Annotated in this window: 50 protein-coding genes, 5 tRNA genes and 2 rRNA genes (1 of these 57 running past the window's edge); 10 read left to right on the top strand and 47 right to left on the bottom strand. The window is 36.9% G+C overall.

Annotated elements, in window-relative coordinates; all coding sequences use genetic code 11:
• The 5 genes from PHF10_03315 to pilM form a co-directional block, all read right to left on the bottom strand.
• Positions 1 to 577 carry the beginning of a GspE/PulE family protein gene (locus PHF10_03315; GenBank protein ID MDD5534754.1) on the bottom strand. 1,169 nt of this gene lie to the left of the window's left edge, so the window shows 577 of its 1,746 coding nt (coding positions 1-577); it begins with the start codon at positions 575 to 577; the stop codon falls past the left edge of the window.
• A gap of 48 nt (positions 578 to 625) precedes the next feature.
• A complete protein-coding gene (locus PHF10_03310; GenBank protein ID MDD5534753.1) occupies positions 626 to 934 on the bottom strand; it encodes a hypothetical protein in 309 nt (102 codons plus the stop codon).
• Between the two features lie 9 nt (positions 935 to 943).
• Positions 944 to 1,504, bottom strand: coding sequence for a type 4a pilus biogenesis protein PilO (gene pilO, locus PHF10_03305; protein MDD5534752.1), 561 nt, complete (start codon positions 1,502 to 1,504; stop codon positions 944 to 946).
• A gap of 2 nt (positions 1,505 to 1,506) precedes the next feature.
• On the bottom strand, positions 1,507 to 2,478 hold the full coding sequence (locus tag PHF10_03300; GenBank protein ID MDD5534751.1) for a hypothetical protein: 972 nt from the start codon (positions 2,476 to 2,478) through the stop codon (positions 1,507 to 1,509).
• A gap of 160 nt (positions 2,479 to 2,638) precedes the next feature.
• Positions 2,639 to 3,682, bottom strand: coding sequence for a type IV pilus assembly protein PilM (pilM, locus tag PHF10_03295; protein ID MDD5534750.1), 1,044 nt, complete (start codon positions 3,680 to 3,682; stop codon positions 2,639 to 2,641).
• A 195-nt stretch (positions 3,683 to 3,877) separates the two neighbouring features.
• Between pilM and PHF10_03290 the strand changes: the two genes are divergently transcribed.
• Positions 3,878 to 4,495: a ComF family protein gene (locus PHF10_03290; protein ID MDD5534749.1), complete on the top strand. Its 618-nt coding sequence runs from the start codon at positions 3,878 to 3,880 to the stop codon at positions 4,493 to 4,495.
• Positions 4,496 to 4,864: 369 nt separating this feature from the next.
• On the opposite strand, the gene lgt is transcribed toward PHF10_03290, so the two are convergent.
• From lgt to PHF10_03200, 18 genes are all read right to left on the bottom strand, one after another.
• Complete coding sequence (gene lgt, locus PHF10_03285) at positions 4,865 to 5,677, bottom strand: prolipoprotein diacylglyceryl transferase (GenBank protein MDD5534748.1); 813 nt, start codon at positions 5,675 to 5,677, stop codon at positions 4,865 to 4,867.
• Positions 5,678 to 5,680: 3 nt separating this feature from the next.
• A complete protein-coding gene (locus PHF10_03280) occupies positions 5,681 to 6,736 on the bottom strand; it encodes a thioredoxin domain-containing protein (protein ID MDD5534747.1) in 1,056 nt (351 codons plus the stop codon).
• 77 nt (positions 6,737 to 6,813) lie between these two features.
• Positions 6,814 to 7,791 carry a hypothetical protein gene (locus PHF10_03275; protein ID MDD5534746.1) on the bottom strand — a complete coding sequence of 326 codons (978 nt, stop codon included), beginning with the start codon at positions 7,789 to 7,791 and terminating at the stop codon, positions 6,814 to 6,816.
• A 30-nt stretch (positions 7,792 to 7,821) separates the two neighbouring features.
• Positions 7,822 to 8,898, bottom strand: a complete 1,077-nt coding sequence (locus tag PHF10_03270) for a hypothetical protein (protein ID MDD5534745.1) — start codon at positions 8,896 to 8,898, stop codon at positions 7,822 to 7,824.
• Between the two features lie 105 nt (positions 8,899 to 9,003).
• Complete coding sequence (locus PHF10_03265) at positions 9,004 to 9,927, bottom strand: hypothetical protein (GenBank protein MDD5534744.1); 924 nt, start codon at positions 9,925 to 9,927, stop codon at positions 9,004 to 9,006.
• Positions 9,928 to 9,954: 27 nt separating this feature from the next.
• Complete coding sequence (locus PHF10_03260; GenBank protein MDD5534743.1) at positions 9,955 to 11,742, bottom strand: hypothetical protein; 1,788 nt, start codon at positions 11,740 to 11,742, stop codon at positions 9,955 to 9,957.
• 114 nt (positions 11,743 to 11,856) lie between these two features.
• Complete coding sequence (locus PHF10_03255; protein ID MDD5534742.1) at positions 11,857 to 19,758, bottom strand: DUF2341 domain-containing protein; 7,902 nt, start codon at positions 19,756 to 19,758, stop codon at positions 11,857 to 11,859.
• Between the two features lie 17 nt (positions 19,759 to 19,775).
• Positions 19,776 to 21,341 (bottom strand): cohesin domain-containing protein, encoded by a 1,566-nt coding sequence (locus PHF10_03250; GenBank protein ID MDD5534741.1) that lies wholly within the window; start codon positions 21,339 to 21,341, stop codon positions 19,776 to 19,778.
• A gap of 36 nt (positions 21,342 to 21,377) precedes the next feature.
• Positions 21,378 to 22,880 (bottom strand): Asp-tRNA(Asn)/Glu-tRNA(Gln) amidotransferase subunit GatA, encoded by a 1,503-nt coding sequence (gatA, locus tag PHF10_03245; protein ID MDD5534740.1) that lies wholly within the window; start codon positions 22,878 to 22,880, stop codon positions 21,378 to 21,380.
• Positions 22,881 to 22,975: 95 nt separating this feature from the next.
• Positions 22,976 to 23,269, bottom strand: a complete 294-nt coding sequence (gene gatC, locus PHF10_03240) for an Asp-tRNA(Asn)/Glu-tRNA(Gln) amidotransferase subunit GatC (GenBank protein MDD5534739.1) — start codon at positions 23,267 to 23,269, stop codon at positions 22,976 to 22,978.
• Between the two features lies 1 nt (position 23,270).
• A complete protein-coding gene (gene ligA / locus PHF10_03235) occupies positions 23,271 to 25,268 on the bottom strand; it encodes an NAD-dependent DNA ligase LigA (protein ID MDD5534738.1) in 1,998 nt (665 codons plus the stop codon).
• A 4-nt stretch (positions 25,269 to 25,272) separates the two neighbouring features.
• On the bottom strand, positions 25,273 to 25,887 hold the full coding sequence (nadD, locus tag PHF10_03230; protein ID MDD5534737.1) for a nicotinate (nicotinamide) nucleotide adenylyltransferase: 615 nt from the start codon (positions 25,885 to 25,887) through the stop codon (positions 25,273 to 25,275).
• Between the two features lie 14 nt (positions 25,888 to 25,901).
• Positions 25,902 to 28,697 carry a LamG domain-containing protein gene (locus PHF10_03225; GenBank protein MDD5534736.1) on the bottom strand — a complete coding sequence of 932 codons (2,796 nt, stop codon included), beginning with the start codon at positions 28,695 to 28,697 and terminating at the stop codon, positions 25,902 to 25,904.
• 212 nt (positions 28,698 to 28,909) lie between these two features.
• A complete protein-coding gene (locus PHF10_03220; protein ID MDD5534735.1) occupies positions 28,910 to 29,677 on the bottom strand; it encodes a DUF3108 domain-containing protein in 768 nt (255 codons plus the stop codon).
• Positions 29,678 to 29,743: 66 nt separating this feature from the next.
• A complete protein-coding gene (gene ftsW, locus PHF10_03215; protein MDD5534734.1) occupies positions 29,744 to 30,856 on the bottom strand; it encodes a putative lipid II flippase FtsW in 1,113 nt (370 codons plus the stop codon).
• Positions 30,853 to 32,223, bottom strand: a complete 1,371-nt coding sequence (murD, locus tag PHF10_03210) for a UDP-N-acetylmuramoyl-L-alanine--D-glutamate ligase (GenBank protein ID MDD5534733.1) — start codon at positions 32,221 to 32,223, stop codon at positions 30,853 to 30,855. The genes ftsW and murD overlap by 4 nt, the downstream gene beginning before the upstream one ends.
• 22 nt (positions 32,224 to 32,245) lie before the next feature.
• Positions 32,246 to 33,289 (bottom strand): phospho-N-acetylmuramoyl-pentapeptide-transferase, encoded by a 1,044-nt coding sequence (mraY, locus tag PHF10_03205; GenBank protein MDD5534732.1) that lies wholly within the window; start codon positions 33,287 to 33,289, stop codon positions 32,246 to 32,248.
• Between the two features lie 5 nt (positions 33,290 to 33,294).
• Positions 33,295 to 33,663 (bottom strand): hypothetical protein, encoded by a 369-nt coding sequence (locus PHF10_03200; GenBank protein MDD5534731.1) that lies wholly within the window; start codon positions 33,661 to 33,663, stop codon positions 33,295 to 33,297.
• Positions 33,664 to 33,771: 108 nt separating this feature from the next.
• Here PHF10_03200 and PHF10_03195 point away from each other — a divergent pair, with 108 nt between their 5' ends.
• The gene (locus tag PHF10_03195; GenBank protein MDD5534730.1) at positions 33,772 to 34,242 is read left to right on the top strand and encodes a cytidine deaminase; all 471 of its coding nucleotides are present in this window, start codon (positions 33,772 to 33,774) and stop codon (positions 34,240 to 34,242) included.
• Positions 34,243 to 34,292: 50 nt separating this feature from the next.
• Here the strand turns inward: PHF10_03195 and PHF10_03190 are convergent, their stop codons facing one another.
• Complete coding sequence (locus tag PHF10_03190) at positions 34,293 to 34,544, bottom strand: hypothetical protein (protein MDD5534729.1); 252 nt, start codon at positions 34,542 to 34,544, stop codon at positions 34,293 to 34,295.
• Between the two features lie 204 nt (positions 34,545 to 34,748).
• Here PHF10_03190 and PHF10_03185 point away from each other — a divergent pair, with 204 nt between their 5' ends.
• Entirely contained in the window at positions 34,749 to 35,117 is a 369-nt protein-coding gene (locus PHF10_03185) for a hypothetical protein (GenBank protein ID MDD5534728.1), read from the top strand.
• Between the two features lie 251 nt (positions 35,118 to 35,368).
• Positions 35,369 to 35,641, top strand: a complete 273-nt coding sequence (gene rpmA, locus PHF10_03180; GenBank protein ID MDD5534727.1) for a 50S ribosomal protein L27 — start codon at positions 35,369 to 35,371, stop codon at positions 35,639 to 35,641.
• A gap of 184 nt (positions 35,642 to 35,825) precedes the next feature.
• Here rpmA and PHF10_03175 read toward each other — a convergent pair whose 3' ends face one another.
• Together PHF10_03175 and ruvB are read right to left on the bottom strand one after the other, a co-directional pair.
• Entirely contained in the window at positions 35,826 to 37,037 is a 1,212-nt protein-coding gene (locus tag PHF10_03175; GenBank protein ID MDD5534726.1) for a S41 family peptidase, read from the bottom strand.
• Positions 37,038 to 37,050: 13 nt separating this feature from the next.
• Positions 37,051 to 38,064 carry a Holliday junction branch migration DNA helicase RuvB gene (ruvB, locus tag PHF10_03170; protein MDD5534725.1) on the bottom strand — a complete coding sequence of 338 codons (1,014 nt, stop codon included), beginning with the start codon at positions 38,062 to 38,064 and terminating at the stop codon, positions 37,051 to 37,053.
• A gap of 243 nt (positions 38,065 to 38,307) precedes the next feature.
• Between ruvB and PHF10_03165 the strand changes: the two genes are divergently transcribed.
• The 5 genes from PHF10_03165 to PHF10_03145 all read left to right on the top strand — a co-directional run bounded on the left by PHF10_03165 (position 38,308) and on the right by PHF10_03145 (position 44,312).
• A complete protein-coding gene (locus PHF10_03165) occupies positions 38,308 to 39,591 on the top strand; it encodes an endonuclease Q family protein (protein MDD5534724.1) in 1,284 nt (427 codons plus the stop codon).
• 1 nt (position 39,592) lies between these two features.
• Entirely contained in the window at positions 39,593 to 41,323 is a 1,731-nt protein-coding gene (locus PHF10_03160; protein MDD5534723.1) for a DUF1736 domain-containing protein, read from the top strand.
• A 691-nt stretch (positions 41,324 to 42,014) separates the two neighbouring features.
• Positions 42,015 to 42,431, top strand: a complete 417-nt coding sequence (locus PHF10_03155; protein ID MDD5534722.1) for a hypothetical protein — start codon at positions 42,015 to 42,017, stop codon at positions 42,429 to 42,431.
• Positions 42,432 to 42,597: 166 nt separating this feature from the next.
• A complete protein-coding gene (locus tag PHF10_03150) occupies positions 42,598 to 43,794 on the top strand; it encodes a cysteine desulfurase family protein (GenBank protein ID MDD5534721.1) in 1,197 nt (398 codons plus the stop codon).
• A 143-nt stretch (positions 43,795 to 43,937) separates the two neighbouring features.
• A complete protein-coding gene (locus tag PHF10_03145) occupies positions 43,938 to 44,312 on the top strand; it encodes an iron-sulfur cluster assembly scaffold protein (GenBank protein ID MDD5534720.1) in 375 nt (124 codons plus the stop codon).
• Positions 44,313 to 44,374: 62 nt separating this feature from the next.
• Here the strand turns inward: PHF10_03145 and PHF10_03140 are convergent, their stop codons facing one another.
• From PHF10_03140 to nusA, 10 genes are all read right to left on the bottom strand, one after another.
• The gene (locus PHF10_03140) at positions 44,375 to 44,977 is read right to left on the bottom strand and encodes a hypothetical protein (protein MDD5534719.1); all 603 of its coding nucleotides are present in this window, start codon (positions 44,975 to 44,977) and stop codon (positions 44,375 to 44,377) included.
• 145 nt (positions 44,978 to 45,122) lie between these two features.
• A complete protein-coding gene (locus PHF10_03135) occupies positions 45,123 to 45,614 on the bottom strand; it encodes a hypothetical protein (protein MDD5534718.1) in 492 nt (163 codons plus the stop codon).
• A 194-nt stretch (positions 45,615 to 45,808) separates the two neighbouring features.
• A complete protein-coding gene (locus PHF10_03130; protein MDD5534717.1) occupies positions 45,809 to 46,312 on the bottom strand; it encodes a hypothetical protein in 504 nt (167 codons plus the stop codon).
• Positions 46,313 to 46,501: 189 nt separating this feature from the next.
• Positions 46,502 to 46,583 (bottom strand) — tRNA-Leu (locus tag PHF10_03125).
• A 16-nt stretch (positions 46,584 to 46,599) separates the two neighbouring features.
• Positions 46,600 to 46,682, bottom strand: a tRNA-Leu gene (locus PHF10_03120).
• A gap of 23 nt (positions 46,683 to 46,705) precedes the next feature.
• A complete protein-coding gene (locus tag PHF10_03115; GenBank protein ID MDD5534716.1) occupies positions 46,706 to 46,960 on the bottom strand; it encodes a GIY-YIG nuclease family protein in 255 nt (84 codons plus the stop codon).
• Between the two features lie 160 nt (positions 46,961 to 47,120).
• A tRNA-Gly gene (locus PHF10_03110) sits at positions 47,121 to 47,195 on the bottom strand.
• A 51-nt stretch (positions 47,196 to 47,246) separates the two neighbouring features.
• A complete protein-coding gene (locus PHF10_03105; GenBank protein ID MDD5534715.1) occupies positions 47,247 to 47,798 on the bottom strand; it encodes a metallophosphoesterase family protein in 552 nt (183 codons plus the stop codon).
• Positions 47,774 to 49,072: a trigger factor gene (gene tig, locus PHF10_03100; GenBank protein MDD5534714.1), complete on the bottom strand. Its 1,299-nt coding sequence runs from the start codon at positions 49,070 to 49,072 to the stop codon at positions 47,774 to 47,776. The genes PHF10_03105 and tig overlap by 25 nt, the downstream gene beginning before the upstream one ends.
• Before the next feature lie 76 nt (positions 49,073 to 49,148).
• Positions 49,149 to 50,381: a transcription termination factor NusA gene (gene nusA / locus PHF10_03095; GenBank protein ID MDD5534713.1), complete on the bottom strand. Its 1,233-nt coding sequence runs from the start codon at positions 50,379 to 50,381 to the stop codon at positions 49,149 to 49,151.
• A gap of 269 nt (positions 50,382 to 50,650) precedes the next feature.
• Between nusA and PHF10_03090 the strand changes: the two genes are divergently transcribed.
• A complete protein-coding gene (locus PHF10_03090; protein ID MDD5534712.1) occupies positions 50,651 to 53,047 on the top strand; it encodes an ATP-binding protein in 2,397 nt (798 codons plus the stop codon).
• Between the two features lie 59 nt (positions 53,048 to 53,106).
• Here PHF10_03090 and PHF10_03085 read toward each other — a convergent pair whose 3' ends face one another.
• The 11 genes from PHF10_03085 to PHF10_03035 all read right to left on the bottom strand — a co-directional run.
• The gene (locus PHF10_03085; GenBank protein ID MDD5534711.1) at positions 53,107 to 53,496 is read right to left on the bottom strand and encodes a YraN family protein; all 390 of its coding nucleotides are present in this window, start codon (positions 53,494 to 53,496) and stop codon (positions 53,107 to 53,109) included.
• A 9-nt stretch (positions 53,497 to 53,505) separates the two neighbouring features.
• Positions 53,506 to 54,063 (bottom strand): methyltransferase domain-containing protein, encoded by a 558-nt coding sequence (locus PHF10_03080; protein MDD5534710.1) that lies wholly within the window; start codon positions 54,061 to 54,063, stop codon positions 53,506 to 53,508.
• 23 nt (positions 54,064 to 54,086) lie between these two features.
• Positions 54,087 to 54,656 (bottom strand): hypothetical protein, encoded by a 570-nt coding sequence (locus tag PHF10_03075; GenBank protein MDD5534709.1) that lies wholly within the window; start codon positions 54,654 to 54,656, stop codon positions 54,087 to 54,089.
• A gap of 44 nt (positions 54,657 to 54,700) precedes the next feature.
• Entirely contained in the window at positions 54,701 to 55,966 is a 1,266-nt protein-coding gene (locus PHF10_03070) for a serpin family protein (protein ID MDD5534708.1), read from the bottom strand.
• A gap of 40 nt (positions 55,967 to 56,006) precedes the next feature.
• Positions 56,007 to 56,083, bottom strand: a tRNA-Ala gene (locus PHF10_03065).
• Positions 56,084 to 56,126: 43 nt separating this feature from the next.
• Positions 56,127 to 56,384, bottom strand: coding sequence for a hypothetical protein (locus tag PHF10_03060; GenBank protein ID MDD5534707.1), 258 nt, complete (start codon positions 56,382 to 56,384; stop codon positions 56,127 to 56,129).
• Between the two features lie 25 nt (positions 56,385 to 56,409).
• Positions 56,410 to 56,481, bottom strand: a tRNA-Ile gene (locus tag PHF10_03055).
• 91 nt (positions 56,482 to 56,572) lie between these two features.
• On the bottom strand, positions 56,573 to 56,791 hold the full coding sequence (locus tag PHF10_03050; protein ID MDD5534706.1) for a hypothetical protein: 219 nt from the start codon (positions 56,789 to 56,791) through the stop codon (positions 56,573 to 56,575).
• Between the two features lie 111 nt (positions 56,792 to 56,902).
• Positions 56,903 to 57,229, bottom strand: coding sequence for a hypothetical protein (locus PHF10_03045; protein ID MDD5534705.1), 327 nt, complete (start codon positions 57,227 to 57,229; stop codon positions 56,903 to 56,905).
• A 92-nt stretch (positions 57,230 to 57,321) separates the two neighbouring features.
• Positions 57,322 to 57,430 (bottom strand): 5S ribosomal RNA (gene rrf / locus PHF10_03040).
• A gap of 64 nt (positions 57,431 to 57,494) precedes the next feature.
• Positions 57,495 to 57,671 (bottom strand): 23S ribosomal RNA (locus PHF10_03035); the annotation flags it as partial.

Below are 57,671 nucleotides of genomic sequence, written 5' to 3'. Positions count from 1 at the left end.
TGGAAGCCACCAGTTTGGCGATTGGAGCCATTTTGGAAATTTCTTCAAGTCCTATGTCAGCAATGGATTTTCCGGCTTTGATAATCGGAGCGAAACGATCTTCGGCTGCGCCAACGGCTTCTTCCACTTCAACACTGAGTCCGCCATATTGGGTTAAAATATTCTTAAAACCGGAAACAGTGATAGCATAATATTCAACTTTTAAATTTTTTTGACGGGAAATAAATTCAATCGCTTCTCTGCCTTTAAAATCCCCCGGATCAAGCATGGCCACTTTCAATATATCGCCCTCTTTGGCAAAAGATACAACATGATAATTTTCAGCTGTTTCTTTGGGTAAAATTTCCAAAATTTTTCGATCAATAACCAGACCGTATAAATTGGCAACAGGCACAGCGAAAATCTGCCCTTTTGCCCAAGCTATATCTTCTTCGGAAATAATCTTCTTATGTTCAAGAATTATGTCGGGTTCACTTTGCGTTTTTTCCGCTTCGGCTAAAAGTTCATTATAATAATCTTTGGTTAATTTTCCGTGTTCCAAAAGATATTTGACAATTGTATTTTGACCATCAAGCATATCGGGTAATGAAAATTTTAAAATTTAATATTAAAATTGCAGTAAATATTACGGCTGTTTTATTTCTTTTTTAGGGAAAGGCAAAAAAGGATTGACCTTGCCTTTTTCCGACACTTTAACCGGTTCAAAAAATGCCTGAATATAACGCATTTCCTTAAATTTAGGATTTTCTAAAATATTTTCAATCTTGTCCACTGATGGAATAGAGGCGGATAAATATGGCGGCCTGCCTGCTACAGAATCCCCCGTGGAAACCTTGGGGGCTTTAACGTATTTTATTAAAATAAAGCCTATCGCTAAAATAATAAGCACCAAGAATATAATTAATCCAATCATTTTTTTATTAACATTTGGCATTGTTTTGAGTTAGTCGTTTAAAGAATAAGTTTTTATTATTACGCTCAAGGAAGCTCCGGCATCTTTTAAGGTAATCTGGGACACATCCATAATTCTTATATTTTTTTCCAAATAATCTAAAAATTCTTTACAAGATTGATAGTCACCTTCATCAAAGTTTAAATTTATCGTAGTGATTCCTTCATCTGACTTAACGCTAAATTCCGTAAATTTCATTCCTGTCTGTCGGGAAATAATATCAATTTGATTTAAAAGACTCGGCAAATCTGATTTTTCGGCAATCGTATAATCTAATTTTTTTAAACTGTCTTCACTGATTTTTTCCGTCCTTGATTCCAATGCTGTTAATTTATTAAAATATGCTTCTTGTTCTTTAACAATTGTTTTATAATTTTCAACATCAAATTGTCCGTCATTTGTAGTTTGATTAACTTTCGGTTTTATAATCAAAAAATACTCAAATGAGAAGGCGGCAATAATAATAAAGATAATCAGCGTCCAACAAAATTTAACCAAAATAATATGGTACCATTTAACGTCAAATTTTTTTTCTTCTATGATTTTTGCCATATTTATTGTTTGAAAACTCCATCAACTAGAATTAAATCAACGGAAAAAGTAACAATTCCCGAAGGAGTTCTGGAGATATTTGTAGCTTGAGCATTTTTAATAAAATCAGTGGCATTATTAAAAACAATAATTTGTCGGGCCACCGAAATTAAATCTTTGGCCGTTGCCGATAAATGAACTGCCCCGCTAGTATCAGCGGAAAAATCACCGAAATAAACATCCGGAATGGTGTAAGTTTCCAGTAGGCTGAAAAATCGGGTCCAATAAACATGATTGGCTAAAATTTCTTCCACTTTCATTGCTTTTTTCTCCAAAGACGCAACATCATTTCTGACTTTTAACAATGGATAAGTTTTTGCCTCCCAAAGTTGAGAGTCAACCTGGAGTTTTCTCTTTTCAACTCTTAATTGTTCAAAATGCCAATTTGTATATAATAAAACAATAGAAAAAACCGTGATAACAACAATTATTGTTGCGGAAAGAATCAGCATTTTTTCCTTCACGATTCTTGGAATAATCATTTCTTGACCGGGCATCAAAGTAATCTCCGGAGTTTGCGAAGTTTCTGTTAAAAATTTTTTATCCCGCGGTTTATCGGCTACAGGACGAATGATTTCCGGTTTTTTTTCAGATTCTTTTTTGGGTTCTTCTTGAATAAGAAGCTCCGCCAACTCAGACATTTTCTCTTTTTTATCGTTTTGAGAAACTTCCGGTTCAATCCGTTCGGCGGGCTCAGGATTGATACTGAACGGAGTCGAAGTATCAACTATTTTTAAATTGGAAATTGGCGACTCTTTCGACTCTGCTGATTGTTTTTTAAAATTAAACCAACCGATTTTTGGTTCGGCAGTTTTTAGCGGAACCGAATTTTTTTCTTTAATCGGCTGAGAAAATTTTATTTCCGCCGATTCTTCGGTTTTTTTATTTATTTTTTCATCCTCCCTCATTTCTTCGGGAAGTAAATTGATAGACATAATAGAAAATGTAAAATGTAAATATCAAAGATTAAAATGACAAATTAAAATGTAAAATTATCAAATTTATAAAATCCGTTTTGACTTTTATTAATTTTAAATTTTACACTGTCATTTTGCATTTTGATTTTTTAATTTTGATTTTTTAATTTTGATTTATTTAGTCCAATTGTCTTAATGCCAAGCCGATGGCTACGGCAAAACGCGGCGCCACTTCTTCAAGGGCGGGCTTTAATTCTTCCGGATATGCCACTCTCGCCCAGGGATCGCCGATTATTACTTTAGTATTGAGTGTTTGTGAAAAATAATTGGCCAAATTTGGCAAATAAGCAGAACCGCCGGAAAGAATAATTTTTTCCACAGTTTTATTGGATTGGCCTTGATAAAGTTTTAATGAATAAATAACTTCGTCGATTACCGGTTTTAAAATACTTTCTATAATAGCCGGAATTTTTGAAGCGCCGCTTAATCCTATGTCTCTTTTGAATTGCTCAGCTCTTTTAAAATCAATATTCAAACTATTGGCAATAGCGCGAGTAATGGTTACGCCTCCGATATCTATGCTTCGATTTAAAGTTGGCACTCCTTTTTCAATAATAATAATATCAGTAGTCAAAGCACTGGTGTCAACAATCATAATAGTTGACTGAGATTTTCCGATTAAAACTCTTGATAAAGCAAAAGCTTCGGTCTCCAGTGAAAGTAATTGCAAATCCGCCTGTTTAAATATTTCAACATAACGTTTGACCAAATTTCTTGAAGCGGCAGTCAGAAGAATGCGATAATTTTTTCTTTGGGCATCAACGGCAATGGTATCAATAATCCGCCAATCCAAAATCACGTCTTCGATCGGCATGGGAATAAATTTTTTCGCTTCCCAATGAACCGCATCTCCCAATTCTTGCTTTTTCATTACCGGCAAAGTAATGACTGAATTAAAAACGGAAAAACTCGGCAAAGCGGTTATTGCTTTATAAGAAGTTACGCCGGCTGTTTTATATGTTTTTTTGAGCAAATTGGCCACTTGTCTTAAAACTTCATTCGGGTCACCTTTAATAATATCCCCCATGGCTCGCTCGGCATAACCATAAGTCATCAGGGTTGGCACCCCTTGTTCCTTTTTAAGTTCCACCAGTTTAATACTGGTAGAGCCCAAATCAATTCCTAAATAACCTTCTTTTTTTCTAAAACCAAAGAAACTCATATATTTACTTATCAACTTATTTGCTTATCTACTTTATTTAGCTTATAATGCCATTATACTATAAAATACCATTTATAACAATGAAAAATGTGGATAACAAATATCAATAAAATCAAGGACTTTTTCCTTAAATTATTTCTTCCTATTAATTGCTTAAATTGCGGAAAAGACAATTGTTTTATTTGCCAGAATTGCTTGGAGAATATCCCTGTTTTAGACGAATTAACTTGCCCTGTTTGCCATAAAAAAACAATTGATAATAGAACTCATTATAAATGCTGCTTTAATCTGGATGGCATTATTATCGCGGTTAATTATAATCAACCGCTGATTAAAAAAGCTATTCATAATTTTAAATACGCGCCTTATTCTTTCCCTTTGGCTAAAAATCTGGCCTTTTTAATCATCAAGCGACTTAAAAAATCCCCTATTTCCATTTCCCATTTTATAAAAAATAATTTTGTTTTAACTCCTGTTCCGATTACTCGGCGCAAATTGGCTCAACGGGGCTATAATCAGTCCTCATTATTGGCTGAAGAATTGTCAAAAGAATTCAATTGGCCGATAATGGAAATTTTAACAAAAATAAAAGATACCAAATCTCAAACCAATTTAAACAAAGAGGAGCGGGAAAATAATGTTAAAAATACTTTTGCCATTGATAAAAAATTCTCCGAAGCTGAGATAAAAAATAAAAACATCATTTTAATTGATGATGTTTTTACCACCGGCGCGACTTTATTTGAAGCAGCCAAAATTTTGCGCCAATCCGGGGCCAATGAAGTCTGGGCTATTGTTTTAGCGAGAGATTAATGGTCGCTTCGCTCCCTTGTCGTTTTTCGGTTATCGTTTGTCGCGACCCGTATCGTCTAACAATAAACGAAACGGGCGGCGATGCCGATAAACGATTAACAGTTATTGGACATTTTATAGAATGTGGAAGAATCCTCTTGACGTTTTTCTAAAAAATGCTATTATTATCTTCTAAGGCCTTAATTTTCTGCAGAAAGAAATTGGCGGAGCAGAGACGAAAGTTAGTTTCGCAAGAAACTAATGGGGATGCTTTAGCACCCACCATGCCGCCTTGGTATATGGGAGTTGACGTCTGACAAGCGTCCGTTGCCCTCATTTCTGCAAACACAGAAGTATTTTCATCCCCTACACAATGTGTAGGGGTTTTTATTATTTATTAAATCGTTTTTGAGATTTTATTAAAATAATAAAACCGATAATAAACATTAAAATCGCCATTATCTGGGCCAATCTTAAATCTAAAAATATCGGCTGGGGGTTAACTCTTAAAAACTCAATAAAAAACCGGCCCAAGGAATAAAGGATTAAATAAAAAGCAAAAATAGCGCCCGGTTTTCTCGCGACGGTCCGCGTAATCATTATTATTAAAATAATAAAAATCAAAAAATTCCAAACAGATTCGTATAAAAAAACCGGATGAAAATATTGAAATGATTCCAGCCCGATTAAACGATTGGATAAAGAAATCGGAATACCCCAGGATAAATTGGTCGGCAAGCCGTAAAGTTCTTGATTAAACCAATTCCCCCATCGTCCGATCGCCTGCCCTAAAATCAAGGCCGGTGCGAACAGGTCGGCCAAAATTAAAAAAGATAAATTCTCTCCGCGTCTTTTATATTTTTTAGAAAATATATATAAAATAATTCCTCCGCTGATTAAAGCGCCGTAAATACCCAAACCACCGTGCCAAAATTTAATCATTTCTGAGGGATTGTGAAAATAATAATCGGGTTCGCAAAAAATATGATAAATTCTCGCGCCGATCAGACCAAAAATCACTGAATAAAAAACAATATCTTCAATAATTTCTTTTTTTACTTCGTATTTTTTAGCCAATTTTAAAACCAATAAAAAACCGAAAATACCGGCCAAAACCATCAGCAGGCCGTACCAATGAATATTTAAGAACCCCAACCTTAAAACAGGTTGGGGTTCAAAACTATGCAAAAAAGATAGAATCATATTTTATTGACAACTTCCGGCAGCTGTTCCGGTCGTATTTTCCAAAACAGTCTGACATTCTGCGGGAGGAGTGGCAAATGATTTGCAAATCGCTTGCTTATATCCTTCCGTGGTTCTGTCGCCTTGATAAATTACACCGTTGATCAAAAGCGTCGGAGAACCTTCAATTCCGTATTTCTGATTCATGGTCACTTCCTGAGCTAATAAAGTCTCTGCTTCACTTTTCTGACAAGCTGTTATTTTTTTGACATCAATACCGGCTGTTTTTGCAAAACCTTCCCACTTTTCTTCAACAGTTTGAGGGTCAGAACCCTTGTTGACTAAATCAACGAAATTCCAAAGTTTTTCCGGAGCGTATTTTTGAACACAAATTTCTCTGATATCTTGATTAACCTCGCTGATGCCGTGCATTGAACAATATTTTTCGGCTTCATCCAAACAAAAGTCATCCCATTTGGCGCTGCTGTTCTTGGCATAATCGGAATAAATCACATATCCCAATTTAATATTCGCTTTTCCATTAAGCAATTTAATAACCGGCGCTATTGTGTCCTCCGCTTGATTACCATACGGACAAAAACTCATTACGTATAAAGTAATGTCGGGATTCGCAGTTTGAGGAATTTCTGCCGCTTTAGTTGTCTCCACTTGAGCCGCTTTAGCTTGATCGATAATTGTTTTTACATCCATCGCTTCGGGAAAAAATAATTTATTATCACCGGTCACATAAGAATCAAAAGTTTGTTCTTGGACCTTAATGGTTATTTTGTAAAGGCCATTATCTTTAACAATACTGGAAGAAACCAAAGACGCGGTAGTGCCAGGCGTCAAAAGATTTTCATTAATAAACTTCATTGCCTGATCGGCAACTTTTTGCGCCGGAGTTTGAAAAAAGAAATTTTTAACATTAAAGCCGTTGGTAAAAATCGAGGCGATTAAAATAACAGCCATAGCCCAATAAACCACGGCACCCCAATTTATTTTCTTTTTCAATTTTGGCTTTATTTCTGTTGCATTTTCTGTTGCATTTTCCGTTATGTTTTCCGTTGTTTTTTTCATAGATAAAAAAAATTAAATTAGTTAATTATTATACTATTAGGATAATTTATCCTTTAATTTATGTCAATATTAACTTATCAACTTTTTCTATTTCTTTTATTGATAAAAAATAGAAGATAGCAAAAAATAATTAATACCAATAAAATAATTAGTAAAATAGAGGAATGTGTTTTTTTCGTTGGCTGCGAAGGAACAATAATTTCCGTTCTCATGTTTCCGGCCATATCAACCGCTCTGACCTTGATAATACTGTTTAAATTTTGATCAGTCAATAAATACGGACTTTCTCCTTTGTTCCAATTTTCTTGATTTTTATCTTGTGTTTCCGATATTTCATAATATTTAAGACCGGACTGTTTGTCAGTGGTGGAAAAAATAATAAAATATTTATTATTAAAAATTAACGGATCTTGTTTAATTTCTACGGTAAACGGTTCGGGAAGCGCTTTGTCTTCTTTTAATATTTCAGACCATTCGTCTTTTATAACAGCTTGATTATTAGCTAAAATCGTTAAATTCGTTCCCTGAATAATTGGTTTCAGTAATGTGCCCTTTCCGTCGTTCAGCAATAATTCTGAATTGTCCAAAAAATTTATTTCTATTTTTGTTTGTTGCCCATTCGCGCTTAATTGATCTGGTGTAATTTCCCGGACTTTAAAAATCATTTTAACAAGCGAATTGCTTAATCCCGGATCGCCGGCTATATGACCTGAATAACCGCCGGGGATGCCTCCGACAAAATTAATAATTCCTTTTTCTTTATCAATCGTCGGTTTTTGAGGAATAATAGTTAAAAGAGAATCGCCAAAACTTAAATCAACAACTTCCAATAAATCTTGAGGATATTTTAAATTTGCTTCAACAACGTTAATATTCTCTTTCGCTTCCAGATTGAGTCTTGCTTCAATAATAAAGGTGTCGCCTATTTTGTATTCGCCGCTTTTAGGCTCCAAATATAGAGTGGCGGCATTAACTTTATTTAGAATACAAAAAGAAAAAATAAAAATGCAGAATAAAAAAATTATATATTTTTTTGAATTTTTAATTATAAACATTTGAATTTATTATAAATTTAAAAATGTGAATTAACCTGTCCAGTGATACAATAAAATGCTTAGATCTTGATAATTAACTTTTCCGTCGCTGTTTAAATCGGTCTTAATGTTTTTAGGAACACCCCAATTATAAAGCAAAATGGACACGTCCACAAAATTAATAATATCTTTTCCTTTTTTGGTAAAATCATGATTTAAATTAGCAGGAAGCATTTTCTCAGCTTCTCCTGACGATGGTTCTTGTGGTGTTTCGTCCTGTTCTAGAACTTGAAAATTCAAAGTTTTGGAAAAATCCGAAGCCAACACCCCTTCAAGGGAAGATTTTATTTTGGTATAATGATCGCCGCTTTCTAAGGGTGTTGTATCCAAACTGTAAAGATAGGCGCCAATTTGATCCGCTTTTATTTCTTTAATAAATGGATTTGAGGAATAAACATAAATCGAAACTTGAGATTTCGGCGCGGTTTGACCGAATATGGTAATTTTTTCGCCTTTTTTAACTTTGTCTTTATCTAAATCAATGGTTGGCGGTAAAAAAATATTCGCAATGGTTGTAGTCATACCCGACTGAACACTGAGCGTATAACTGAAATTTGAAGAACGTCTTCCTTTAAAATCTTCAGCCCATAAAGAAAAACTCCAGATACCGGGAGTAATTCCGGGAAGTTCAAGTTTAAAATTTGCCGTATCATCTGCTTTGACAACACCGACTATTTGTCCGTCTTTCAAGACAGTTACATCAACATTTGGATAGGCCAATCCCTGAATAATCAATTTTGTTTCAGGAACTAAAAGTCCGCCTCCTCCACCGCCCCCGCCTCCTCCACCGCCCGAAGAACAATCGGAAGTATCAAAAGTACAATCAAGTTTACAGCTTAAGGTACCTCTGGTAAAACCTTGTTTAACACAAGTTTGAGTATCCAAATCACTCCCGTCACATTGTTCCCCTAGTTCAACTACGCCATTGCCGCAAACCGTAATGATAACCGAAACAGAAGTTGAAAAAGTTTCAGCTTGGGAAATTTTTGGGAAGGAAGGCAAAATTAAAAATAAAATAACTGAAAAAATAATCAGTTTATGTTTTTTAAAAAATAATAAATCCCGCATCTTATCGCGGTGTTTAACACTTCGCGAAAAGGTGCGGGATAAAAATAACCAGTTTCGAAAAAATATTTCGTTCTGGTTATTTTTTATGGTCATAGCATTTTTTGATTACTTTCTCTTTTTCTTCTTTAAAATCAAACCCGCGATAACGATTAAAATAATGATGGCTAAACCGACTATCGGCAGAAGTTTTGAATTCAAATCAAATATTTTGTTTTGTTGTCCCGTGGTGATGGTGCCTTTGGGCATAATGCTTAAATGAATTTCTCCCGAGCTGACCACTTCATCTTTTTTGAAAATTTTATACTGAGCCCAATAACTGCCGGCTTTTAATTTTGTTTTGAGTTCGGCCACCGCCCAATCGGTTTTAAAAGGTTCAATTTTTCCTATTTTGGAAGTTTCAATTGTTTCTACAATATTTGATCTGTCTTCGCCGTAAATTTCAAATTTCACTTTGCTCGGCGCGGCTTTAATATTGCCCAAATTCTCAGTTTGCATTGAGAATTTTATTATTCCCGGAACATATCCCCACCAAGCCTTGTATCCTTCTTCCAAATCGGAAACTTTTATTCCTTTAATTTTAAAATCAAAAATATCTTTGGCCACGGTCAGATTAACATCAATTTGTCCGCCTAAAAGAATAGAGACTGTCCCCTGTTCCGGCGCTCTGACCGGTGATGTTTTTATTCTGATACTGCCTTTATATTCGCCGAATTTGGCGTTTTTCGGAACATCAATGCTGAAAATAATCGGCACTTGTTGGGCTCCGGCCGGCATAATGAATTCTTTCCCTTTGTCAATCGTAATCCAATCATCCGCTTTGGGAACATTGGTAATCACTTCCACCTTCCAATCTTCAACCGGATCGCCTCTGACCAAAGTGATTTTCTTTTCGTAATGAGATCCTTGTCCGAGATTTTCGTTATCAATATAAGGCGGAGAAATACCAAAACCCGCTTTCGCCGTTGGGGCGATTACAAAAGCCAATAATAGAAAAGTAATTAAAATTAAATTTATTTTTTTCCAAGCCATGTAATTGATAAACCTTGCGCTTATTTATTATGATCCGTAAGTTTCATTATTAATTTTTCCTTCAATCGTGTTCTGACCGGTATAACTTCCGGCTGCTTGTCCGGTCGGTACGTGCAAATACCAATAAGTATTTGCAGTTGCCGGTGAGCCGGTCGTAGTGGTTTTGGCGCAATTTAATTCAGCTTCAGCGGCCACATATGCTAAATCCGCGTGACCAGATCCGCCCCAACCTTGAGCAGTGGTTAAATTATAATTTTGTTGATCAGTAGCGATATAACTTCCCGAGCAGGTAGGATAGCTGCCGGTACACAATCCTTTACTTCCTGAAGTTCCGCCGGAAATATTTTCATCCAAACCCACATTGCCTGTTGCTTCTACAGTGGTTGTTTTTTCAGAACTGTCTCCATTAGCTGACACTGTACCGTAAGAAATGGTAGTAGTGGTCAAATCATAAGACATGAATTTATCCATTTCATTGCTGCCAGTAGTGGAATCAACCAATCCCGTATCAGCCGTGTCATCATCAGTGGCTTTGACAGCCGCGACCCAATTGTAAGAAGCTTTTGGCGCGCCGGTTACTGTTGCGTCAGCGTGATATTGAATTGGGAAAGTGCAAGTCCAAGCAGCATCAGTGTCTGTTGTTCCGGTACAAGTATCCGCATCTTGAGTACAACTTGGGTCCCAAGAAGCAGAGGCGTCAGGGTAACAATCATTGGCATCATATTCGCCGGATTCATCGCAAGATGTGGTGGCTTTTTCCGACATTCTTAAATTAATAAAAGATGAAGCAATTTCATTATTAGTTCCCGGAGTTCCTCCTTTGACTACGCAACTGTTAGCATCAACCACGGTAAATTTTACTTTAAATCCGGTGGTTACTGCTTGTTCGGTAGTAAGAGTCATATTATCCGCTTCATCAGTATCAAGCACGGAAATAGTTGAGGCAGTAATACTCGGTGTGGCATTGCTGACCGTTGGAGTGGAATCTGTGGCATGCGGACTTCCTGAAGCTTCAAGCCCATGACTATCAACTACAAAACCATAAGCGGCATAGTCGCCGTCCGGTCTGAGCGTAGTGGCGCCACAAGTTGGATTACTGGATTTCGCAGTATCTGAACACCAAGCTCCGTCCGTGCAGGTTAAAGTTGAAGCGACAAAAGCATTACTTTTACAAACATATAAACTTACTGTGTCACTTGCCGTGTCAGTATCAGTATCCGCGGCAGTGGTTGTCCAAGTCATAGTGACTGCAGGAGCTTTTGGTCCATCATCGGCATAAACAGTAAAGGCCGGTACGTGATTAACTTTAAATGGCGAACCTGAATCGCTTGCACCTTGTGAGGAAGCGGAACAAGCCTGACTTGAAGCAGCGGCATCGCAAGCAAAAGCATACCAAACATTGGATTCCGCGACACCGGAAGCTTCAGCAACACAAGTGGCTTTTGCGCCACTGACAGTTGTGGTAGAAACACACCAAGTGGAAGAAGTGTCGCAAGTTGGCGCGCCGCCACCGGTTCCCGGATTAATCACATTTGTTTTACAAACAGCTAAATACCAATTGTCACTATTCGGATCAGTGGAGGTGGATTCAAAAGTTACGTTAGCGCCAATATTGGTCGGCGTAGTGCCGTAAGAAGCCGGATTTTCAGCCGGAGTGCCCAAAGATGGGGCGGTATTTCCGACTGTAACCGAAGTGTCAGCGGAGTCAGCTTTAACTTCTGAATTTTTAAAATTCAAATTAAAACTGAAAACTACCGCGACAATCAAACTTAAAATTAAAAACCAGGGGAAAGATTTCTTTATGATTTTTGCCATATAATTAAAATTTAATTTATTAAAATTTATTAAATTATTTATACTTTTATGATATCACAAACTTTGAAAAAAACAATGTCTTTTTCAGTGGATAACTAATTGATTTTTAAAAAATTATTCGCACCAATCGCCGGACACTGACCATCCATTTTTAGCCGCGCTGAAAGTAATTGATCCGGTATAAGTGCCCACTGCTTGGGGAGAAGGCACTTCCAATCCCCACCAAATATCTTTAGTCGCCTTGCTGCCGGAAGAAAAAGTTTTGCAGCAATTTAATTGCGCCGTGGCTCCGGGATCAACCAATAAACTTGTGCCGCTGGCATAAGCCGTGCTGGTAGCAAGCGCGTATTTTTGTTTTCCCACGGCAATATTATTTCCTCCTGAAGTCATATTTACGCCGTATAAAGTTACATCCAAAGAAACATTTCCGGTAGCGGTGACAGTTGTTGTTTTGTCCAAAGGATCATTTTTAGCGCCGGCGCCCAAGCTGCCATAATTTATGGTAGCAGTAACATCCAATCCTAATAAAGAATTTACGTCGGGCGCGTCAGCCGCACTGTAACCTGAAGCGGTTGCATCATCTTCGTCAGTAGCGGTGACATAAGCTCGCCAATATTGAGAAACCCAAGGAGTGCCGGTATCAGTCGGATCGGCAAAAAATTGCATTGAAATTGTACAAGTATAAACAGCGTCAGTTCCGGAACAAGAAGTTTCAGTGCAAGAAGCAACACTGTAACAATTATTATCATTGGCCGAGCAGGCCTGAGCGCTGGTTACTCCTGAACGATAAATTTTTGCCGTAACGCCGGTAATAGTATCACATCCATCAGGATCTGAAACATCAGCCGTGGCGGAAACTGATTTTGTGGTGCTCTCAATCAAATCAATAGCCACTTGGCCATTTAATTGAACATCGCTCACTGTCGGCGCCTGACCGCCACCGGCCGTGATATCGGCTATTTTTGTATAACTGTCCAATTCAGTTGTGTTATTTCTTGCCTTAAAACAATAAACCGTGCTGTCAGAAGCATTAACGGTAAATTGAAAACTATATTCGGCTTCGGTAAATTGGCTGGCAGTTAAAGTAATATCATCAGTTTGATTAGACGCATTTTCTATTATTTTACCCGCCACAAAAGCATAGTTGCTGGGAATACTTAATTGCCTGGTAGTCGCGGCTTGATCAACGAAATAAGTGGAAGCAGACATACAAGCAGCTTCACTGCCGCAACTTCCGGCAACCGGTACATCAGTGTAGGTTTCATCTCCGCAAGATCCTCCGGTTTGAGCGGCATATTGCAAACGATAATTGTAACCGCTGGCAGTCGCCGTGGTATTTTTAAAAGAAAATCTTAATCTGACATTTGTTGATAAGGGCTGACTGGCAGTAGTATCTTCAGCTGCTTTCCAAGTGGCGGCCGTACCCGATCCTGTTTCCTCGCTTCCGTAAGTCAATAAACTATTATTTGTAGAATTATAATCAGCTGTAATCCAATCAGCGCTTCTGGCAGTTTGAGAAATACGGACCTCGTCTATTTTTCCTTCCAGATAATTGGTGTCAGCAGTTCGTCCAATATCAAAATTACTGGCGTTCTCAGCCGTGCCGGTGGTAACAGTTACATACTGCCATGCATCGGCCGCTAAAGTACTGGTGACAACCCCATTAACATAAATTGTCGGCGTACCGGTAAAACCGGTTACGGTCACGGTGCCACCGCTAACCCAAATATATTTTGTGGTACTGGTAAGATTAATAAAATATTCAGTTGTCGTTTCCGGATAAATCCAAAAACTGACGGTTTTGACGGTGCTCGGTCCGGTGCCAATATCAATATAATCATTACTTCCGTCAAAACTATCTGCGCCGTTTATTTGACCAACCGCGCCGCCCGTTACTCCATTAATACAACCTCCATCTATATTATGGGTGGTTGAATCCAATTCATCAATAAGAATATATTTCATAGAATATGGCGAAGAACTGCCTGTTCTCCACGCTCCTTCAAGCACGGGCTTTATTGCGTATTTTGAAATTCTGGAACGGAAAGCAAGATTTGTTGAAGTATTATCGCTAATAGCCATTCTGCTACCAAAATTGGCTCCGGCATCAGTACTTTTATAATATACGGTTTGGCCCGTACTGGAATTATACATAGCGGTTACGTAAACTGTATCTCCAAAGGCGACAATTGATGCGTAACAATGATTATTTCCCGCATCAAGAGTGACGGTACTTTCCCAGGTGTCATTTGCATTCTTTCTGGCATATTTTAAAGGTCTGTAAGTCGGACCATAACCGCCCCAAGCAACATGCAGACGATTACTGGCATCAATGGAACTGATAACGTGCGACCAAACATCAGAATATGTTCCCCCGGATATGGCTGTCCAACTCCCGGCCCAAGTCCAAGTCGGACCGGCACTATAAGTCGCTTTTTGATATTCAACAAGACCATTTAGAGCAACAACTACATGCAAATTCCTACTGGAGTCCACTTGAATGACCGGCATTACCCATGCATTATCCGTACCTAAAGTAGTCGGACTGGCACTCCAATTTCCGGCTGAATTATTTTCATAATATGCATTATAAGTGGTGCTGTTGTCCCAAAACGCCCAAACCACATGAACCACTCCGGATGAATCAATAGCCATACTTGCGTCAGAAACGCCACTCGTACCAGTCGCTCCTTCGTGAATAGTTTCTTCGCTCCCGACATCCCAACTAGCGCCGTTCCAAGTTAATTTTCTGTAAAACATCCAATGCTTAAGATCATTGGAGTTAGAATATACAAGATGAATATCTTTTCCATTTGAATCTACTTCAACCGTGGGAAGATTTCCTCTTCCAGCCGTACTCCCAATTTGAGTTTCACTAGTCCATGTAAATCCATTATCAGTGCTTATCTTCCACCATAAAGTTCTGTCACTGGTTCCGGCTTTGGCATAAAACAAATGAAGAGTTTGATTATCGTCATCAGTCCTGACCAAAGTTCTTGAAAAAGTATCTGACACATGGGTAGTATCAGCACTTACTACTGTTCCCTGAGAAGCAATATTTAAATGATGCACTGATTCAAAATCAGAGTCCCAAACATTAGTCGCGTCTTCTCCGTCGGTCGTGTCCGTGGTTCGGTAATAAATAAAAAATCTATTATCATTACTGATTGCGGTTCTCGCGTTAGGAATTTTCACCCAGAATTCTCCGGTATCCGCAGTTTGATTAAAAGATTCTCTTTCATATTTTAAAAGAGTTGTTCCGTCAAATTGAGTAAATCTGATGTCATATCCGTTTGCATTAAAATCCGCCAAATCAATATCCGGAAAACTGGCCAAGCTTACCCGAACCGGAAGATCAACCAAGTCAGAAGTTATCTTGCTATTATCAATGGTTAACATTCTCCTAGTTGTGTATGTCAAACCGTCAACTGTCCAGCTTCCATTTTCTCCCCCATCATCATTTCTCCAGCGAAAATGAGTTTCATCAACAGCAGGCGGAGTATAAATGGTTGCCTCCGCATATTTTGTATAAGTAAAATTAGTGGCAGTTCCGGCATTGGTCAAACGAAAACAATAAGTTCCTCCGGCCGTAGCCGCAGTCAGAGCTTTGATTGAATATTCAATTTCCGCGAATTCAGTGCTGGCCAAAGTAATGCCGGCGGTGGTACTTGAAGTATCTTTTTGAGCAGCATTAGTAGTTTTGAAAGTTGTATTTTCGTCCGTTACTTTACCATTGGCAAGATTGGCAACATTGGTGGTGTCATTTCCGTCAGTCAAATTTGACGAATTGGACATATCCCAATCCCCGTCTGCCGCACCAACATCAGTCCAGGAAACAATGGCTCCGCAAGTGGTAGATTTCGCTCCATATTCAAGACGATAAGTGATGGCCGCGGACGAACAAGTGCCTTCATTGGATGCTTCTAATCTGATTCTTGTAGTTGTATTTTTTACCAAACTGCTAAGCACGGTGTCTTCAGTGCTGGCAGTAGCCGAAGTTGCGGCTGATTCTGAACCATCGTCATTTCTCCAGTGATAATGTATTTGTTCAATGGTCGGAGAACTGTAAACAGTTGCTTCAGGATATGTTGTGTAAGTAAAATTTGTAGTAGAACCGGCATTGGTTAAACGAAAACAATAAGTTCCTCCGTCAGTTGCGGCGGCCAAAGCTTGGATAGAATATTCAATTTCCGCGAAATCAGTGGCAGCCAAAGTAATACCGGCGGTAGTGCTTGATGTATCTTTTTGAGCGGCATTGGGAGTTTCAAAAGTTGTATTTTCATTGGTTACTTTACCATTGGCAAGATTAGCAACATCAGTTGTATCGTTTCCATCAGTCAAGTTTGACGAATTGGACATATCCCAATCGCCATCTGCCGCGCCAACATCTGTCCAACTGGAAATAGCCGCGCAAGTAGTCGCTTTTGCTCCATATTCAAGACGATAAGTGATAGCGTCAGATGTGGCGCTACCTTCATTAGAAACTTCCACCCTGATTCTTTTGGTTGTGCTTTCCGGCAAACAACCAAGAGTTGTGTCTTCAGTGCTGCCGGTAGCCGAAGTTGCGGCTGATTCTGAACCATCGTCATTTCTCCAATGATAATGAATTTGCGTAAGATTCGCGGCTGCCGCAGAATACTTCATAAAAGCAAAATCATAAGCTTTAGTCGGAAGAGAAGCAGATAAAGTAGCACCAGTAGAAAGATCTGTTTCAAATGTTCCCATGTTTGAAGTTTGAGTCAACCATGTCCCGGTATCTGTCCCATTCCAAAGCTGAGCTTCAGGTTTTAATGCCGCGGTTTTATCTTCAGCTAAAACCATAATTTTTCTGGATCCGGTATCTGAAGTTAATTTAATTCCATTAATTTCATCTTCCCATGCACCGAGTCCAGTACAAGGACCAGAGGAATTTTCCGCATTGGCAAGAGAAGTAACTGTTTGATTTGTATTAGTGCCCGTTAGATTGCAAACGCTGTCATCATCAATCGCCTCAAAAACCCCATCGGAAATATCATAAACCATATAACGTAAAGAATATTCATCAGTAGGACCATCACGCCAAACAAAAAGAGCTCGATCCGCGCCTGATCCCTGTTCCCAAGCAACATCCATTCCCTGAGCATAACCATTATTATTTACATCACTATCCTTTGTGGGGGTAGAAACCGATGTCCAATTTGTACCATTCCACATATCAACAGTTATTTCTCCACTATAGGCACTTTGAAGAAAACTATATATTGCGGCGATATAATTATTATTGGGACTTCCGGCAATTCTAATCCATTGGACGGCTTGATCTATACCCACATCTGAGATTGTATCGCTAGCCCAGCCACTTCCGGGAGTATAAGTTGAAGCGCCAAGGTCTATTGTCGATTTAGCATAAACAATTTTACCATTATGAGAAGTTCCTTCCCAGGCAATATCAAAATCTTGTCTAGCGGCATTTACCCCAGCACCATCAATTAGGGCAATGTTCAACCACTGCGTACCATCCCAGCGAGCCCCATAATAACCCTTTCCGGTTTTGTCTTGCCAAGCAAGTAAAATATTATTAGTCGCGTAATCGGCCTCAAGTTCCACCCAAACTGCAACGTCATTAGATCCTCCTTCCGCCACTGATGAATAATCCAAGGTTTGTTCAGAAGACCAATTTGAGCCATCCCAAGTGCGATACATAATAGTTTTATTTGTCCCACTGGTGCTTTCATAAACCACCAGACCATCTCCGGAAGTTGATTCATAAGCAACATCAAAAGCGCGATAAACATCATTGGTGGTTCCGATTCCGGTTGTAAAATCACCATTGGTTGGAGCACTGCCGCCATTAATCCATGCAGTTGTATTAACATCCCAAACCTGAACATCTAAATGTCCCGCTGTAGTTAAGGCTCCTCTAATATATTCATCGCGAGTTGGACAAGCTTCAATTATGGTATGATTCACTTCGTCGGTCACAGTCTCGTCTGCCAATAGATTACTTTCACTGCTAAAATCAGTTCCGGACCAGGTTCTATAATGAGGAGACGGACTATTGGCTCCATCTTCATCATAAACAAGCATACCCGTTCCATTCGGAGTATCGGACGCGACTTGCCAATTTCTCGTTTCTTCAAATTGGCCGATTTTAAGCGGCCCCGATAAAAATATATAAGGGCTGACATCCGGCGCGTCAAATTGATATTTCAATTCATAATTTTCTCCCGCTTTCCAATCAGCGTTCCAAACAATTTCTTTCGTATTCGGATCATTTGAATCTCTGATTTCGGATTCTGAATTTATAATTTGAAAAGAGTCTGGAATTTTTTCTATAATTTCTCCGTTGAAATCCTGATTTGCTTTTATTTTCAATTTCATTTCGTAATTCGCCAACGGATAAATTCTGGTCGGTCCGATTCTTTCAACTTCAAAAGGCGCGGAATCGCGGACTTCAAAAGAGTCAGTTATTTCATAACCGTTATCAAGATTGGTAAGAGTTGTCACGTAAGTCCCCGCTTCTCCCACCGGATAATAAGCGAAATAATCCGGCACATCAATCACGTTGTCCGGCCCGCATTGTCCGCTATATTGAATTGTTCCGTCTCCGGTTGATAAAACAATTGTTTCTGATTTCGAATTTTTGATTTCGAGTTTAAGCGAAGCGTCGCATACTGTATGTCCGTCATCTTTTAAAACCGCCATTTGCAGATAAGCCGTCTCGTTGGGCAATCCCGCCTTCGACAAGGCTTCGGCGGACAGGTAAACTGATTTATTGGTATTTAATGTCAAAACGCCCCAAGTAAACTCTTGAATGGTTTCTTTGTCGCCTTGCTTAATTTTTAATTTATAAAGGCCTGGTCTGAAACTTCTTTTATCTCCAGAACGAGAAACTTTAACTTTATTGCCCTGATTAATCAGTCCGTCCTTGCTTTCTTTCCCCATTGGATCAATCAAAACAAAATCTTTTTTCTCTTTCTTGAAAAAGTTTTTTATTTTCGCAAAAAAACTTTCCGTCAATTCAAAAGTCGGTTCTTCATTATTTTTAAAACTTTTTATTTCCTTAATCGGTTCTTGCTGCTCTAAAATTTTTTCCGGCTGTTCCGCGGTTGTTATTTCCAGCCAAGCCGCGTCCAAATACACTAAACTATGCGAAACTTGATTTGTATCACTAAACTGGCTCGAAACTGTTTCCTGATATACAAACCTGATTTTCAGATTATCTAAATCTTGCCAAGACTGAAAAACGGGCAAGGCATAAAGCCAATACCCACCATTAGTAGCATTAGAAATCTCATTATTAAAGCTAATTTCTCCTACTTCCTGCCAATCTTTATTGTTCTGATACTCAATTAAAAATTTAGTGTCAGTTTCGTGTTCTTCTTTAGTGTCAGTTTCGCCGGTTTTCGCCGCCAGCGAAAACCTCAGTTGAACATTCTCAATTTGTTTTTCTTTAAAACTGTCCGAAACTGAAAAATTTGAAATTTCTAAAATTTTCTCGACAATTTGGGGTTGCTCTGGCGTTTCTATCAATGGTTCGGAAATTAGCGGTTCCATGGCCGGGGTTTCAATTATCGGTTCAATTTCAGGCGTTGGCTCGGTTTGATTGTTAATATCCAATGGCGTTGAAGTTGAATTTTCCGTGGTTATCTCTTCGGCTTGCGCCACGCTGTCTTTAAAGAATAAAGAATATAGAATATGGAATTTAGAATTTAGAAAATTCAAAATTTGTTTCGAGTTTCGAGTTTCGAGTTTCGAGTTTCCCGTCTGAACGGGCGCGGGATAAGCCGAATTTTCTTGATTAAATTCTTCAAAAGCCGCGTTTTGCGATAAATCCTGAGTCAAAACCGCTTGCGGATTCTGCCAACCTGCCCCGAGCGGAGTCGAAGGACTGCCGGAAAAAGCAGTGGGAGAAATTTTTATTTCATTTGTTTCCGCCGCTTTGGTCAATGGACTATAAAATAAAAAACAAACTGCTCCAATTAAAAACAAAGCAGTGGTTAAAATAAAAACAATTGATGATTTAGAATATCTCATAAAAACTTAATCTCCTTTTATTTTTTCGTTCTAAAGCCTCTATTTTTTTTCTCTAAAAAATCTTTAAGCAAAGTATCATATTTTTTAAATTTCCTTTTGAAAAACATCAATAAAGCGATCAAGATGACAATGATAGCCAAAAGGAAAAATATAATAAAAATTATGGCGCCGGAAGGAATAATATGACCCAAAAATTCAATTCCGGTTTTTATTACTTTCAAGCGGACTTTTTTTGAAGGAGAACTTGCTTGTTCCGGAGAATGAACGGTCGCGTAAACAAAATATTCGCCCGGAGGCAATTGCTCTTTATAAATAATAGCCCAATTGCCTTGTTTGTCGGTCTGTGTTGTTTCTTCAAATTTTTGATCGCCTTCTTGCTGAGCAATGGAAACAATAATATCTGAAAGCGGAGCGGCTTCGCCTCTGACAATCAATGGAGTGGATATAGTGGCTGACAAAACTTCTCTTGTGCAATGATCGATTGTCGGAGTCGGAAGAAGAATGATTTTAAAATTTTCAGATTTCTCCGCGAAATTTCCCGCCTGATCATAAGCTTTTATTGATAAAGTATGATCGCCCGGATTTGTTTTTGGTATTTTAAATTCGGTTTTGTCAATTTTAATAAAATCACCTTGATCTGTTTTTTCTTCAAAATAAGCTATTCCGGAAAGAGAATCGTTGGCCGACACATTAACCAATGGCGTAGTGGTATATATATCTTCATTTTTGGGAAAAATAATTTTCAAATCTTGAGGCAATTGAGAATCAATTTGTATTTTAAAATGAGATGTCATCGACCACCCGGTCGCGGTGCGCGCTTTAAGATGAAAATACCAAATTCCGTCTTTCACGTCCGAATAAGAAATATTATTATTCAATCCTTCACCGGCATTATCCGGAATTGTTTTTTCCTTTTGATCAAAAATAAAACTGAAATTGGAAATATTGGAATTCCATGGCCAAGAAATCATGGGATTTTTATTTAAATACCATTTTTGCTGATCAGGATGAGTTGAAGAAGAAACCTTTAATTGAGAAGGAGTAATTTCAGGCTTAGGTTCGGTTGGAGTCGGTTTTGGCAAACCGGTTTCAAAACACGTAAAACTGGCTTGTCCCCTGGAACTTAAAATATCAGTACCCAAACCGTCGTTGGCTAAAACTTGAGCTCCGGAAATTTTTACCCAAGCGGTTCCGCTTGCCTTGGCTTTAAAATTAATGATTAAAATTCTGCCCTCGCCCGTAAAACCGGGATTCGGTATGCCTCCGGAAAAAGAAATGCTTCCATTTTGCTGAGAATAAGTCGGTTCATTGAACCATAAATTAATAATCGATCCTGATTTTGAAAAACTGGAAAATTCCAAAGTATTATTGGAAAAGGAAAGCGTGGATTCAACCAAATTTATCGGCACGCCGGCATTAACAACAAATCTGACTTGAGTGGTTTTCCCAACTTCAACCGAACTTGTCGCCGGAACAAAATAAAGAGAGGCGGAAGATTTGGTTTCAGCCTGCGCGAAAAAAGGAATAAAAAACGAAAAAACAAGAAATGATAAAAATATAATGTTAAATATTTTTATTTTCATTTTTACCATATATATACTTATTGACTTATCAGCTTATTAACTTATTAACTTCTCTATCCCCTTTGCTATTTCCAAGATTTTATTTTCTTCAAAATAATTTCCGATAATTTGCAAACCAAAAGGCAAAGACACGGACCTATGCTGACTTAACACTGACTTACACTGACTTTTTCCGTGTGAGTCTGTGTTCTCGTCCGTGTGAGTCTGTGTTATGGGCAAGCTTAAAGCCGGCAAACCGGCCAAATTAACCGGCACGGTATAAATATCGGACAAATACATATTTAACGGATCATCAATTTTTTCACCGATTTTAAAAGCCGTAGTCGGCGTAGTCGGCGTCAATAAACAATCAACTTTTTCAAAAGCTTTTTGAAAATCATTTTTTATCAATGTTCTGACTTTTTGAGCTTTCAAATAATAAGCTTCATAATAACCTTTGGAAAGAATATATGTTCCCAAAATAATTCTTCTTTTTGATTCATCGCCGAATCCTTGAGTCCGTGAATTTAAATAAACATCAAGCAAATTTTTTCCTTCCTGAACCGAATAGCCGTATTTTATGCCGTCATAACGGCTTAAATTCGCCGAAACTTCGGCCGGCATAATAATATAATAACAAGCCAAAGCTTCTTTCGTGTTTGGTAAACTTACTTCTTTAATCTCCGCCCCCTCGTCTTCCAATTTTTTAATCAGCTGATCAATACTTTTTTTAATTTGCGGATCCAATCCTTTGACAAAATATTCTTTTGGAATACCAATTCTCAATTTTTTAAAAATATTGTCATTACAAGGTATTTTTGTTTTTAACGCGTCTTTGACACTGGTTGAATCAAAATTATCTTTGCCTTCAATCGCGTCAAGTAAAATAGCCGCATCGTCAACCGAACGGCTGATTGGTCCGATTTGATCAAGTGAAGAAGCCATGGCCATCAAACCAAAACGGGAAACTTTTCCATAAGTCGGTTTTAATCCGACCACGCCGCAGAAACTGGAAGGCTGGCGAATAGAACCGCCGGTATCAGAACCGAGCGCGCCTAAACACATTTTTGCCGTTACCGCCGCAGCTGAACCGCCCGAAGAACCGCCCGGCACTCTTTCCAAGTCGCGAGGATTTTTAGTCGGACCGAAAAAAGAATTTTCCGTGGAAGAACCCATGGCAAATTCGTCCAAATTTGTTTTACCGACAAAAATCGCTCCGGCCTCTTTTAACTTTTTAATTACCGTAGCGTCATAAGGAGAATAATATTCCGAAAGTATTTTGGAACCGGCCGTAGCGCGGACATCTTGAATTAAAATATTATCTTTAATCGCCAAGGGGATGCCGGTTAAAAAATTATTCAAACCGCTGGAAGCAATCTGTTTGTCTATTATTTTCGCCCTCTCTATCGCCTCTTTCTCCAAAACAGTGATAAAGGCATTGATTTTTTTATCTTGTTTTTTTATTTCCGCCAAACATGATTTAACCAAATCTTCTGAAGAAAATTCTTTTTTCTTCAGACCCTGATGCGCTTCTAAAATTGTTAAATTATTTAAAATCATAAAAATGGTTTTTAGTTATTGGTTCTTAGTTTTGGTTTATTAGTTTCTAGTTTCTAAAAAACTGACAACCGTGACCAATAACTATAAACTACGAACTATTCTTGAAATACTCCTTTTACTTTTATTAAATTATTCTCAACTTTCGGCGCGGTTTTAAGCAGTCTTTTAATCATTTCTTTATCCGCCAAACTCGCTTCGTCATTGCGAAAAATATTTTTCAAATTAGTCCCGCCGGTGCAAGGCAAAACGTCTTTTGTATTTATTTTTTTAAGTTGTCCGACATAATCTAAAATTTCAGAAAGTTGTTTCTGATATTTTTTTATTTCTTTCTCCGTCAATTTAAGCCGTGCCAAATCCGCCAAATGTTGTATTTCTTTTTTTGAAATCATACTATTGAATCATTTTTAAAAATTCTTGTTCGCTGATAATTTTTACTCCCAAATCTTTGGCATTTTTGAATTTTGAACCCGGGGCATCGCCGGCCACCAAAAAATCCGTTTTTGAACTGACTGAAGAAGAAATATTTCCGCCTGACTTCCTGATCATTTCTTTGGCTGATTCACGGGTAAAATGAATCAGTGTTCCGGTCAGAACAAAAGTTTTACCGTTTAATTTTTGATCAATTTTTGAAGGCTTAATAATTTCCACTCCCGCTTTTTTAAATTTTTTAATCAATTCCAAATTATTTTTATCTTGGAACCACTCAAAAATACTTTTAGCCACTACTCCGCCGATATCTTCAATCGCCTCTAAATCATCAAGTTTGGCTTTGATTAAATTATCCAAATCTCCGAAATAATTGGCTAAACTAATGGCTGTTTCTTCACCCGTGTGGCGAATTCCCAAGGCGTAAATAAAACGGCTAAAATCAATTTTCTTGCTTTTATCAATCGCCCCAATAATATTATCCGCTGATTTTTCGGCAAATCTTTCCAAGGGTTCAAGGTCTTCTTTTTTTAAGAAAAATATGTCTGCCGGATCTTTAATCAACCCGACGCTGAAAAGTTTATCAATAATTTTCGGGCCCAAATGAACAATATCAAAAGCATTTTTGGAAACAAAATGAGTAATGCCTCGCCATCTCTGTCCGTAACAATTTTTATTGGAACAATAAAAATCAACTTCGCCTTCTTTTCTGTAAGCCGGTGAATGGCAGAGCGGGCAATGATTTGGCATTTTAAATATTTTTTCTTTATTGGTCCGCAAATTTTTTAAAACTCCGACAATATCAGGAATAACATCGCCGGCCCGTTTTATCACCACCGTATCATTAATTCTGACATCCAATCTTTTAATTTCATCTTCATTATGCAAGGTGGCCCGACTGACGTTGGCTCCGCCGACATTAACCGATTCAAGTACGGCCACCGGCGTCAATCTGCCGGTTCGCCCAATTTGAATAATAATATCTTTTATTTTAGTGGTTGCTTCCAACCCGGGAAATTTATAAGCAATTGATCCTCGCGGCGCCCGACCAACCGTGCCCAATTTATCGTAAATTTCATTGGAATTAACTCTGGCGACCACGCCGTCAATTTCATAAGGCAATTTTTCTCTTAATCCACCGATATATTTTTGAAATTTTATAATCTCGGAAATATCAGCGCAATATTGAGTGTAAGGATTCGGAGGAAAACCGATTTTCTCAATTAATTTATGAGTTTCCAAATGAGTTTTTTGCCCCAAATCAGTGATAATATCGTAAGCAAAAAAATTCAATTTTCTTTTTAAAGTAATTTGCGAATCAAGCTGACGCAATGATCCGGCCGCAGCGTTTCTGGGATTGGCAAAAGCCGATTCTTTATTTTTAATTTGCTCTTTGTTTAATTCCTCAAAAACTTTTTTGGACATAAAAACCTCTCCTCTGATTTCCGTTTCTCCCTGAAAATTTCCTTCCAATTTCAAAGGTATGGTTCTGATGGTTTTTAAATTTTGAGTCACATCTTCGCCGATATAACCGTCTCCGCGAGTCGCTCCTTTTTCGAAAATTCCATTTTTATAAAATAAAGTCACCGCCAAACCATCCATTTTCAATTCAATAAAATAATCGATTTTTGAATCAGAAGGCAAAAGTTTTTTGATTCTTTTCTCCCAATCATAAATTTCATTTTCTTCAAAAGCGTCGGAGAGGGAAAGCAAAGGAATTTTATGAGCAAATTTTTTAAATTTTTCCAAAGGCTTGCCGCCCACTCTTTGAGTCGGCGAATTCTGTCCGGCGAATTCCGGATATTGTTTTTCCAGAGCCAACAATTCTTTTCTTAAAGAATCGTAAGCCGCATCCGAAATCGACGGCTTGTCCAAAACATAATAAAGGCGGCCGTGATATTCTATTTCTTTTTTTAATTTTTCTATCCTTGATTCGGCCTCTTTTTTGGTTAATTCTTTCATAAACCTAAATGTAAAGCTTCCGATATAATTTTTTTTCTTCAATATATTTTAAAACTTCTTTCGGCACCAATTTTTTAACTGATTTTTTATCGTGTAATAATTTTCTGACCGTAGTGCTGGAAATAGGGCAATTTATTTTCATAATTTTTATTTTAGGCCTAATCTTCTTGGGGATCTTAATCTTTGATAATAAATTATCCCGATTAGTGACAATAAAATACGCTTGATTGAAAATTTTCAATCCCCCGTTCCATTTGCCGTCCAATATCTCTTTTAAAGAATCCGCTCCTATCACCCAATAAATTTCATAACCCGGGTGTTGCTTTTTTATTTGTCTGATTGTATCAATAGTATAAGACTTTATCCCTCTGCGTGCTTTTTTAATTTCCATATCCGAAACAACAATCCGAGAATTAGATTTGGCTAAAATTTTTGTCATCGCCAGACGATCTTTCATTGACGCCATATTGTAATTTTCTTTAATCGGCTGAATACCAACCGGCATTAAAATAATTCTTTCAGCCCCTGTTTTTTTCAACGCTTTCCTGATGATAATAAGATGCCCCTGATGAGGAGGATTAAAAGAACTGCCGAAAATAATAATAGAATTCTGAATCATGAATTATATTAATTTTATTGTTCTTGTTGCTGATGCGTCGGCCAGCATGAAGTTTGGGCCGCCGGAGTTTGGTCTGAAGACGGTGAAACACCCTGTTCACTGGTCGCGTTTATAACATAATAATAATTCATTTTAGGAATGACTCGTTTATCAATATAGCAGCAAGTATCAGCTGTGCCGCATTTAGTATAAGGAGCTTCGGCGCCGTCGCAAACAGAAGCTAACCCGCAATCTCCCTCTAATGAACAATTTGAAGTGCCTGCCTCATAATCAATTTTAATGTCAGAATCTGATTTTGCCACATTATAAATCGCCACGTTATCAAGCAGGCCGTCAAAATAATAACTTCCAACCCGACCGATCGTTAAGGTTTCGTTATTCGCAGTCAATAAGGCTGTTTCGTCGAATTCTTTCACTTTTACGCCGTTAACATAAAGAGTGACTTCTTTATCGGAGCTGTCATCAAACACACTCGCCAAGTGATACCATTGATTAGGTGAAATAATTGTTGTATCGTCAGTATGATTTTTCCAATCTCCTGTATAAAAATTAAAAGACAAGTATCCGCTTGAATTAACGCGCATCTCATAATTTCTCAAATTTGAACTTGTTCCTTTCGCAATTATGCCATTATCTTTTGATGTATCTATTTTAACCCAAGCTTCAAGTGTGATTGCCGTGCTCAGATCCAAATCATCCGCATCTGATACTTCCACGTAATCATTATCTCCCGCAAAACTGCCGCCGTAATTAAATTTTGCGCCGGACACAGTACTCACTCCATTTCCAGCCGTGCCATTATTATCCTGACTGGAAGAATCTTTGACTTCATCGGATTGTCCGCTCCAAGAAGTTTCATTCATTTTCCATTGAGCAATTAAACCATTATAAGAAATTCCTTCGGCCAAATGACCGACTAATTGGCATCTGGAATCAACTAAACTGTTGCATCCCGTGTCGGTTAATGTCCGATAAATATTATAACCATCAGCGCTGCTGCCCTGAGGCCCATCCCATTTAGTTTTAATTTGACCGCAAGTTTTAGCATCAGTAGTTTCTCCGTCCGGTTCGCAATTAAGAGTTTTTCCCCATTGTGCTCCATTGGAATTCCATGTTGAACCGGTCGCGTTATGCGCCACCACCGCGTAACAATAACCCGTATCTTCAATCAACCCCGTATCTTGCAAATATCCCTCAGTTCCTTCGGATACACTGTTTTGCGTATAACCATTAGTTCCACAATTTTCTTCCGTACTGCAAGTTGGGCAACTTTCTACATCATCTTTCCGCCAATAAGTATAATTCTCTGCCCAATCAGCAGAACTATATAAAACCGATAATTGATGGCAGTCGGTGCTATTATCAACACTTAAAATATCAAAAGTCGCAGGCGCGAGAACATCCTTAGGATAACCATTTTCCAACCAACCAACGCCAAGCAAAGAACTGGAATAATCATTCCAACCCCAACCACCCATTCTGTAAAAATCTATATAATCTTCCAAATAACTTCCCCACCATTTACTCGGAGTGGCGTCAGTTAAACTTTTCTGTAATTTCATCCAGCCATTATCTCCCAAATTGATTACTTTGGCCCAACCGGAGAGTTCCATTTGTCCGTCAGAAAAAATTTCGCTGTCTGATTTAGCTTTAAACCAAATTGAAACATTTTCAATTGTGCCCTTAAAAAATGTATCCATTGTTGAAGCGCCCTTTTTCGCGCCCAAATAAAATTTTTGCGATAAATCTATTAAAGTGCTTGGTACTGTGCCGCTAGTTGTTCCATCAACTTCCACTCCGTCAACAAAAATACTTAATTTTTCGCTTCCGTCATAATCATATTTTCCGGCCACGGAATGCCATTTTGTTATATCAGTTAAATTGGCAGTAGTTTGAGTTATTGTTGCTTCGGTAGTACCGGACACAAAAAAATTTAATTTATTATCAGTATCCAACCAAAGTCGATAACTTTTACCCGTTCCATCATCCCATTTGCCCAAAATAGTTTGTTGTTCTGTGCCGCCAATCACGCCTCGTTTTATAAATGCCTCAACTGTTAAATCGCCGGTGATACTTAAAGATGGGCTGTCTGCCATTTCTATATAATCACTCGTCCCATTAAATGATCTGGCATTACCCCATTTGCCGGAAACTCTAGTCGTACCATTAAGTGTCCCTACATTACCATTACCAGAAGAATCCTGGATTGGCGAACTTTCATTATTTAAATTCCAATGCGCGCGCAATTCATCAGAAGTGGGAGTTGGATAAAAAGATTCACCTTTATCCCCGAGACAAGAACAAGTACCGCCGACACAAGTGGCATTTCCCGAACAGGCCCACGGTTTATTTCCATCCCATGCATCCGGCCCTTCACAGCTTGAAGGGGTATCACAGCAGCTCGAATTATTATCGCAAGAGCAACCAAAACAGATCCAACCCATATTTGAACTCCAAGCATAACCATGTAATTTATATGGAGAAATAGTATCTACTGCAACGCCATAATTATTCCCGCTGCATCTATCTTCAAAAATTCCATCAACTTGGCAGGTCCCACCCGGACATCCGTTGTCACAATATAAACCATTATTGCTTCCGCCGACACATTTCCCATAATCATTATAACAATTTGCGGAAACCCAACCGATATTCTCGCTCCATCCCCAACCGCGAATATTATCTTCTGAATCAGCTTTTGCCGAGAAAATTTTAAGATTTAAATTGTGAGCCAACAAAATCAAAAAACCCAGAATGATAAAAATTCCGGAAATAATCAAACGATTTTTGATGCTAAATTTGATAGTCATCTCTTAAATTATAAAACATTTTTAGCCGGAGAGCAAGCCCCCTCACCTAATGGCGATAATATCTTGCATTTAATATTTTTTTAAATAGAAATAAATCTTATAACAATAAATAAAATAACAAAGCTGGATCGCCCTGCCAAAGCGGGGCATCGCCGTTATGGTGAGGGGGCAAGCCCCAAAATTATAAAAGGCCTCAGTTATTACTGAAGCCTTTATTTTTTTAAAACCAAAGTGAAATTCCCCCTCTGAAGCATCATAATTCGATGTCTTCTGTTTAGCCAAATTTTTATTTTCTCAGTTGAACCGAGAAAATTGTTTTCTCTATATTCAATTTCAAAAACAAAACACTTTGTTTCTCTTCCCTGAATTGTTATTATTTCTATGGCTGAAATCATGGCTTGCAAAGAATCAGAATATAAAGAATCTGTTTTAGATTTATTCTCTCTGACCATGTTAATGCTCCAACTCTTGCCAACCCCTAAACTTTCAGCAGGAATAGCTTTAAGAAGATAGAGCAGGGCCAATAAATCTCGTGAACTTGGCAGAATTTCTCCCGTAAAAAAATCATTTTTATCCTTCGAATAAGATACATCCCAACTTCCCCGATTATTAAACTGATCTATACAAATCTGTATCTTCTTTTTCCGTCCATGCCAATCTTCCGTTTTATTAAAACGTAAACTTTTAAAACTTTGATCCACCCATGACTCCATTGTTACGCAGAAAGGTTGTTTAAGATTATTCGCCATTTCATTGCTCTTCGCTTCTGCATAAAAATTCCAAATAGTATTTCCATTCATGGCAAATTTGCCATTAAATCGTGTCTTAAGAGTCCCAACGGCGATATCTTGCATCAACCATCTATATCTAATGGAATAAACTTCTTCTTTCCCCTCTTTAAACAGATTATGCGAATTTACCTGATTCAAATCAATTTCTCCCAAACTTGAAGCAATCAAGAAATAGATTGTAAAAAACATCTCTCACCTCCTTTTGTTTGCCGATAAACAGATTTTATTTATTCTAAATTTAACAAATTTTTTCTTTTATGTCAAGACGTCTGTTTGTTTTGAAATATTAACCAAAATTCCAAAAGCAGCCATAAAAACGCAAAAACTTGTGCCGCCATAACTGACAAAAGGCAAAGGAATGCCGGTCAAAGGCAAAAGTCTTAACATCGCAGCCATATTGATTAATGATTGAAAAATAAACCAAGAACCGATGCCGACTGTCAATAATTTTCCAAAATTATCACGATTTAAATTGGCTAATCTGAAAATACGAATAGCCAAATAAATATATAATCCCACCACTATCAACATTGAAATAAAGCCCAGCTCTTCGGCCATCACGGCAAAAATTGAATCACCGACCACTTCGGGCAAATAATTAATTTTTTGATACGAATGTCCCAATCCCCGACCAAAAATTCCTCCTGAACCAATGGCCAAAATCGCCTGATTAATATGATAACCTATACCTTGAAGGTCCGCTTCAGGATGAAGAAATACCATTACTCTGTCAAAACGATAAGGAGCTATTTTAATTAAAGCTATTAAAGATATAAGTCCGCCCATTATTATAAAACCCAAATGTTTCCAAGGCGCGCCGGCAATGAAATAAACAACCAGGGCACTTATAATAATCACCAATAAAGTTCCTATATCCGGCTGAAAAATAATAAGAACGCTGATAATAACTAAAAAAAGAACAAATGGTATAAAAACTTCTTTAATGTTTTTGAATTTATCTTGATGACCGGAGAACCAAGCTGCCAAATAAATCAGAAATGATAATTTTATAAATTCTGACGGTTGAAAATTAAAGCCGCCTATTTTTATCCACCGACTTACCCCTTCTTTGGCAAAACCTATGCCCGGCACCAGAACCAAGGCCAATATTATAAGTGAAAAAATAAGCAAGTAAAAAGAAATTTTTTTTAAATGATGATAGTCAAAACGAGCCAGAAGCCAAAAAATAAATAAACCCGGCAATAAACCGTTAAGGATTTGATGCGTTAAATAAAAATAACAATTATCAAATCTTTCACAGGCAGTAAAATAACTGGCCGAAGTAAGAATAATCAATCCCAAAATAATCAAAATTGCCAGGTTAATGATAATAATATAATCAGGTTGATGAATTTTTGTTTTGATCATTTTAAATTTTTGACAAATTTTTTAAATTTTCCTCCGCGATCAAATTCATTTTTAAACAATCCGAAACTGGCGCAGCCGGGAGACAGAAGGACAATATCGCCTTTTTTTGCGTTTTTTTGAGACATCTCTATTGCTTCTTTCATGTTTTTAACTTCAAAGATTTTTTTTTCGCTCTTAGCAGATAAAATTTGCGATTTTAATCTTGGTGTGGCGGTGCCGGGAAGCAAAATTATAATTTTGCCATATTTCTTGATATATTGCGCGAATTCTTGAAATTTTAAATTCTTGTCCGCTCCGCCGCAAATCAGAATAACCGGTTGATTAAAAGATTTTAGAGCGCTAATCGCCGCTTCAGGCATGGTCGCGGCCGTGTCATTGTAATATTTTACTCCTTTGAATATCCTCACTAATTCCAAACGATTGGCTATACCGGAAAAATCATTTAAAAATTTCTGAATCATCTGCGGTTTGATTTTTAAAATGGCGGCAACGCAAACCGCGGCCAAAATATTTTCCAAATTATGTTCTCCTAATATTTTAATTCTGGCAACAGAACAAATTTTTTCCAATTGATTATTCTGGCGAAAATAAATTTCTTGATTTTTTAAAAATACGCCGTCTTTTTTGGAAAAAGGTTTTTTAGAGAACCAGTAAACCTTTCCCCGACAGTAAGAATTTAATTGATAAGATTTCTTATTGTCATAATTTAAAATCGCGATTCCTTTTTTAGATTGTCTTTTTAAAATAATTTTTTTCGCTTCAATGTATTTTTTAAAAGTTTTATATCTGTCCAAATGATCCGGAAAAAGATTGGTTATAACGGCGATTTCCGGTCCTTTTTTAAGATTTTCAAGATGAAAAGAAGAAAGTTCCAGAATCATCTTGCTGTCCTTTTTTGTTTTATTGTTTAAAAATTTCAACGGCGAAAAACCGATATTTCCGCCGAGATTAACTTTTTGTCTGGACTTTTTTAAAATTTGATAAATCAAAGTGGTAGTGGTTGATTTGCCCTTGGTGCCGGTAATGCCGATAATTTGCCCCGGATACAATTCAAAAAAAAGATTAATATCAGTTGTAATCGGCACTTGATTATCTTGAGCTATTTTCAAAAAAGGCGAACTGTTGCGAACGGCCGGATTTTTAATAATTAAATCCGCAGATTTAAAATCCTGCGGACGATGTTTGCCTAAAATATATTTTATTGAAAAATTTTTAAGTTTTTCAAGAGATGGCTTAAGTTCTTTCTCGGTTCTTAAATCAGTAATGGTGATTTTTGCCCCTTGTTTCAACAGCCATCTGACCGTTTCCAGTCCCCCGCCGATAATCCCCAGTCCCATTACTAAAACTTTTTTACCATTTAAATTCATAGTAAAATTATTTAAAAACTCTTTAAAACATTTTTTCGGCTAAAAAGATAATCAGACCAAGCATTGCTCCCACTCCATTGATCAGCCAAAATCGCATTACGATTTGAGCTTCCGGCCAACCAATGGCTTCAAAATGATGATGAATCGGTGTGGAAAGAAAAATCTTTTTATGGCGGATTTTTTTGGAAATCAATTGAACAATTACTGACATTGATTCAATGATTAAAATCAGCCCGATAATCGGCAAAAGAATAAATTCATTGGTAATCATGGCAATCACGCCAAGCGTTACGCCCAAAGACATGGCGCCGGTATCACCCATAAAAAATCTGGCCGGATAAATATTAAACCAAAGAAAAGCGATTAAAGTTCCGATAATCACACCGCAAAAACAGGCCAAGTCAAATCTTCCCTGAGCAAAAGCGATAATGCCGTAAGCGGCAAAAGCAATCAATAAAATACCGCCCGCCAAACCGTCCAAGCCGTCAGTTTCATTAACTGAAAAAGAAGTGGCGATAATGACAAAAATAAACAAAGGAATATACCAAAGACCGATATTAAAATCTCCAAAAAACGGAATATGAACCACGTCCCATTGCAATTTTGAATAAAACCACCAAGCTCCGACAATGGCGATAAAAGTATAAATAAGAATTCGGTGATACATTTTTAATCCGCCGCCTTTTGGTCCGATTTTTCTGACATTCAAATAATCGTCAAAAGCGCCCACCAATCCGGAAGCGATCAGAACGCCCAAAGGCAAAAGTGTCTGGGGACGGGATAAAAAATTCAAACTTTTAAAAATTTCCAAATGAGGCAATTTTGACAAATAAAAAAATAAAACCGCCAAAACGGCAGTCGTAATCCAAATTAATAATCCTCCCATGGTCGGAGTGCCTGATTTTTTGGCATGAAGAGCGGAAAAAATCGGCGCGCTTTCCGTGTCTCGGATTTGTTTCCCCAATTTATATTTATAAAGAAAACGGGTTAACAATGGTGTTAAAAGAATAGCCAAAACAAAAGCAATAGTTGAAAGAATAAAAACTTTAATAACCTCAAATAACATACCCCTTATAAATTAATAATTAATAAAACTGAAATTAATAAAATAATTTGAACCGCCAAAAGACCGGCGAGTAAAAAATAAATCAAATTGTTCTTTCGATGAAGATAAAAATAAAAAACCAGAAACGAATTGAGAATCAATATCGCCAATCCGACCAATGGAATCTCAAGCAATCTTGACCAATGGCCGATGGAATCCACGCCGGACAAAATATTATAATGCAAAGAAATTTGTCCGTTGCGGCCATGAAAAATCAATACAATCAACCAAGTGATTATATTTAAAAATAATCCGGAATAAATAAAAGGCGTTATTTTTTTATCTTTCCAGAATTTACTTTTTTGAATATTTCGGAGAACTTTATCAAGACTCATAGAGAATATTGTATACTAGTTTTAAATTATTGACAAGTTCTGATAATTTAGTATAATTAATTTAGATAAAAATAAAAAGTCTGTCTATTAACAGACAAAGGAGGAAATATGGAAAACATAAAATTCTCAAATCTGACTTCACTTCAGAAAAAACTTCTGGCTGAAGCAGAAAAAGCGATGAAAGAGGCTTATAATCCTTATTCCCGCTTTTATGTCGGAGCTGCGGTTTTAACTCTGGATGATAAAATTATCACCGGAGCTAATTTTGAAAATGCCGCCTATTACTCTGTCCATGCAGAACAAACAGCTTTGTCCAGGGCCAACGCTATGGGTGAACGTAAATTTAAAGCCTTGGCAATTATTACCAAAGGTGAAAATTTCAACACCACAGAAGTAAGCGCACCTTGTGGCACTTGCCGACAAGCTATTTACGAGTCAAGCCAAATCGGCGGTGTGGATATAGAAATAATTCTGTCCACAACGAAAAAGGACAAAATTGTCGTTTGCACTATCAGTGAGTTGTTACCTTTGGCTTTTGGTCCGAAAGATTTGGAAATTGATATCAAAAAATATCAATAATCAGTAAAAAATCAAAAGAGTCGTTAGATTATATAACGACTCTTTTTTTATTATCCTAAACGTCTACCCAAATCATCTGCCGTGGGTCTGAATTGTTTTCTGAATTTTTTTACTTCTGCTTGTAACTTTTTTTGGCCTTCGGGAGTCTGCAAGTCAATATGAATTTCATCAAATTTCTTCCAAAACTTATTTCCTGCTTTCTTAAGCAACGCAACTCTTCTCTGAGCCAAAATATCCGCAATCTTCTTTATCTCCCCTTTCTTCTTCCTTGATACTGGAATCTTCTTTCTTTTCACGTTCACCTCCTTTTTAAAACTATTATCATAATAATAAAAAACAAGAATAATGTCAATATAGGGGGTTGACCCCCTCACCAAACGCTGATGTGTTTTTTTTAAACACGAGTTTCTATTTTTTTATATTTAAAGTATTTTTTCATTTAATTTTTAAATTTAGGATTTGAAAAATACAAAGCTGAGTGCTTATCAGCGTTCTAGGTGAGGGGGTTGACAAAAATTAAAAAATATGCTATATTATATAAGATAAAAAAAGGGGGAAAGATGAAAAAAATTAAGCTCTTTTTAAAAGAATTGGAAAGAAAAATTTGTTGTGATATCGGGTTTGTACTCATGTTCTTAAAAGAATCCCGTAAATACCTTCTTGAAGGAATCGGATTTATGGCTATGCTGTTACTTGTATTAATGTTTATAAGCTGTATATACGAAGTAACCGACCCAAGTTTGGTAGGGACAACAGATATTAGTAAATTAATCCATTTGCCATATTATTCCGGTTGGGGTATTGTAGTTGGATTAACATTGATCGGCGGTATTGCTGAACAAAAAAGAGAGAAAAGAAAAAAAACACCACTTTAAAAAAATCAAAGAGAGGACCTAAAAAGTCCTCTCTTACCTATTGTAACCTTGACCCCCTCACCTGAACGGCGATTAGCGCCTTTGGGCGCATAGAAAAATCTTTAATATAAAGTTCCAATACAAAATTAAGGCTTGTTATTTTATTAATCTTTAAGATAAAAAATATCGTCGTTTGGTGAGGGGGTTGACACAAATTCTTGAATTGTTATAATATCTTTATTCTTAAATTTAAACTATCTTAAAATAATTTTATGTCACACAAGAAAGCAGGCGGTTCTACATCTTTAGGTCGCGACTCACAAGGAAAAAGATTGGGCGTTAAAATGTCTCATGGCCAAAAAACAAAACCCGGAATGATTATTGTTCGCCAACGCGGCACCAAATTTCATCCTGGAGTTGGCGTCAGAAAAGGATCTGATTACACTCTTTACGCCATTAAAGAAGGAACGATTTATTTTAGCCAAAAAAAATCACCGGATTTTACCGGCAAATTACGCTGCAAAAAAATTGTCAGCGTGAAATAAAGGGTAATAGGTTTACATCTGCCAACTGACGGAAAGATATTAACCCCTTTGATATCTGCGCTTGCTCGGAGTAACAATCCGCATTAGCGGACTGTTCCTCTCTCACTCGCTTGATAATAAATAATAATTTCTTTATAAAAATAAAAAGGATTTTAAAAATCCTTTTTATTTTTTATTAATTATTCTATTTCTTTTCCAAAATTTCTATTGCTTTTTGAAGCTGCGGATCTCGATTAAGTTTATAATCTTCTTCTGTCAATTCTACCTTGATATCCGGGGTAATTCCCTCTTTATTGATTGACCGACCCAAGGGCGTATACCAATGAGCAACGGTTAATTTCAAAACTGATCCGTCAGAAAAATTTTCCAATTCCTGGACTGAACCTTTGCCAAAAGTTTTTTCTCCCAAAAGAGTGGCTAATTTATAATCTTGCAAAGCGCCGGCTAAAATTTCCGAAGCTGAAGCAGAACCGCCGTTAACAAGAACAACTATAGGCAAATTTTTAAGCTCTCCTCTGCCGTTGGCTCGATATTCCGTTACCTTGCCTTTTGCGTCTTTGGCGGTCACAACAATATCTTTCCCCACCCAATAACCGGCAATGTCAACGGATGTATCCAAATAACCGCCCGGATTATTTCTTAAATCAAGAATCAGGCCTTTAGGATTGGCTTTTAAAATAACTTGAGCTATATTTTCAAAATCAGTCCAAGTATCTTCGTCAAAATGCGAAACTTTTAGAAGAGCGATATTATTTCCGACCAATTGCCAAGAAACTGTTTTAATGCTGATAACGTCTCTGATTAATTCCAAATCTTTGGCTGTTGAATCGCCTGCTCGCCAAATAAGCAATTTAACTTTAGTTCCCTTTTTTCCGCGAATCAAATTAGCCGCTTCATCCAAGGCCATACCCGAAGTTTCTTTATCATCAATCGCGTAAATTTTATCTCCGGTTCTCATCCCTGCTCTGAAAGCCGGCGTATCCGGCAATGGAGCAATTACGGTCAAACGATTATCTTTAATTCCGATTTCAATACCAATGCCTTCAAAATTACCGGACATCTCGTCTAAAAATCTTTTCGCGGTTTCCGGATCCAAAAAATTAGAATACGGGTCGTCTAATCCGCTGACTAATCCTTTAAGCGAACCGTAAAATAAATTTTTATCCGTTACCGGCTGTTCAACATAACGTTCTTTTAAAATAGACCAGACTTGCCAGAATAAATCATAATCAAGATTGGCGTCAGGACTGGCTGATTGAAAAATTGGCTGCGGCGCTTGCCATTTGCCGAATTTTAAATAAATAAAATGATTGCCAGTGACTATTCCGCCGACAAAAGCAACCACGAAAATAATAATCAGAAGAAAAATCGCTTTTTTTTGAGAAATTAATTTCATTGTTTTATAAAATTTAAATTAATTTTGTTTTGTATCCTAAATGTTTATAGGCTCCTTCAGTTGCCATTCTGCCGCGAGGCGTTCTTTGCAGAAAACCGAGCTGGGTCAAATAAGGTTCGTAAATTTCTTCAATTGATTCCAAATCTTCCGAAGTAGCCATAGCCAAAGTTTTTAAACCAACCGGACCGCCGGCAAACTTATCAATAATGGTTTCTAAAATTTTGCGATCCATTTGATTAAGTCCCAATTCGTCAATTTCCAGCATTCCCAAAGATTTGATGGCAAAGTCTTTTTCAATTATTTTTTGTCCGTCAACTTGGGCGAAATCTCTCACTCTTTTCAGCAAGCGATTTGCCACTCTTGGAGTAAAACGCGATCTCTTGGCGATTTCTTCAGCTGTCTCCGGAGTTATTTCTATTTTTAAAATGCGGGCAGAGCGATTGATAATTTCTTCAATATCTTTATTTTGATAAAAATCCAATTGATGGGTCAAACCGAAACGATCTCTCAAGGGCGCAGAAAGAAGACTGGGCCGGGTTGTCGCGCCGATTAAAGTAAAACGCGGCAGATCCAAACGCAAATTTCTGGCCATCGGTCCTTTACCGACCACCAAATCAATGCCGTATTCTTCCATGGCCGGATATAAAACTTCTTCAATAACTTTGCTTAACCGATGTATTTCATCAATAAATAAAATATCACCATTTTCCAAATTTGTCAAAATCGCCGCCAAATCCCCCACTTTGTCCATGGTTGGTCCGGAAGTAATGCGAATATTAACGCCCATCTCATTGGCGATAATATAAGATAAGGTCGTTTTGCCAAGGCCGGGCGGACCGTAAAATAAAACGTGATCCAAAGATTCGCCGCGCTGTTTGGCCGCTTCAACGAAAATCTTTAAATTATCTTTTAACTTTTTTTGCCCGATAAATTCTTTCAAATTCTTCGGTCTCAAAGTCCGATCCATTGTTTTATCTTCTTCCAGATCTTCAGGGGCGATAATATTGTGCTCCTTAAATTTACTCATACCAGGTAGTGAAAATTCGACTATTTAATATTTAAATAAATATTTTTAAATTTAATTGAATGCCTAAATAATAAAAATCCGATTTATTAAATCTTGTTTTAGTCCCGTTTAAACGGGACGGTCGAATTTCTACTACCTGGCATATTAGTATTATAACACAGTATTTTTTAAAAACAAGAAGTTTATTGCTACATAAATTTAAAACAACTTCTCTTTTTCAAGGCCAAATGCTATACTGATTTTATGAAATATATTGCTGATTTCCACATTCATTCCAAATATTCTCGGGCTACGGCTCACGATATTAGCGTGGAAAAATTGGATCAATGGGCGAAAATAAAAGGCATTCAAATTTTAGGCACCGGCGATTTTACGCATCCGGCTTGGTTTAAAGAATTAAAAGAAAAATTAGAGCAGGTTAGCGAAGGAGTGTATGAATTAAATTCTAAATTCCAAATTCCAAATTCCAAATTCAGAGTTCGTTTTATCCTAACCACTGAAATTTCCTGCATTTACAAAAAAAATAACAAAACCAGACGGATTCATCTGGTTATTTTTGCGCCTGATTTTGAAACCGCGGAAAAAATAAATCAAAATTTGGGAGAAAAATATAATTTAAAATCAGACGGCCGGCCGATTCTGGGATTGGATGCCAAAGAATTGGTAAAAATTTTACTGGATATTTCGCCTAAAATTTTCATTGTTCCGGCTCATATTTGGACTCCTTGGTTTTCTCTTTTTGGTTCAATGTCAGGATTTGATTCAGTTGAAGAATGTTTTGAAGAAATGACACCTAATATTTACGCCTTGGAAACCGGACTTAGCTCAGATCCTTTAATGAATTGGCAATGGTCATATTTGGACAAATACACTTTAATTTCAAATTCCGACGCTCACTCGCCTTCAAAATTGGGACGCGAAGCCAATGTTTTTGAATTTAAAAAACCGCCCAGTTATGACGACATTATTAACGCCATAAAAACCAAAAAAAACTTTTTATCTACCATTGAATTTTTCCCAGAAGAAGGAAAATATCATTTTGACGGCCATCGCGATTGCAAAATCAGAATGACGCCGGCAGAAACTAAAAGAGCCGGCGGACTTTGCCCAAAATGCAGGCGACCGATGACTATTGGCGTGGCTTATCGGGTGGCTGCTTTGGCCGACCGAAAAGAAGCAATCAAGCCAAAGGACGCGCCGGATTTTAAAAGTTTGATCCCCTTAACCGAAATTATCCACGAAGTTAAAAAAGTAACCAAATTAAAAAGCGTGGAATTGGAATATCAAAATTTAACTGAAAAAGGCCATGGGGAATTTAATGTTTTATTGAATTTGAGCGAAAAAGAATTAGCTGACATTTCTACTCCCCTGCTCGCCCAAGCGATTATTAAAATGAGAAAAGGAGAAGTAACCAAAGAAGCCGGCTATGATGGAGTTTTCGGGAAAATCAGCGTTTTCGGTAAAGAATCTCAAATCATAAAAACTTTTCAAAAAAAATTAACAAATCAAAAAAGTTTGTTTAAATAATATGCAAAAATCAATTATTTTAATCTATTGCCTGATTGGAGTATTTTTAATTTTTGGCATTACCCTCCAAAACGGTTTTGTTTTTGACGACATGGCCATTGTCCGAGATAATTTAATGATCAGAAATTTGGCCAATATTCCGCAATTTTTCAATTCGCCTTATTCTGCGCTTGAAGCGGGAATTTATCGACCCGTCACCATTTTTAGTTTTTCTTTAAATTATTTTTTCTTTACTCCAAAATCTCTTTGGGGACAAATGCCGGCTGCTTGGAGTTTTCATTTGATCAATATTATTCTCCACGCCCTGAACTGTTGGCTTTTATTCTTTTTAATTAAACAACTTACCAAACAAAAATTATTGCCGTATTTGGCAGTTTTATTTTTTCTGGTTTTGCCCATTCATACCGAAGCCGTGACCGGCATAGTCGGCCGGGCTGAACTTTTGGCTTTGTGTTTTTCTTTGCTCAGTTTGCTGTCTTTTTTATGTTTCAAATCAAATTTAAAAAAAATATTATTCGGCGGTTTAGCTTTTATTTTGGCTCTTTTAAGCAAGGAAAATTCGATGGCGGTTATTCCGATTTATATTTTTATCGCATTTTATTTTGTTGTTTTGAGTCCTCTGAAACATTCTTTTTGGCAAAAAATAAAAATTACCATTCTCCGCTTCTGGCGAGAATTTCTAACTCTGTTTGTCACTTTTGGCATTTATTTGATAATGAGATTTTCAGTTTTAAAAGAATATGTGTTTGGCAACAATGCCACCATAGTGGAAAATCCGCTTGATTTTGCTCCGGCTTGGCAAAGAATTCTAACCTCTTTAAAAGTGCTATGCCTTTATTTGGAAAAAAGTTTTTGGCCGATTAATCTTTCCTCTGATTATTCTTACAATCAAATTCCTTTAGTCACCAACGGGTTTGATTTAAGAATGTTAATCGGCTTGATTGCTTTTTTGTTTTTAATTTTCTGTTTGTTCTGGCCGATTAAAAAACAAAATTTTTCCTTATTGGGATTGGCTTCAATATTTTTCCTTTTCCCGTTTTTGCCCATTGCCAATCTTTTCTTCCCTATTGGCACGATTATGGCCGAAAGATTGATGTATTTCCCGTCAATCGGTTTATGTTTATTTTTGGCGATAATTTTATCAAAACTTTACGATGTCCGGTCGCAAAAAATTTGCAAACCTTTATTTTTTATTATTGTTATCAGTTTAACTGTTTTTTACGGCGCCCGTTCTTTTGCGCGCAATAAAGATTGGTATGACGAGAAAACGCTTTTTTTCTCAGCCGCTCAGTCCAGCCCAAACAGCGTTCTTTCGCGATCAAACAAAGGAGCCATTTATTTGCTTGAAGGAAATTATGATGAGGCATTGAAAGAAACTCAGGCAGCCAATAACATTTATCCTTATTATCCGCCGGCCATGAATAATTTGGGCTTACTTTATTATTATCATCAACAATATGATTTGGCCGAAAAACAATTTTTAAAAACCATTGCCATTTCTTCCGGCTATATTAATGCTTATGAAAATCTGGCCTTAGTTTATTTTGACCAAGAAAAATATCAAGACGCTCAAAATATTCTTTTAAAACGTTATCTTAATCATCAAGATCTGGCCAATCAATATCTTTTAGGTCTTTTTGAAGATAAAATTAATAATCTCAAATCAGTTGGCCAAAAAGATTTAGCTGATAAACTGACAGAAAAAATGGAAGAATTAAAATTAAATAAATAAAATTTTACACTTGACCCCCTCACATGGGAAATTATGAAAATTACTGTCTTTCGTTTTTATATACACATTGATTTTATCTTAATTAAACGTTTATTTTAAATTTATACTTATTAAATCGTAATTTTTAAGAAAGACAATAATTTCCCATGTGAGGGGGTTGACATTTTCAAAAAAATATGCTATTATTTAAACATAATAATGATTCTTAAAAATCAAAAATCTGCCTATTATCGGCAGACAGGGAGGCAAAAATGTTAGTCCTTTACATAATTTTAGGAATTTTTATAGGCATACCAATTTATCTGTTTGCTGGAAAATGGATACTAAATACTGTGGGGAATTACACATGGGCATTAAGTAGTCTAATCTTTTTTCCAAAAGAAAAAGGAATAATAAAAATAAATTGGCGCGATTTCTCCAATAGCAGTTTTATTGATAAAAAATCCAATAAAAAAATTACTATTATTTTCTGGCCGATAATAATAGGAACTGGTTTATTTTTATTAATTTTGGCTATATTGGTTTCCTGGGGTAGAATTATTGGGAATTGTCTTTAATAAATCATGGGGACGCAAATTGCGTCCCCTTTTTTAATTGGGATTGATTTTTTATCCTATTTAAAAATTGGCTCTTGACATTTTAAAAAAAATATGCTTAAATATTACTAAGGTAATTTAAAAAGGAGGAATTAATGAATAAAAAAAATCTTTATTCTGGGCAAGAAATGAAAAAGTTGAAAAAGATAAACAGATTGGATCAAAGAGAAGTGAAATTAGATAAAAAAATAAAAACACTTCAAAAAAGAAGAAGGAAAATTAGGACCGAGCTACTAGAATTACAAGAAAAACTATACCTCTCGTATAAGAATTATCCCAAACTACTTAATAAAAAGGTTAAATTAGTCTATACTGTGAGGTATTACAGTGAAACCCGTGGTTGGTACGCTCGCTATATTACAGCTATAGGTAAAATTATTAGCTGGGACTCTCAAGAACCGATAGTTAAATTTGAAAACAAAACTGGTGAAATTAATCTTATCTACGTATACGGGAAAGATTATCACGGCAGTTTAGGTGGTTTAATAAAAATTAGACTGCTTGAAATATAAAAATAAAAGGGGTGGAACTATCCACCCCTTTCGCTTTTTAAAAAAATATGTTATGTTAAAAATAGTTTTTGGTTATTAGTTTCTAGTTTTGGTTGATTAGTTTTTTGGTTTTAAACTAATAACTGGATAACCATAACCATTAACTAAAAACTATTAACTATTTTTTATGAAACGTATTTATCTTGATTACGCGGCGACTACGCCGATAGATCCGCGAGTTTTAAAGACAATGGCTCCTTATTTAAGGAGTGTTTTTGGCAATCCTTCAAGCTTGCATTATGAAGGAATTCAGGCCAAAAATGCGATTGAGCAAGCGCGTCAAAAAGTGGCTCAATTGATCGCGGCCAAAACCGAAGAAATCATTTTTACCAGCGGCGGGACAGAATCAAATAATTTCGCCCTCAAAGGAATATTTTACCAATTTCCCCGCGGAGAATATCAGATTATCACCTCTTCCATCGAACATCACGCCATTTTGGAACCTTGTAAATTTTTGGAATCTTTGGGATGCAAAGTAATTTATTTGCCGGTTGATAAAGACGGCTTGGTTGATCCGGAAGATGTCAGAAAAAATTTAACTCCGCAAACAATTTTAGTTTCCATTATGCACGCCAATAATGAAATGGGGGCAATTCAGCCGATCGCTGAAATTGCGAATATCATTCGCAATTTCAGAAATTCGAACCAAATTCCAAATTCCAAATTCCAAATTCCACTCTTCCATACCGACGCGGTCCAAACCGCCGGCCATTTGCCGATTAATGTTAATGATTTGGGAGTTGATTTATTATCAATTTCGGCTCATAAACTTTACGGACCAAAAGGCGTTGGCGCTTTATATCTCAAAAAAGGCGTCAGAATAAAACCGTTTATGCACGGCGGCGAACAGGAAAACAATCTCCGCGCTTCCACGGAAAATGTGCCGGCAATCGTCGGTTTTGGCAAGGCAGCCGAATTGGCAAAAGAAAATTTGGAAAAAGAAATAAAATATCTGACTGATTTGCGCGATGACTTAATTAATCAACTTTTAAGCAAAATAAAAAACAGCCGGCTCAACGGCCATTCTGTGAAACGTTTGCCGAATAATGTTAATGTCAGCATTGAAGGCATTGAGGGCGAAGCAATGCTGGTTTCCTTGGATTTAAAAGGAATCGCCTGCTCCACCGGATCTGCTTGTTCTTCAAATATTTTAAAACCTTCTCATGTTATGATGGCTTTGGGTTTGGAACCGGAAATAGCTCACGGCTCGCTTCGTTTTACTTTGGGACGTTTTACGAAAAAAAGCGAAATAGATTTGACAGTTAAAAATTTGCTTCCCATTATCGAAAGGTTAAGAAAAATTTCTCCGTTAAAAGTCGTTTAACTAAAAAGCTAATAAGCCCCGCCTGCCAAAGCCTGTCTAAATTAATTAATTTAGAATATAAATTAATTTTATAACTTCATTTAATAAACCTAAATATGTTATTAGGCATATGGCGGGCAGGTAATTCCTAAAAAGCTAAATTTATGTTTGAACAAAATCCTCAATTAATAGATCATTTTCTCCATCCGCGCAATGTCGGCAAAATGGAAAATCCCGACGGCCTCGGCCATGTCGGTAATCCGGTGTGCGGCGATGTGATGGATTTATATATCAGAGTGAAAGACAATAAAATCATTGAAGCCAAATTCCAAACTTACGGTTGCGCGGCCGCGGTCGCTTCCACTTCGGTTTTGACCGAATTGATTATCGGCAAGACCATTGAAGAAGCACTGGAAATTTCTCATAAAAAAATATTAGATGTCTTGGGACAAGTTCCGGCCAATAAAAATCATTGCACATTTTTGGCCGAACAAGCCCTGAAATTGGCCATTGAAGATTTCCAGAAGAAACAAAAATAACAACTGTTTTTTGGATAAATAAAAAAGCGGAAAATTTTTTTTCCGCTTTTTGTTTTTAAATTTCAATTCATTGATTCTTTAATCCGGTCAGCAGTGATAACACCGTCTTTTGTGAGCTCATTGAGTTTCTGAAGATTGACAAGGTGCGAATCACATGCGCCGATTTTAACCTGCACGTAATCCGGTTCTAAACATCGATAATCAAGTTTTGCGCCCTTTGAAAACATAGCGACTATGCGTTCCCCCGCTTCCTTGCATTGCACAAATGCCGCAATGTTGTGGAGCGCAGTATGACCTTTTTCGTCGCGATCATGTGTTCCGCAAATAAAACAATTACAATGGTCCAAACCGATTCCGCGAGAACGGAAGAATTCGCCTCCACTCTCAGGTTTTTTATCGGGTCGTCCATGACTTGGAATCCCCTGACGAGGATGCGGTTGGAGTTTTGAAGCATATCCTTCTTCTCCAAAACCAAAAGATGACTCTGTTACGCCATCTGCGAGAATGCAGCAAATTTTACCACATTCTTCATCGCCACATTTCCAAGCAGCAGATCCGCCGGCTTGAATTCGTATGCTTCCGGAGCGAAACCCGCAATGAGGACATCCAAACTTTCCAAATTCACTAGCCGATACTGCGATGACAGATTCTGTCTTTTCCTTCATTTTTCCTCCCCGTCTGCCGACAATAGGCAGACTTTTGATTTTTAAGAACCATTATTATGTTTAAATAATATCATATTTTCTAAAAATGTCAAATAAAAAAAACGCCGCTACTTAATTGAGTAACGGCGTTATAAATTTCGTAAAATTACTTTCCATGGTATATATGGACGACGGAAATAGCCAACCATTCCGGGGAACATCCGCAATCGCGAATCTCAAAACCAAGACTGACCGAACCATCAGAACGATTAAAGCCTTCATTATAACCATCACCGAATTTCTTTATAAACTCTGTTGCCAAAACTCTGCCCTGTTTATAAAGTAATCCCTTAATGTGATAGACTGCATCATTAATTGATGTCTCTCCGCGAAAAGTTGTCCACGGCCCATAGCCATTAAAGTAAGAATTATTCTCGCCATTTTTCGGGCGATACCAACCACCAATAAAAATGACCGGGAAATGCTTGGTTTGGTCACTGATAACCGGCGGCAAATGAAGACTAAGATCCTTATCCTTGCGATCTATAACTTTAACCGCCAACTCCTCTTGCGAGCTTAAAACCGTTTTTATAGCAAGCCGCAAATATCGTTCAAAGGGTTCCATTGAATCCACTTCCACAATTAATTTTTGCACCATCATGTTTTTACCCTCCTTTTCAAAGTTCTGTTTTCCACGAATTCCTCGTGTCGGGAATTATCCATATATTTCAGATAATATTTTAATTTTAGCATATTTTTCGAAAATGTCAACCCTTTCGACGGGCTCAGGGTTAACCCCCTAAAAATAAAAAAATGAGCCCCGAGTGGTAAAACCACAAGGAGCTCGATTAATTATTTCGCAACTAATTTGTAAATGAAAAAAGGCAAAAAATTTAGAATCCCTTCTCTTTTCCACCATGATTTACGAGACCGAACCCGTTCTTGAGTGGAATCCTGGCAAAACCATGAATCTTCCGGATATGAATTAATTTCTTCATCACAAACCCAAACTGTTATTTTTGCTTTTGTTTCCAAAATTGCCTGCGTAAGATCTCTCTTGCAACGCCATAAATGCGGTTTGGCCGCCACAATTAAAAGATACTTAATCCCTTTCTCTTTCGCCCATTTTACGGCTGCTCGTGCAATTCGCAAGGTTGGCGGAGGATCATTAAATTCTTCACTGATATATTCCACTTTAACTTCCGGCTCAACGCGAATATCGAGTTGAGTGAATACCGGAGCCTTGACTTCAAGTGCTTTCTGCGAGGCAATGCGGGAAATTTCCTTATTTGAATTTATGGTGCTTGGTGATCCAAATGCAAATGCCACGATACCTAATTCTCCATCGTTTTCCATTTTCCCCTCCTTCTTATTTCATTTTTAAGGTGCGAACTCCTCCTTAATTAGGAACTATCTTGAGATTTCAGATAGTATTATAAATAATAGCATATTTTTCGAAAATGTCAAGTGAATAAAAAAAACAAAAATTTACAAAAATTTTTGTCATAAATGAACATTAAAATCACTGATTAATTTTCTTGACTATGCGGACGGTGGGACTCGAACCCACACGGGTTACCCCACATGGTCCTAAGCCATGCGCCTATACCAGTTCGGCTACGTCCGCCTGTTTGTAAAAAAAATACCGCCGGTCGGATTCGAACCGACACGAGCTTGCGCTCAACAGATTTTAAGTCTGTCGTGTATACCGTTCCACCACGGCGGCAGAATTATGTACTACCTAAATATTTAAATTAGACTTTTCTCTATTCTAGTTTTAAGCTGATGATAAGCCCGGCTATATCTTTTTAATCGAGACTCTCTTTGTTTGGCGTCTTCTCTGGATTTATATGATTCGTAATAAATTATTTCAAATGGACGTCTCGGTTTAGTCGCTTTGACTAATCCTTTATTATGTTCTATAAAACGTTTTTTTAAATCGTCAGTAAAACCGATGTATAATTTTTTATCTTTTTTACTTTTTAATAAATATACATAGAACATAATCAGTTGGAAGTTTTGGAGCGGGCTCCACCACCTGAATGGCAATGTATTTTTATAAATGCGGAAACATTTCTTCTAATAAATAAATCTATATTTACTTTCTCTATAATTTAATCTTTTTTTAAAAATACATGACAAGCATTTATTGCCATTCTGGTGGTGGAGCGGGTGAGCGGAGTCGAACCGCCTTCTCAACCTTGGCAAGGTTGCATAATAGCCGTTATACGACACCCGCGCTTCAATTGATATTATATTAAAAGTAAGATTTTTGTCAACCAAACAAAATTTACAACAATTCTAAAATTTTTAATTCCAATTCGTCAGATTCTGTATCATAAATGGCAAAAGTAGCTTTGTAAAACATTCCGGCCAAAGTACCGGGGTTAACCAGTCGGCACTTCTTGTCCTGAGCCAGTCGAAGGGTCTCTTCCCATGGTTTGTGAGTATGCCCGTAAAAAACAATGTCATATTTTTTACTTTCGGCCAATTTTTTTCCTTCTTCTGGGAAATGAGTAAAAGCAATTTTCTTATTTTTCATCCCCGGGCCGGCTATCTCTATCTCTCCAACTTTTCCGTGGACTGTTACATTTGGAAATTTTTTAGCGATTTCTTCAAGCAAATCCGGATCACCGACATTGCCATGAACAATATGAATTTCTCCTTGAAAATCCGGGGCAATTACTTTAGAAAGCATTGAAGGCGCGCACAAATCTCCGCAATGAATAATCAAATCAACACCCTGAGTTTTTATTATGGCCAGAGCTTTTTCCAAATTTGGGACATTGTCGTGGCTGTCTGAAATAATAGCTATTTTCATGAATTTTGTTCTTTCAACCATTTAATCACTTTTTGATTGGTCAAAAAGTTTTTTAAATAAATTCTACCAGATTCCGATTTTATATTTCCCAGTACCTCTTCTTTATTCTGATACAAATTGGATAATTTTTCAATCTCCTCTTCAACGTCTTGATCATTAACTTCTATATTCTCAAGAATGGCGATTTGCCGAATAGCCAAAGATACTTTAATCCTGTCTTCCGCTTTGGGAAGCAATCCTTTTTTAAATTCTTCTTCGGTTTTTTGAATACTTTCAAGATATTTATGAAAAATATCACCCTCGCCTCCTTGTCCGAAACCTTCTTCTTGAAGCGACATGGTAAATTCTGCAATCATTTTTTCAAATTCGTGCTCAATTAAAATTTCCGGAATTTCTTCATAATCTCCTTTTTCGGCCAGCTGTTTTAAAATTTCCAGTTCTTGGCGCTGTTCTTCTTTTGATTTTGCCTCTTTTTCAAGCGTATCCTGAACTTGTTTTTCCAAATCAACAAAAGTTTGAAATCCGAATAATTTTGAGAATTCATCATCAAGTTTCGGCAAGTCAATTTGAAAAATATTATTAACCTTGGATTTAAATTCTATATCCTTGCCGGCTAATTTTTTATCATAATGATTGGCCGGATATTTCAAGCTGAATTCTTTTGTTTCCCCTGATTTTAATCCTTCTAAATTTTTTGATAAACCGGGGATATAATAATCCTCGCCGAGAATAATGGAAAGATTCTTAACTTGGCCGTTTTCCAATGGCACTTTGTCTAAAAATAAATTTAAATCAATTTCCACGCGATCGCCTGTTTGCGCTTCGCGACTGACCAGAGTTTCTGCGGCTCGGGATTGCTGTAATTTTTTAATAGTCGCTTCCAAATCTTTGGGAGGTATCTCAATTTTTTTCTGTTGAAATTTAATTTTTTTATAATTTCCCAATTTAACTTTTGGAATCAAAGGAACGGTTAATTTGAAAACAAATGGATTATCGGGCGCCAATTTCTTGATTTCAACGGTTGGCGGACCGGCCGGATTTATTTTTTCTTTTTCAATAACTTCGGCATATTTTCGATTCATCGCTTCTTCAGCTGCTTGTTCCAAAATTTTCGCCTCGTCTATGCTTTGCTTAACCAAATTCGCGGGAGCCTTGCCCGGTCTAAAACCGTCAATTTTCAAACCTTTTGCCAAATCTTCCAGAGCTTTGTCGTAGAATTCTTTCATTTCTTCCGGAGACATTTCAATATTAATTTCCAATAAATTTTTAGGGAGTTTTTTTGTTGATAAATTCATAAATTATTTTAATTATATGACAAAAACCGCGAAATAATTACAACAAAAACGCGGCACTTTTTAAATCATAAGAACTTTATTCGGATTCTTTTTCAGATGATTCAGATTTTTCTTTTTTAACTTCTTCTGTGGTTGCTTCAACTTCCTCTTCTTCGGAAAGTTGAACTTCAATTTTATAACCGGTTAATCTGGAAGCAAGTCTGACATTTTGTCCGGCTCGTCCAATTGCCAAAGATAATTGATTTTTCCTGACTTTAACGGAAACTTCTTTATTTTTTTCATCAATTTTAAGCGAAACCGTTTTAGCCGGCGCGAGAGCATTGGCAATAAACTTTTTAGGATCTTCGGAATATTCGATAATATCTATTTTTTCTCCGCCGATTTCAGAAATAATGGTTTGAATTCTCGCTCCTTTTTGGCCAATACATGAACCAATGGGATCCAAATTCTTTTCCGAAGTGAAAACGGCAATTTTGGAACGCGAACCGGCTTCTCTGGCAATAACTTTTATCTCCACCGTGCCGGAAGCTATTTCAGGGATTTCCGATCTGAATAATTCTTTCAAAATATCCGGATGGCGGCGCGAAACAATGATTTCCGGCCCTTTATTGGTTTCAGAAACCATTAAAATATAAACTTTTATTTTTTGACCCGGCCAATATCTTTCTTCTTGAACTTGCTCCGTATAAGGCAAAACAGCCGTGGCGTCTTGCAAATCAATCAAAATAACATTTCTTTCCAGCCTTTGGACAACCGCGTCAACCACTTGTTTTTCTTGGCTTTTATAATTTTGAAATACCGCGCTTCGTTCAATTTCTTTTAATCTTTGAACAATGACTTGTTTGGCGGTTTGAGCGGCGATTCGGCCAAAATCACTGTGAATTTCCAATTCTGTTTTTATAATATCCCCTATTTTATATTTTTTGCTGATTTTTTTTGCATCGGAAAGTTGAAGTTCGGTTCTCGGATTAAAATGTTTTTCTTCTTTCTCTTCTTGAGGTTCAACCGGCAAAACTTCTTCTTCGGATTTTTTTGATTTCTTTTTGGTCTTTTTTTCTTTAACCGCCACTTCTTCTGTCGCAGATTCATCTTCTATCTCCGGCAAATCTTCAACTACGGTTTTAATGTCAAAAACCCGCATTTTTCCGGTTTCCGGGTCAAATTCAACTTTAACATCTTGATTTTTTTGACCAAAATCTCTCCGATAAGCAGCACTAAGCGCTTGTTCAATTGCGCCCACGACTTGCTCTTTGGAAAGTTTTTTTTCTTGGCAAATCTGATCGATTGCCGCTAAAATTGGTGAAGCCATAATTTTAATTTTAAAAAATAAATTTAAGAAAAAATCTAGTTTAGATTTTCTAAACTAGTTTATATGTTTATATTACCTTAAAATAAGTAAAAAAGCAAGAGATTGAAAATGTTTTTATCCACACCTGCTTAAAACACCAGAATATATTTCAAAATTTAGGGGTTGACCCCGCCCAAGTTTTTTGCAAAAAAATTTAGGCGGGGGTTGACGATTTTGAAAATTTACCTATAATTATAACTAAGTTCAGTTCATTGAAAAAAGGAGGAAAAATGAAAAGAGTTAAGGAAGTTTCACACCAGCAGTTGAGAAACAATATTAACCCTCGTAGCTTGCCTGATTTAAAAGATTTAACGCCTCTCTTGCCTTTCTTGGGCCAACCGGAAGCGAAAGAATCGATTAAATTTGGAATTAACATCCCCGGTCATATTTTTGTTACAAGACAACATAATAGCGGTGGAGTAACATCAACCTTGGAATCTTGCAAAAAGACCAGCCAAGAACAATCAAAAAGTTATCATCCTCAAGATTTAGTTTATCTTTACAATTTTGATGATGAAGCTAACCCTATTTTAATTATCTTGTCTCAAGGCGAAGGGAATAAACTCCAAGGAAAAATGATGTCTCTGTCAGACGCTCTAATCGAAAAAATTTCTGCTCTTCTCCGAGAAGAGGCGCATTTGGCCAAAAAACATATTATCGCAAAGGGGCCAAACGAAAGAATAGAAGGGTTAAAAAAAGACTTGGAGAATAAATGTCTTAAACTTGGGTTCGCTCTGATTCCAAGCAAGAATGGCTACGGTTTTGAAGTATTACCTATATCCAAAAAAAATCCGAATACGATAATGAGCGGGGACGAAATGGATCAATTAAAGGACAAAGAAAGGAAAGAACTTGTAATAAAAAGAGAAGAATTGATAAATGCAGTAAATGAAATGATCAGAAAAATGCGAGAGACACTTAAAGAAGGCGAGGCAAAAATAATGGAATTTGAGGAATCTGAAATCAAAAAAATAGTTAACAATCTTTTTTCTCCCCTACTTGAAGATTGCTTGAATCCTATTATTCAAAAATATCTGACAGGGCTCCAAGATTTTACTCTGACTCATATTGATTTTTTCATGCCGCCGTCAAATGGAAATGAAATACCAAAAGGAACAGAGGTTAAATTTAGCACTGAAAATGAGGGATATCTTCCGGAATTTCAAATTAATGTTCTGGTTGACAGCAGTGATCAAAAGTGTCCGCCGGTTATTGTGGAAAAACATCCGACCTATCTCAATCTGTTTGGACAAATTCATCTTCAAAAAGTTGAAGGAGAATTGATTACCGATCATATGTTAATCAAGCCGGGTTCATTAATCAAGGCTAACGGAGGATATTTGATAATCAAAATGGATGATTTGGATGGCGTTATCTGGAAAAAACTAAAAAAGTGTTTGGAGTATAACATGGTAAAAATAGAAGATGTGGGCGAATATATCGGGTATGAAAAAAGAATTGAGCTCAATCCTGATTCAGTGCCGATTAATGTAAAGGTGATTATTATCGGTGAACCGGAGATTTATAATTTATTGGTTGAATATGATCATGATTTTACCAGAATTTTCAACATTAAGGCTGAATTCAGTTCAACAATGACTCTTAATCCTGAAAATCTTAAGGGTTATGCTCAATTTGTAGCTGATTACTCTCAAAAAAATAATTTACTCAGTTTTGAAAAATCAGCAATAGCAAAAATCATTGAATACGGATCCAGAGAGGTTGAAGATCAAAAAAAACTGTCTACAAAATTCGGTCAAATCGGCAACCTGATGATTGAAGCAAATTATTGGGCAAAGGACATGGGCAATAAAACGGTTCAAGATATTCATATCAAAATGGCTATTGAGAAAAAAAGACGGAGATGCAATTTGAAAGAGAGAAGATATCAGGAAATGATAGAAAAGAATATTTTTTTCGTAGACACAAGAGGGTTAAAAACCGGAGAAATTAATTTTTTAGAAATTTGTACTTCTGGAGATTATGAATTCGGTATTCCGGGTAAATTTACGGCCACAATTTCCATTGGTGAAGGAGGGGTAATTAATATTGATCGAGAAGTAGGCTTAACCGGACCAATCTTTGATAAAGCGGTTTTAATCCTGAGCGGATACATGAATGGAACTTTTGCCAAAAAAATTCCATTTTGCCTGAAAGCCAGTTTATGCAGTGAACAAAACTATGGAGAAATTGAGGGAGATTCGGCAACTTTAGCTGAAACAGCCGCCCTTATTTCCGCCATATCCAGAGTACCTATCAAACAATCTTTGGCTATTACCGGTTCAATGAACCAAAAAGGTAAAGCTCAACCCATTGGTGGAGCCAATACAAAGATTGAAGGATTTTTTGATGTTTGCCATAAAAGAGGCTTGACCGGCAGCCAGGGTGTGATTATACCAAACGCCAATCTGAAAGATTTGATGCTCAGGGAAGATATAGTTGAGGCGGTTAAAAACAAAAAATTCCATATTTATGCGGTTAAAACTATTGATGAGGCAATAGAAATTTTAACCGGGAAAGAAATTAAAGAAGTCCACAAGAAAATACTGAGAGTAATGAAAGAAATGTACAATTCGATCAAGGAAGACACCCCTCAATTGCTTTGGGGGAAGAAAAAAAAGAATTAGAATAAAACAATAGAGCCCGTATCAACAAATTGATACGGGCTCCTTTTTTTACTTAAATTTTACTCAAAAATCGGCATATCCGGATAATGGCGGATTTTTACTTCCGGTTTTTGATCCGGCAAAAATTGTTTTAGAACATCAATGGCGATCAGGTCAACTCGGATGGGCTCGTTTTGAAAATTATTTTTCCATAAATAACTTTGAATCGCCCGCTGCATTTTTTTCTTTTTGTGAAAATTAAATTCTTCTTCCGGCAGACCGGTTTCATGATTTGATTTTGTTTTAACTTCAATAAAAATAAGCTCACCATCTTTGCGAGCTATAATATCAATCTCTCCGACTCTCCCGGTTTTAAGATTGCGTTCAATAATTTTATATCCCTGTTTTTCCAAAAATTCAACCGCTAAATCTTCTCCCAAATTTCCCAATAATTGCTTTTGGGTTTTCATTCCGATTATTTATTTTACAAAAACAAGAGTGTAATGATACGGTCCGGCGTCAAATTCTTGCTCAAATTTCAATCCGGCGGATTGAGCGTATTTCTTGACTTCTTCCTGGCTTATTCTTTCTTCCGCCACCGGGCCGAAAGGAACGGCGATTTTTTTCCAATCAGTGACTTCAAGTTTGCCGCCTTTTTTTAAAATCCTGGCCGCTTCTTTAAGAATAGAATCCCCTTTTTTGGTCTGAAAAAGCACATTATTAATCATTACCAAATCAATAATTTCATTTGGAATTTTAGTCGCGCTGGGAATTTCCAGATTGGCCCAAATTGTTTTTAAATTTGAAATCCCAAATAATTTAGCCATACTCTCCACATTTTGAAGCGCGGTTTGGATAATATCTACGGCATAAACCGTGCCTTGAGGACCGACTAATTTCGCCGCTTGCAAAGAAAAATATCCGCGTCGGCCGCAGCCGAGATCGGCCACCGCCATTTTTTCGGCAATGCCGATTTTTTCCAATAATGTTTTGGAGTCAATTAATTCCTTTCCTCCGGGAATTTTTGTTGTATCCATATATTTTAATATTAATATTTTATTTAAAAAGTTTTGGGATAAAAAATAATTGTCAAAAGAGTAAAAAATACATTAACCGCGGCGAGAATCAAAAAATTCTCTAAACCGATTAAAAGCGATATTCCGCTAACAAAAGAAGCAAGACAAAATAAAGCTGCGGCCGCGATGGCTCCGACTGCATATTTAATTGGTAGTCTGCCTATCCAAACTTTGTGCCAAGTCGCTTGGAGCGGGCCGAATTTTTTAAGCGAGTGGTGCGGATTTAAAATAAACCAAAGAAAATCCCAGACCACGGTGAAGAAAACAAAAAATCCCATCAGCAGCAATTCATTGGCGAGCGACCATTTCGCAAACCACAAATACGGCCAGTGGAACATTAAAAGAAGAAAAATTATCAACACAAGATGATAACCGGTCAATTCTTCACCTTTATTAACTTTTTTAAAAAGACGTCCAAGCCAATGCGCATTGCCCGGTCGCCAAGTCGGTATCTTGGCTGCCCAGCCATTGGGACCTTCAATTTGAATTTCCAAAACCGCGAGCGCGAAAGACATTAAAAAGAAATAAATGCTTTGCAATAAAATCACATTCATAAATTATTTATTAATTTAATAATAACTTCGTCGCTTAAAAAAATTTATTTATTAGGATTTGAAACTCTGCCGAAAAATAAAATATTTCCATTATCTTTGTCTTGAATCACAAATATAAATGGGTGGTCTGCTTGAAAGACAGGAATTTTTTGTGGTGGCGGGGCGGAAGTTATACCCATTGAAATGCCGGTCGCGGCTGCTGCTTCGGTACCCTCTTCATTCACATCAACAAAAGCCTGATGAATTACATTTTGAATTGATAAATTTTTTGTTCCGTCCATGCCTGAAAAATCAGCATTACTCGTAAAAGCCGTAGGCATACCCATTTTCGCCAATGTATTATTCATAAAATATTTCATGTCAAAAGTAAATTTTGGCATAAATACATCAACGCGTTGTTCTTGTAATTTACTTTTCCAGTCGTTTATTTTTTCCAAGGACATTGAATTTTCAAATAATGATAAATCTTCATTCTTTGGAAGCAAAACCATCATTGATAATTTGTCCCCCTTATAAGTCATTTCAAGGACTTGTAAATCATCTGTTTCCGTATAATTGAATTTCGCGTCTTTATCTGCTCGTTGCATCATTGAAATCTTGACTGTATTCGCGGGGCTTACCCGGAAATCTTCATCTCTGGTTTTATTTTTTTCAAATTGCTTAATCCATGTTCCCTTGAAATAAATCGCGTTTGTGAGAACAAGGCGGGTCATACTATCTATAGAACCCTGAGGAAACAAGTTTTTTATTTTGTCATTGGTTCTATCCTCTACCCATTTATTTATTGTTTGTCTTGATGCTTCGGTTGAATTTTTAAAATCAACATTAGTCGCCTTTCCTGCGTAATATTGCTCTAAAGTTGCAAGATAATCATTTAAGAATTTATAATCATTTTGAGCCCACAGAGCATTGGCAATACTAAGTTGGTATTTTGCGTCCGGCTTATTGATTTGATTGTGAATTGCCGCAAAAGCAGATCTTCGCAAATTGCTATCAACGGGAAAATGAAATACTAACTGCATTTCTTCCGCGGTTGTCCCGCGCGCTCCTTCGTAAGTCATCGCCAAAGCGGTTGAGATACTGTATGGTGAAAAGAAAATATTTCCCTCGCTGCTTTTTAATTGCGAGTAAAGATCTAAGGCGAATTGGTTATTTGCGCTTATTATTGAATTTATTCCTTCCGGTGTCGATCCTTTGTCATCAATAACAGGCGCGGGAGTTGGCGTAAGTTTTTGATTTTTAAAATAATAAATACTCGCCCCGACAAAAACAATTATGATTATTACTAAAATAATAATTTTTTTATTCATATATAATTAATTTTATTTTGAAATTATTTCTAAATTAATTTGGTGGACCGGAGGGGACTCGAACCCCTGACCTCCTCGTTGCAAACGAGGCGCTCTACCAGCTGAGACTACCGGCCCTCACATAGAAATTATCAAAGAATTTTTAATTCTTTTTAAAAAACTATTCATTATTTCCCGCCAAGCCGAAAAGTTTGGCAATGCCATTTAAAATATCTTCCCAAATTCCGCTGATTACAAAAAGTCCAAGTACGACAACCGCCAAACCCAATAATTTATAAAATAACCGACTGCCGCCGTCACCGCCCAATTTTTGTTCAGCCCATTCCACCGGACCAATTGTTCGTAAAAGCCATTCACTGTTTAAAGTCAAAATAACTCCGACAGCAATTATTCCGAGACCGGCAAAAAAATGAGACATAAAATTTAAATTTAAAAGTTAGAAATGGGCGCAGATGGTATCGAACCATCGACCCCGACTTTATAAGAGTCGTGCTCTACCACTGAGCTATGCGCCCGTCAAAAATTAAATAGCGATAAAACTATATTAGCATTTTAACTCAATTTGTCAAAATTATAGCCCCCTAATTTATAGGGGGCTAATTTAAATTATTTTAACCTCTTCCGAAATTTATCAAAATAACGTAAAAAGTTAACCACTATCAACTCATTTTTGCATTTTGAACAATTAATATGCATATTGTCTTCATCTTCAAAAGTGTTTACTGAAACAAGTTCTTGACATTGCGGACACCAATGAAGACCTGCGATTATTTCTTTCAGATTGACAGTGCGCTTCTTTTTATCTTTCGGATATTTTTCTTTCATTTTTTCCTCCTTTAAAGAACGCCTTAATTATAAGAATAACATTAAATTTAAAAATGTCAACTCCGCGCTTTTGAGAGCGCGGAGTTGATTGAATAATTAAATTTAGATAAATTAAAATTTAAAATTTTCAGCAAATTTACCGATAATCGGCAATGGTTTTTCTTCCCCCTTGGAAGCATTCATAATACCGATAATCATCAAAACAAACACAAAAAGATCAAGCAATTGGCCAATTCTCCATAAACTCCAAGGAAGAAAAGAACTTAATATCCATACAATGATTCCAGTAATTAGAAGAGTTAATCCTTGTTTAACATGAAATTTGACAAAAGGATCATTCTTCGCGTCGGTGAGTAAAGGAACGAAAAAAATAATATAGGCAATAATCGCCATGCCTGTATTTTTTTGCTGAGTTGGCTTTTGATTTGTTTCTTCCATAAATTTTTTAAATTAAGTTATAATTAAGTAATTTAATTATAGCACTAATAATAAAAAACAAAATAGATTCCCGTAAAGGAATCTATTTTTAAACTCGGCATCGACCTACTCTCGCCCCGAAGGACTACCATCAGCCCTGGATAGCTTAACTTCTGTGTTCGAAATGGGAACAGGTGTTGCCTATCCGGTAGAGACACCGAGAAATATATTTTATCGAAAAATAAAAATTAAATAATGCACAACACTTACTTTTGTGAACTAAGTGGTGAATTAGAAATTCGACTGATTAGTACTCTTTAGCTAAATCCATTACTGGACTTACACCGAGAGCCTATCAACCCGGTAATCTTCCGGGAGTCTATTGCCTTGCGGCTACGAAACCTAATTTAAGAGACGGTTTCATGCTTATATGCTTTCAGCATTTATCCGTACCGAACATAGC

Source organism: Patescibacteria group bacterium, assembly GCA_028716665.1.
Classification (GTDB): domain Bacteria; phylum Patescibacteriota; class Patescibacteriia; order UBA2591; family JAQUPP01; genus JAQUPP01.
This window is presented reverse-complemented; position numbering and strand designations above follow the sequence as displayed.

What these genes read in the sequence shown, in the direction of transcription:
- PHF10_03310 (MDD5534753.1), bottom strand. Translation starts at nt 934, where the DNA reads ATGCCAAATGTTAATAAAAAAATGATTGGATTAATTATATTCTTGGTG.
- pilO (MDD5534752.1), bottom strand. Translation starts at nt 1,504, where the DNA reads ATGGCAAAAATCATAGAAGAAAAAAAATTTGACGTTAAATGGTACCAT.
- PHF10_03300 (MDD5534751.1), bottom strand. Translation starts at nt 2,478, where the DNA reads ATGTCTATCAATTTACTTCCCGAAGAAATGAGGGAGGATGAAAAAATA.
- pilM (MDD5534750.1), bottom strand. Translation starts at nt 3,682, where the DNA reads ATGAGTTTCTTTGGTTTTAGAAAAAAAGAAGGTTATTTAGGAATTGAT.
- lgt (MDD5534748.1), bottom strand. Translation starts at nt 5,677, where the DNA reads ATGATTCTATCTTTTTTGCATAGTTTTGAACCCCAACCTGTTTTAAGG.
- PHF10_03280 (MDD5534747.1), bottom strand. Translation starts at nt 6,736, where the DNA reads ATGAAAAAAACAACGGAAAACATAACGGAAAATGCAACAGAAAATGCA.
- PHF10_03275 (MDD5534746.1), bottom strand. Translation starts at nt 7,791, where the DNA reads ATGTTTATAATTAAAAATTCAAAAAAATATATAATTTTTTTATTCTGC.
- PHF10_03270 (MDD5534745.1), bottom strand. Translation starts at nt 8,898, where the DNA reads ATGCGGGATTTATTATTTTTTAAAAAACATAAACTGATTATTTTTTCA.
- PHF10_03265 (MDD5534744.1), bottom strand. Translation starts at nt 9,927, where the DNA reads ATGGCTTGGAAAAAAATAAATTTAATTTTAATTACTTTTCTATTATTG.
- PHF10_03260 (MDD5534743.1), bottom strand. Translation starts at nt 11,742, where the DNA reads ATGGCAAAAATCATAAAGAAATCTTTCCCCTGGTTTTTAATTTTAAGT.
- PHF10_03255 (MDD5534742.1), bottom strand. Translation starts at nt 19,758, where the DNA reads ATGAGATATTCTAAATCATCAATTGTTTTTATTTTAACCACTGCTTTG.
- PHF10_03250 (MDD5534741.1), bottom strand. Translation starts at nt 21,341, where the DNA reads ATGAAAATAAAAATATTTAACATTATATTTTTATCATTTCTTGTTTTT.
- gatA (MDD5534740.1), bottom strand. Translation starts at nt 22,880, where the DNA reads ATGATTTTAAATAATTTAACAATTTTAGAAGCGCATCAGGGTCTGAAG.
- gatC (MDD5534739.1), bottom strand. Translation starts at nt 23,269, where the DNA reads ATGATTTCAAAAAAAGAAATACAACATTTGGCGGATTTGGCACGGCTT.
- ligA (MDD5534738.1), bottom strand. Translation starts at nt 25,268, where the DNA reads ATGAAAGAATTAACCAAAAAAGAGGCCGAATCAAGGATAGAAAAATTA.
- nadD (MDD5534737.1), bottom strand. Translation starts at nt 25,887, where the DNA reads ATGATTCAGAATTCTATTATTATTTTCGGCAGTTCTTTTAATCCTCCT.
- PHF10_03225 (MDD5534736.1), bottom strand. Translation starts at nt 28,697, where the DNA reads ATGACTATCAAATTTAGCATCAAAAATCGTTTGATTATTTCCGGAATT.
- PHF10_03220 (MDD5534735.1), bottom strand. Translation starts at nt 29,677, where the DNA reads ATGTTTTTTACAATCTATTTCTTGATTGCTTCAAGTTTGGGAGAAATT.
- ftsW (MDD5534734.1), bottom strand. Translation starts at nt 30,856, where the DNA reads ATGATCAAAACAAAAATTCATCAACCTGATTATATTATTATCATTAAC.
- murD (MDD5534733.1), bottom strand. Translation starts at nt 32,223, where the DNA reads ATGAATTTAAATGGTAAAAAAGTTTTAGTAATGGGACTGGGGATTATC.
- mraY (MDD5534732.1), bottom strand. Translation starts at nt 33,289, where the DNA reads ATGTTATTTGAGGTTATTAAAGTTTTTATTCTTTCAACTATTGCTTTT.
- PHF10_03200 (MDD5534731.1), bottom strand. Translation starts at nt 33,663, where the DNA reads ATGAGTCTTGATAAAGTTCTCCGAAATATTCAAAAAAGTAAATTCTGG.
- PHF10_03195 (MDD5534730.1), top strand. Translation starts at nt 33,772, where the DNA reads ATGGAAAACATAAAATTCTCAAATCTGACTTCACTTCAGAAAAAACTT.
- rpmA (MDD5534727.1), top strand. Translation starts at nt 35,369, where the DNA reads ATGTCACACAAGAAAGCAGGCGGTTCTACATCTTTAGGTCGCGACTCA.
- PHF10_03175 (MDD5534726.1), bottom strand. Translation starts at nt 37,037, where the DNA reads ATGAAATTAATTTCTCAAAAAAAAGCGATTTTTCTTCTGATTATTATT.
- ruvB (MDD5534725.1), bottom strand. Translation starts at nt 38,064, where the DNA reads ATGAGTAAATTTAAGGAGCACAATATTATCGCCCCTGAAGATCTGGAA.
- PHF10_03165 (MDD5534724.1), top strand. Translation starts at nt 38,308, where the DNA reads ATGAAATATATTGCTGATTTCCACATTCATTCCAAATATTCTCGGGCT.
- PHF10_03160 (MDD5534723.1), top strand. Translation starts at nt 39,593, where the DNA reads ATGCAAAAATCAATTATTTTAATCTATTGCCTGATTGGAGTATTTTTA.
- PHF10_03155 (MDD5534722.1), top strand. Translation starts at nt 42,015, where the DNA reads ATGAATAAAAAAAATCTTTATTCTGGGCAAGAAATGAAAAAGTTGAAA.
- PHF10_03150 (MDD5534721.1), top strand. Translation starts at nt 42,598, where the DNA reads ATGAAACGTATTTATCTTGATTACGCGGCGACTACGCCGATAGATCCG.
- PHF10_03145 (MDD5534720.1), top strand. Translation starts at nt 43,938, where the DNA reads ATGTTTGAACAAAATCCTCAATTAATAGATCATTTTCTCCATCCGCGC.
- PHF10_03140 (MDD5534719.1), bottom strand. Translation starts at nt 44,977, where the DNA reads ATGAAGGAAAAGACAGAATCTGTCATCGCAGTATCGGCTAGTGAATTT.
- PHF10_03135 (MDD5534718.1), bottom strand. Translation starts at nt 45,614, where the DNA reads ATGGTGCAAAAATTAATTGTGGAAGTGGATTCAATGGAACCCTTTGAA.
- PHF10_03130 (MDD5534717.1), bottom strand. Translation starts at nt 46,312, where the DNA reads ATGGAAAACGATGGAGAATTAGGTATCGTGGCATTTGCATTTGGATCA.
- PHF10_03115 (MDD5534716.1), bottom strand. Translation starts at nt 46,960, where the DNA reads ATGTTCTATGTATATTTATTAAAAAGTAAAAAAGATAAAAAATTATAC.
- PHF10_03105 (MDD5534715.1), bottom strand. Translation starts at nt 47,798, where the DNA reads ATGGTTGAAAGAACAAAATTCATGAAAATAGCTATTATTTCAGACAGC.
- tig (MDD5534714.1), bottom strand. Translation starts at nt 49,072, where the DNA reads ATGAATTTATCAACAAAAAAACTCCCTAAAAATTTATTGGAAATTAAT.
- nusA (MDD5534713.1), bottom strand. Translation starts at nt 50,381, where the DNA reads ATGGCTTCACCAATTTTAGCGGCAATCGATCAGATTTGCCAAGAAAAA.
- PHF10_03090 (MDD5534712.1), top strand. Translation starts at nt 50,651, where the DNA reads ATGAAAAGAGTTAAGGAAGTTTCACACCAGCAGTTGAGAAACAATATT.
- PHF10_03085 (MDD5534711.1), bottom strand. Translation starts at nt 53,496, where the DNA reads ATGAAAACCCAAAAGCAATTATTGGGAAATTTGGGAGAAGATTTAGCG.
- PHF10_03080 (MDD5534710.1), bottom strand. Translation starts at nt 54,063, where the DNA reads ATGGATACAACAAAAATTCCCGGAGGAAAGGAATTAATTGACTCCAAA.
- PHF10_03075 (MDD5534709.1), bottom strand. Translation starts at nt 54,656, where the DNA reads ATGAATGTGATTTTATTGCAAAGCATTTATTTCTTTTTAATGTCTTTC.
- PHF10_03070 (MDD5534708.1), bottom strand. Translation starts at nt 55,966, where the DNA reads ATGAATAAAAAAATTATTATTTTAGTAATAATCATAATTGTTTTTGTC.
- PHF10_03060 (MDD5534707.1), bottom strand. Translation starts at nt 56,384, where the DNA reads ATGTCTCATTTTTTTGCCGGTCTCGGAATAATTGCTGTCGGAGTTATT.
- PHF10_03050 (MDD5534706.1), bottom strand. Translation starts at nt 56,791, where the DNA reads ATGAAAGAAAAATATCCGAAAGATAAAAAGAAGCGCACTGTCAATCTG.
- PHF10_03045 (MDD5534705.1), bottom strand. Translation starts at nt 57,229, where the DNA reads ATGGAAGAAACAAATCAAAAGCCAACTCAGCAAAAAAATACAGGCATG.